General features: G+C 49.0%; 33 protein-coding genes (1 of these 33 only partly in view). 25 read left to right on the forward strand and 8 right to left on the reverse strand.

All coding sequences use genetic code 11. The features are described from left to right. From GX019_00650 to yfcE, 9 genes are all read left to right on the forward strand, one after another. Positions 1-708 carry the 3' portion of a Gfo/Idh/MocA family oxidoreductase gene (locus tag GX019_00650; protein ID HHT35667.1) on the forward strand. Its footprint begins 369 nt before the window's first position, so the window shows 708 of its 1,077 coding nt (coding positions 370-1,077); the start codon falls outside the window, past its left edge; the stop codon is at positions 706-708. A 14-nt stretch (positions 709-722) separates the two neighbouring features. Beyond that, positions 723-2,549 carry a six-hairpin glycosidase gene (locus GX019_00655; GenBank protein HHT35668.1) on the forward strand — a complete coding sequence of 609 codons (1,827 nt, stop codon included), beginning with the start codon at positions 723-725 and terminating at the stop codon, positions 2,547-2,549. 13 nt (positions 2,550-2,562) lie between these two features. Next, positions 2,563-4,653, forward strand: coding sequence for a hypothetical protein (locus GX019_00660; protein ID HHT35669.1), 2,091 nt, complete (start codon positions 2,563-2,565; stop codon positions 4,651-4,653). A gap of 9 nt (positions 4,654-4,662) precedes the next feature. Then, on the forward strand, positions 4,663-7,713 hold the full coding sequence (locus GX019_00665; protein ID HHT35670.1) for a glycoside hydrolase family 2: 3,051 nt from the start codon (positions 4,663-4,665) through the stop codon (positions 7,711-7,713). Between the two features lie 131 nt (positions 7,714-7,844). Continuing rightward, on the forward strand, positions 7,845-8,855 hold the full coding sequence (locus GX019_00670; protein ID HHT35671.1) for a LacI family transcriptional regulator: 1,011 nt from the start codon (positions 7,845-7,847) through the stop codon (positions 8,853-8,855). A gap of 36 nt (positions 8,856-8,891) precedes the next feature. After that, complete coding sequence (glpK, locus tag GX019_00675; protein HHT35672.1) at positions 8,892-10,373, forward strand: glycerol kinase GlpK; 1,482 nt, start codon at positions 8,892-8,894, stop codon at positions 10,371-10,373. Further along, a complete protein-coding gene (locus tag GX019_00680; protein ID HHT35673.1) occupies positions 10,370-11,776 on the forward strand; it encodes a fucose isomerase in 1,407 nt (468 codons plus the stop codon). Before glpK ends, GX019_00680 begins: the two co-directional genes overlap by 4 nt. A 69-nt stretch (positions 11,777-11,845) precedes the next feature. After that, the gene (locus GX019_00685) at positions 11,846-14,128 is read left to right on the forward strand and encodes a glycoside hydrolase family 95 protein (protein ID HHT35674.1); all 2,283 of its coding nucleotides are present in this window, start codon (positions 11,846-11,848) and stop codon (positions 14,126-14,128) included. Positions 14,129-14,197: 69 nt separating this feature from the next. Beyond that, a complete protein-coding gene (gene yfcE / locus GX019_00690) occupies positions 14,198-14,752 on the forward strand; it encodes a phosphodiesterase (protein ID HHT35675.1) in 555 nt (184 codons plus the stop codon). Positions 14,753-14,781: 29 nt separating this feature from the next. On the opposite strand, the gene rocF is transcribed toward yfcE, so the two are convergent. After that, positions 14,782-15,711 (reverse strand): arginase, encoded by a 930-nt coding sequence (rocF, locus tag GX019_00695; protein HHT35676.1) that lies wholly within the window; start codon positions 15,709-15,711, stop codon positions 14,782-14,784. 44 nt (positions 15,712-15,755) lie between these two features. Then, complete coding sequence (locus GX019_00700) at positions 15,756-17,090, reverse strand: hypothetical protein (protein ID HHT35677.1); 1,335 nt, start codon at positions 17,088-17,090, stop codon at positions 15,756-15,758. Between the two features lie 167 nt (positions 17,091-17,257). On the opposite strand from GX019_00700, the gene GX019_00705 reads away from it, so the two are divergent. Further along, entirely contained in the window at positions 17,258-19,756 is a 2,499-nt protein-coding gene (locus GX019_00705) for a diguanylate cyclase (GenBank protein ID HHT35678.1), read from the forward strand. Between the two features lie 22 nt (positions 19,757-19,778). Here GX019_00705 and GX019_00710 read toward each other — a convergent pair whose 3' ends face one another. Together GX019_00710 and GX019_00715 are read right to left on the reverse strand one after the other, a co-directional pair. Further along, positions 19,779-20,033: a hypothetical protein gene (locus GX019_00710; protein HHT35679.1), complete on the reverse strand. Its 255-nt coding sequence runs from the start codon at positions 20,031-20,033 to the stop codon at positions 19,779-19,781. Positions 20,034-20,313: 280 nt separating this feature from the next. Further along, positions 20,314-20,775, reverse strand: a complete 462-nt coding sequence (locus tag GX019_00715) for a hypothetical protein (GenBank protein ID HHT35680.1) — start codon at positions 20,773-20,775, stop codon at positions 20,314-20,316. A 205-nt stretch (positions 20,776-20,980) separates the two neighbouring features. Here GX019_00715 and GX019_00720 point away from each other — a divergent pair, with 205 nt between their 5' ends. From GX019_00720 to GX019_00760, 9 genes are all read left to right on the forward strand, one after another. Continuing rightward, on the forward strand, positions 20,981-23,014 hold the full coding sequence (locus tag GX019_00720; GenBank protein ID HHT35681.1) for a hypothetical protein: 2,034 nt from the start codon (positions 20,981-20,983) through the stop codon (positions 23,012-23,014). Positions 23,015-23,030: 16 nt separating this feature from the next. Continuing rightward, entirely contained in the window at positions 23,031-23,750 is a 720-nt protein-coding gene (locus tag GX019_00725) for a hypothetical protein (protein ID HHT35682.1), read from the forward strand. A gap of 130 nt (positions 23,751-23,880) precedes the next feature. Further along, positions 23,881-25,155 (forward strand): carbohydrate ABC transporter substrate-binding protein, encoded by a 1,275-nt coding sequence (locus GX019_00730; protein HHT35683.1) that lies wholly within the window; start codon positions 23,881-23,883, stop codon positions 25,153-25,155. A 74-nt stretch (positions 25,156-25,229) separates the two neighbouring features. After that, positions 25,230-26,189 carry a sugar ABC transporter permease gene (locus GX019_00735; GenBank protein ID HHT35684.1) on the forward strand — a complete coding sequence of 320 codons (960 nt, stop codon included), beginning with the start codon at positions 25,230-25,232 and terminating at the stop codon, positions 26,187-26,189. Then, positions 26,190-27,044 carry a carbohydrate ABC transporter permease gene (locus GX019_00740; protein HHT35685.1) on the forward strand — a complete coding sequence of 285 codons (855 nt, stop codon included), beginning with the start codon at positions 26,190-26,192 and terminating at the stop codon, positions 27,042-27,044. Positions 27,045-27,115: 71 nt separating this feature from the next. Further along, positions 27,116-28,873 carry a sensor histidine kinase gene (locus GX019_00745; protein HHT35686.1) on the forward strand — a complete coding sequence of 586 codons (1,758 nt, stop codon included), beginning with the start codon at positions 27,116-27,118 and terminating at the stop codon, positions 28,871-28,873. Further along, a complete protein-coding gene (locus GX019_00750) occupies positions 28,851-30,065 on the forward strand; it encodes a response regulator (GenBank protein ID HHT35687.1) in 1,215 nt (404 codons plus the stop codon). The genes GX019_00745 and GX019_00750 overlap by 23 nt, the downstream gene beginning before the upstream one ends. Before the next feature lie 130 nt (positions 30,066-30,195). After that, the gene (locus tag GX019_00755) at positions 30,196-31,509 is read left to right on the forward strand and encodes a DUF4038 domain-containing protein (GenBank protein ID HHT35688.1); all 1,314 of its coding nucleotides are present in this window, start codon (positions 30,196-30,198) and stop codon (positions 31,507-31,509) included. Between the two features lie 17 nt (positions 31,510-31,526). Further along, on the forward strand, positions 31,527-32,816 hold the full coding sequence (locus GX019_00760; protein ID HHT35689.1) for a trehalase / alfa-L-rhamnosidase / mannosyl oligosaccharide glucosidase: 1,290 nt from the start codon (positions 31,527-31,529) through the stop codon (positions 32,814-32,816). Positions 32,817-32,893: 77 nt separating this feature from the next. Here the strand turns inward: GX019_00760 and GX019_00765 are convergent, their stop codons facing one another. Continuing rightward, positions 32,894-34,063: a hypothetical protein gene (locus GX019_00765; GenBank protein HHT35690.1), complete on the reverse strand. Its 1,170-nt coding sequence runs from the start codon at positions 34,061-34,063 to the stop codon at positions 32,894-32,896. Between the two features lie 109 nt (positions 34,064-34,172). Between GX019_00765 and GX019_00770 the strand changes: the two genes are divergently transcribed. Beyond that, the gene (locus tag GX019_00770) at positions 34,173-34,988 is read left to right on the forward strand and encodes an RluA family pseudouridine synthase (protein HHT35691.1); all 816 of its coding nucleotides are present in this window, start codon (positions 34,173-34,175) and stop codon (positions 34,986-34,988) included. Positions 34,989-35,126: 138 nt separating this feature from the next. After that, the gene (locus GX019_00775; GenBank protein HHT35692.1) at positions 35,127-36,812 is read left to right on the forward strand and encodes a phospho-sugar mutase; all 1,686 of its coding nucleotides are present in this window, start codon (positions 35,127-35,129) and stop codon (positions 36,810-36,812) included. Positions 36,813-36,828: 16 nt separating this feature from the next. Here GX019_00775 and GX019_00780 read toward each other — a convergent pair whose 3' ends face one another. Continuing rightward, positions 36,829-37,518: a TraB family protein gene (locus GX019_00780; protein HHT35693.1), complete on the reverse strand. Its 690-nt coding sequence runs from the start codon at positions 37,516-37,518 to the stop codon at positions 36,829-36,831. Between the two features lie 141 nt (positions 37,519-37,659). On the opposite strand from GX019_00780, the gene GX019_00785 reads away from it, so the two are divergent. Genes GX019_00785 through GX019_00795 form a run of 3 tightly spaced genes read left to right on the forward strand, consistent with a single transcriptional unit; the run spans position 37,660 to position 38,638 of the window. Further along, positions 37,660-37,887, forward strand: coding sequence for a hypothetical protein (locus GX019_00785; protein ID HHT35694.1), 228 nt, complete (start codon positions 37,660-37,662; stop codon positions 37,885-37,887). Then, a complete protein-coding gene (locus GX019_00790) occupies positions 37,888-38,184 on the forward strand; it encodes a hypothetical protein (protein ID HHT35695.1) in 297 nt (98 codons plus the stop codon). A gap of 4 nt (positions 38,185-38,188) precedes the next feature. After that, complete coding sequence (locus GX019_00795) at positions 38,189-38,638, forward strand: hypothetical protein (protein ID HHT35696.1); 450 nt, start codon at positions 38,189-38,191, stop codon at positions 38,636-38,638. On the opposite strand, the gene GX019_00800 is transcribed toward GX019_00795, so the two are convergent. After that, on the reverse strand, positions 38,627-39,337 hold the full coding sequence (locus GX019_00800; GenBank protein ID HHT35697.1) for an arginase: 711 nt from the start codon (positions 39,335-39,337) through the stop codon (positions 38,627-38,629). The genes GX019_00795 and GX019_00800 overlap by 12 nt on opposite strands. 225 nt (positions 39,338-39,562) lie before the next feature. On the opposite strand from GX019_00800, the gene GX019_00805 reads away from it, so the two are divergent. Next, positions 39,563-40,312, forward strand: a complete 750-nt coding sequence (locus GX019_00805) for a LamG domain-containing protein (protein HHT35698.1) — start codon at positions 39,563-39,565, stop codon at positions 40,310-40,312. 46 nt (positions 40,313-40,358) lie between these two features. Here GX019_00805 and GX019_00810 read toward each other — a convergent pair. After that, on the reverse strand, positions 40,359-40,850 hold a 492-nt coding region (locus tag GX019_00810; protein HHT35699.1), incomplete at its 5' end, for a hypothetical protein.

Below are 40,850 nucleotides of genomic sequence, written 5' to 3' on the forward strand. Positions count from 1 at the left end.
AGCTCCCGCTATTTTGAGCCGATGGTGCGGCAGCGCCAGGATTATCTGGCGGGTAAGCACGGTGAGCTTGTAACAATTGAGACCCACTATATCAGTGATTCCCGCTGGTTTCTCCAGAAAAGCTGGAGCCATCAGTCCGGATTCTCGTGGCTGTACAATTTTATGAACCACGCGGTTGACTTGGCCGCTTGGTATCTGCCGGATGTGGAGGAAGTTTACGCGGTGGGAGTAGTCAGCGCCAACACCAAAGAATGGAAGCTGACAGTACCGGATACCATTAAAGCGGTTTTGAAGAGCACTAGCGGCATCTGCGCCAGCGCAGCCGGCGTTTATGCGGCGCCAACTCTGGGCAGCGCGGTGGAGCAGTCCATCAGCTGCACTCTCAGAGGCACGAAGGGAATCAGCCGCGCTGGATACCCAAAGCTTCAGTATTACACCAATTTCCCTCCGGTGAAGAAAACGGCAGAACTGCACACCTACGACGAAATGCATGGCTATTACTTCCGGTTTGAAGCGGAGACTCACCACGCGGGAGAATACCAGAATTATATTGAAGAATTTGCCTCCTGTCTCTTTCAGGGCAAAACACCAAAGCCGGATCTGGAGGAAGGGATTCGGACGATTGCGGTGCTGGAAGCAATCGATGAGTCGATGCGGACCGGAAAAGTTGTGAAAGTAGATGAAGTGCTGGCAAAATATCTTGGCTGAAGCAGGAAAGGAAGATGAGGGTGGACTACCGCCGGAGAACTGCGGCTAGGCAGCCAATCCGCTATATCGGCTCCGAAAAAGCAGATATCCGCTTCTATGACGGAGCCTTAAGGCGCGCCATCGGTGCCAAAAACTATCAGGTAATGCGGGCCAACCGAGAGTTTCCTGAATCCCAGGAGGATTACGGCTGGACCTACAACCACGCGCCGATGCTCTGCTGGTGGAACGATCATTTCTGGGTTCAGTATCTCAGCAATCCGGTCAGCGAGCATGAACCGCCATCCCATACGCTTTTGACTTGGTCCCGAGATGGAGAAAAGTGGTCTAAGCCGGTTGTGATCTTTCCCCAATTTCCCCTGCCGGAAGGGGTTTATACCGGTCCGGAAAAGGAGCTGTTAAAGCCCGGTGATACTGCCATCATGCACCAGCGGATGGGCTTTTATGTTACCAACAGCGGCAGGCTTTTGGTGTTAGGATTTTACGGTGTTTCCCCTAGGAAACAGGTCAGTCCCAACAATGGCTGGGGCATTGCCCGGGTGGTACGGGAAGTCTACGCAGACTTTACCTTCTCTCCGGTTTATGTGATCCGCTATAACGAATACGGTGGTTTCCAGCCTGAGCACATCGATTTTCCATTTTATCAAACCAGCGGCGATCCGGGCTTTATTGCAGCTTGTGATGAGCTGCTCGGCAATAAACTTGTAGTTCGGCAGTGGTGGGAAGAGCAGCGCTTCGATACCGAGCTCTTTAGTCAGTCCAGCCGGCAGGCATTCTGTTTCTATACTCTGCCGGATCAGCGTGTAGTCGGACTTTATAAGCACGCCGATGTCAATATCAGTGAGGATGGTGGAGAGAGCTGGGGCGATTATACTAGGTGCACATCGATTGAAACTTCAACCGGAAAGATCTGGGGCGAAAGAACAGAAGACGGCAGGTATGCTCTGGTTTACAATCCATCCACTGACAGCATGCACCGCTGGCCGCTGGCAGTTGTTACCAGCGATGATGGTGAAAATTTCGATCAGCTGCTGACTCTGACCCCTTTCGTTCCGCCTACCCGCTATGAAGGCTGGGCCAAGAATCTGGGTCCCCAGTATGTGCGGGGAATCTGTGAAGGCTTTCCTAAGCCCATGGACGGACATTTGTGGGTTACCTACAGCATGAATAAAGAGGATATCTGGGTCTGCAGGGTACCGGTGCCCATTACCGGTGAAGAAACCGAGCCCATAGATGAGGATTTCAGCGATCCGAACATTCCCAAATGGAACATTTACGCTCCGAGCTGGTGCCGGATCAATTGCTGTAAGGACAGCAAGGGTTTAGTAATCCGGGATAGTGATCCCTATGATAAAGCCATCGCCGAGCGGGTATTTCCGGAATCAGTGGTTCTTACCCTTCAGACTGAGATCATTCCTAACACAATCGGCGAAGCGGGGTTGTATCTAGATCTAACCGATGGCAGAGGCTCGACGCCGGTCAGAATAGTCTTTAAGCCGGATTACAATCTCTTTGTTAAAGCAAATGGCGTGTACCACCAGATCCACAGCTTTGCAGTAGATAAGGTTTATGGGATTACTATTAAAGCGGACTGTGTGCTCAATCAGTTTGCAGTTTGGATCAGCTGTGAAGAAGAAGAGCTGATTGCAAAAACCTACCGGTTTAATACATCAGTCCATAGTTTAGAGCGGCTGGTTTTCCAGACCAAAGATCGGGTTAATAACTATGATTTAGAATCAAACGGTAAAGATGGCAGTATGAGCGACCTTCCCAATGCGGGCAGGCGCGCTCCGGAAACGAAGTTTGTGATTACTATGGTGAAGACCATGGATCATCTTAAGTGAAAGGCGTGACATCATGATCAATCAGCATCTTTCCTATAAAGGCCGCACTCTGCGGACCAGACCCGGCAAACTGCTGCTGGGTCCTACCGGCAAGCGCTTGTTTGCCGATTACTTAGATAAAGAACCGGGCTTTGTAGGACGGATTGATTTTATCCATACCATCAATTTAACAGGTTTATATCGCGTAAAATGCAGCGCTGTTCAGGACTATGAAGCGGCGGAAACGGTTTGGTATCCCAGTATGCTCACAATGGAGCTGGACAGCAGTCGGGTGACCTTTTCCGAAACCAAATTTATAACTTTAGATGACTGCGCTGTATCCTGCCAAACTTGGACTAACAAAACGGGCAGACCCATTGAAATTGCTTTAGAAGTAGGGGCAGAGCTCTGCGAAGCTGAGTACGACGCTGAATCGGAGTGCATGATCTTCCGCTCTCCTAAGACCGATCACGGCTTTGCAGTGGGAGCAGCGGTGAAAACTGATCTTGGTTTAGAAGCTAATCCGTTAATGCTGAACCCCGGGGAAAGTGTGGATTTTGTGGTCTGCGCTGCGGTAGGAAATCTGGAAACTGAAACCACTGCCGACTTAATTCAGAAAGTGAAAACCTATTTCAGCGGCGATCAGGATTATATTGAAAGGCAGAATAGAGAATACCAGCGCTTTTTCGATGCAATTCCCTACTTCGATTCCAGCGATCCGGTTTTAAACAAAACCTGGTATTACCGCTGGTTCATCCTCCGCCACAATCTGGCCCAGCCTGATTACGGATTTCTTAAGGGCGCGGTAATGTATGAAGGGCGGTCGCACAAGAAGTCGAAAGCGCCCCTTTCCAGCCGCGGGTGGGGATTTGCCAAATTAATTAATTTATCCACACCACACCATATCGTGGATATGCGCTGGCATTTAAACCAGAAGTTTGTTTATGAAATGATCGAAAACATGGTCAATAACTTAGAGGAGAATGGCCTGTTCTGCTCCGCGTATGTAGACCGCCGGCTCCACTCATTTGCCAATTACGGCATTTGGGCAATCTACCAGTTCTATTTGGTCAGCGGCGATCAAGAGTTCATCAGGAAAATTCTGCCCAGGCTTAAGGAAGTAATCGCTAACGCCGACCGGGTTTATTCCCGAGACGACAACCTCCATGTCGAGGTTAAGCACAACCGCACCGGCAAGGAATATCAGCCAAGCTACTGGTATTTCCACAATTACCCGGATAATCCCAAGGATCCAGAAACCTATACCCATCTGAAGCGGGTAGACCGCTCCATCTACCACTACCAAAATGTGCTGGGAACAGCTAGATTGTGCGAAGCGGTTGGCGATCCGGATAGTGAGCAGTACAGGGCCAAGGCTGAGGCTATTAAAAATGATGTTCTCACCAAAATGTGGGATCAGGAAACCGAATTTTTCTATGATCTCCACCATGAAACAGATGAAAAGGCGATGGTCAAGAACATTGTGGGCATTTATCCCCATTGGGCTCAAATCACAGCGGAAGAGCATTTAGGGGCCCTGGAAAAACTCTTTGATCCAGATCATTTCCACACGAACAGCCCATTCCCATCGGTTTCTAGGGAATGTCCAGCGTACCGCCCGGAAGGGGGATGGATGGGACGGTTTATCAAGGGTAGAAACGGCTGTGTCTGGTGCGGACCATCGTGGCCTTACACAACCGGGGTTGCTATTGACGCGATCGGATTGGAAAGCAAGCGATACAATCACCGCTATGATCGGGAATTCGCCTATTATCTTCGGGAGTACTCCCTGCAGCATTTTCGGGATCGTGACCTTAACAAGCCTTATCTGGTTGAGCACTACCACGGCGAAACCGGCGAGCCCATCAGCGATGAGCCTGATTACAACCACTCTTTTTACATCAACCTGATTATGACTCACGCTGCCGGTATTGATATCCGGGAAGATGGGATTCACTTTGATCCCATTGATATCGGGTTGGATTACTTTATTTTAGACCAAGTTCATATTCAAGGTGATATATATAAAATTACGTATAAAAAGCCGGACTGCACTGATCCCAAGGCAGAGGGGCTTGAATCCGGCTACAATGTTTATAAAAATGGGATCAAGCTGGAGCTTTAAGGAAGGAGAATTGCTTTGGCACAGGATACGTTCGCAGACTTATTCGCGGATCTTGCCCTGACTGAGCATCCGGGAAGTAATGATCAGGTACAGGAAGTTAAACCGCCTGTTTTAGAGAAACAGTTTTTTCAGCCAAGTAATGAGATAGCTGATCCCACTGCCGAGCTTTCCTATCAGGAAAAACTCAAGCAGTTTGAAAATGAGCTGCAGAAACTGCGGATGAAGTATGCGCCGTTTCTGGAAAACCATGTTCCGGAGCCACCTCTGGAGCGGCGCCGCTTGTCCCTTACCGAGTTTCAGTTTCGCTATCAGACTGAAGCGGATTATGAGTTTACCAATGTGCTGAATGGCTTAGGTGAGTGGGAGCAGGTTACCATTCCCGACTATCGGGGTCCTGCCGGCGAGGACGGCAAGTGGACCGGTTATTACCGCACCGAATTTAAATTCGAGAAAACTCCTGGGAAAAGAGTATATTTAGTGTTTAAAGGTGTGGATTACGCTGCGGATGTTTATGTCAATAACAAGTGCGTCGGCAGGCATGAAGGTTTTTTTGCACCTTTTGAATTTGATGTGACTGAGCTTATTCAAGAACACAATGTGCTGGTGGTGGAAGTCAAGAATGACTATCCGACCCTGGGAGTGCAGGAAAATCAGCGGTTAGACGGGGATAAAATCTACGCTGCCACCGGTCCGGGTTGGGATGATCCGGAGTCGGGCTGGCATCACTGCCCACCGGGAGCCGGGATTTATAACCAGGTGTACCTGGAAGAAAGAGCGGATCTGTTTGTTCACGATGTTTTTATCCGGCCGGACATTGACAGGCATAGTATTGAAGTCTGGGTCGATCTTTCCAGCAGCAGTGATCAGGTTGTGGAAGATTTCAAGTTTGAACTGTCCGTGTGGGCGCGGAATTATGATGGAGGTCAACTGCTGACTGAGAAGATTGACGTTCCCTATACCGGACCCGGTCTCAACTACTACCGCTACCGGCTGCCTTTTTCCGACTACCGCCTGTGGGAGCCGGATCAGCCCTGGCTTTATACTGCGCGGGTAAAAGTTGCTAAGGATGGCGAGCTGTTAGACAGCTTTGACCGCAATTTTGGCATGCGCAAATTCCATCAGGATGAGGAGGCGGAACCAAAAGGAACACTCTACCTCAATAATCGGCCCATTATATTAAGAGGTGCCAATGAAATGGGGCATCTGCAGCAGTGCGTGATGCGGGGAGACTTTGAACAGCTGATCGACGATATTCTCATTGCTAAACTGGCTAATATGAATTATTACCGCATCACTCAGCGTCCGGTTCAGGAGGAAATCTACGATTACCTGGATATGCTGGGGATGATGCACCAGTGCGACCTGCCGCTGTTCGGCACCTTAAGGCGGAATCAGTTTTATGAGGCAATCAAGCAGGTGGGAGAGATGGAGCGTTTAATCAGAAGCCATCCATCTTCCATCATGGTCACGTTTATCAATGAGCCGGTGGCAATCCGCAAGCATCCGGATCCCAAGCATAAATACAACCGCCGCTATCGGGAAAAGGCTCACCGCCACTTGTTTAGGCAGGAGCTGGAATACTTTTTTGCCGCAGCCCGGAAAGCTATTGCCCTGGAAAACCCGGATCGGGTCGTGAAGAATGTGGAAGGCGACTATGATCCTCCGACGCTGGAAGGAATGCCCGATTTCCACTGCTACTGCATGTGGTACACCAACCATGGTGTTCCCCTCGGGAAACTGCATATGGGCTATCTGCCGGCCGTTAAGCAGGGCTGGAAAGTGACCTGTGGAGAATACGGCACAGAGGGCTTGGACAACTATCCGGTGATGGAGAAATACTATCCCCGCGAGTGGCTGCCGGAAGATGAACATGAACCCTGGCAGCCCAATCGGATTGTGCGAGCTCAGACCTATTCAATGCACGGTGATTGGTATCCGGAGCAGAGCAGCATCCGCGACTGGATTGCAGCCAGCCAAGAGCATCAGGCGCTGGCCACCAAGCTGATGACCGATGCTTTTCGCAGACGCTCTGATCTGCTGGTGGGCACGGCTGTGCACCTCTTGATTGATGCGTGGCCGTCGGGATGGATGAAGGCGCTGGTTGATGTTGACCGCGTACCTAAGCCCGCGTATTTTGCCTACCAGGAAAGTCTGGTTCCGGTGCGGGTTAATCTCCGCTCCGATCGGTGGAAAGTGTACTGCGGCGACCAGGCAGATCTCGATGTTTGGCTGTTAAATGATACTGCAGAAGACCTTCGGGACTGCAAGGTTATAGTCACTGTGCGGGATGACCAGAGAATTTATCAGTCGTTTGACAAAACCATCACAGGCAAAGCGGTTTCCCCAACGTATACAGGAACGGTAAGGCTTAAGGTTCCTCAGGTTGCGGACCGAAGTTTATTGTATCTGGATGCTGCCCTTTACAGCAGTACCGGTGAAAAAATTAATCAAGAGCGGTTAACGCTGGAAGTATTTCAAAAACATGCTCTGCCTAAAAAGATGAAAACAGTATATCTTGGCGCTGCCGCCGCTGACTTAGTCAGCCGACTTGAACTTAGCGCAGCAGAGTTTAAGAATGATCTGCAGGCAGATGTGATCATTGCAGCAGCCGAGGAAATTGAGGAACATCGAGCAGAGCTTATCAAGCAGGTTGAAAAGGGAGCCCATTTGCTTGTGATTAGAGGAGCGCAGCCCCTTGCATTTAAGTTTGGCGAAAACTGCTTTACTGCTAAATCGATGAATCCGGTTTATTTCGCTGCTGTAAATCGAGAGTCAGAATTGATGCAGCAGTTTAAACCCGATGACTTTGCTTATTTTTACAGCGCGCTGCATGAACAGTTGGACTTTACAGCGGACTGTTATTTACTCGGCAGTGACCTGGAACCGCTTGTTTATACTTATCAAAAGGTAAACGAGCCGGGTGGTAAGCCGAAGCGAATTATTGCTGGTACGACCAAATATGGAAGCGGCAGGGTTACGGTCTGCGGTCTGCCTCTGGCAGGAAAGATTGGTTTTAATCCAACCTTAGATCGTTTTATGCAGGCGTTAGTACAGTTTTAGGCGGCTGCCTGGGATTATGTCGATTTCCCTAACATAATTTACTTCGATTAATCATTTACTAAATATATTGACGTATTTTTAGTAAATTGATAAACTATAGATAGAATAGTATTCGAACTGAGGTTGATCTAATGAAAAGAAAACCAAGCATCCAGGAAATTGCAAAACTGGCGGATGTATCACCCGCAACCGTTTCGAACGCGCTGAACAACAAACCGGGGGTTAGCGACAGTACCCGGGCGAGAATCAAGACTATTGCCTATGAGCTCGGCTATAAAAAAACTCGTGAGCGGAATAAGTATACGGCAATCCGTGTAATTATTTATAAGCGCAGCGGGCTGGTCGTCGCCGATACGCCATTCTTTGCCAAACTAATTGAGGGAATGGAGCAGCAGTGCAGAACAGCAAAGATGGAGATGTTAATTTCCCACATTACCAGAGACGAAGGGGATTATTTATCTCAAATTGCTGAGATCGAGCAGGACGGCGTGCTGGGATACGTGATTCTGGCAACTGAGATGCTGCCTGAAGACTATGCTCTGTTTACTAATCTGCAGCAGCCGGTGGTCTTTTTAGACTCCTGTTTTCCTTATGAGAGCCAGGACTTTGTGTTAATCAACAATGTCCAAGGCGCTTATTTGGCAACAAAGCATCTCATTGACGAAGGGCATCAGCGCATTGGCTACCTCCAGAGCTCCGTGTTTATTAACAACTTTAATGAGCGCAAGCAGGGGTTTACCCAAGCCCTGGCTGCCCATGGTTTAGAGATAGACACTGGCTATTGGTATCAGCTTGAACCGACCTTGGACGGTTCATATCGCGATATGCTCGCGCTGCTTAGACGCGGCGCTGAAATGCCCTCAGCCTTTTTTGCCGATAATGACATCATCGCTTTTGGCGCCATGAGTGCGTTAAAAGAGTTTGGCGTAAAAATTCCTGAGGATGTTTCCATTGTAGGCTTTGACGATATGCCTTACTGCGAGATTTCCGATCCGAAGTTGACCACCGTGTATGTCAACAAACAGGAACTGGGTGCAATCGCGGTTAAGCGCCTGGTGGAAAAAAACAATAACGGCCGGTCGATTCAAAAAATTGCCCTCAATGTTGAGCTGGTAAAGCGGCAGAGTGTTAAAAAGCTGTAAACGTTTGCGGCTGGCATAAGGAGTTGGAGAGGAAAAGTGGAGACGTATATCCTAGCCCTTGACCAGAGCACCTCTGGGACAAAGGGCTTATTAGTAAATGCGGAGGGACGCATTGTCCATCAGCACTGGATGGGCCACGAGCAGATTTATCCCCAGCCGGGCTGGGTGGAACACGATCCGGAAGAGATTTATCAAAATGTGCTGAAGACAGCGGAGGCCCTGCTTAAGCAGAGCGGCATCGCTTCTAATGCGATTGCAGCCTTAAGTATTACCAATCAGCGTGAAACAGTGGTTGTTTGGGATCAAACCAACAGCAAGCCTGTATATAACGCCATCGTGTGGCAGTGCATGCGCGGCGAAAAGATCTGCACCGATCTCAGCAATGCTGGCCATGAGCAGGAGATTCTGAAGCGCACCGGCTTGGTGGTAGATCCGTATTTCTCTGCCAGCAAAATCAAATGGATTCTGGATCACGCAGCAGCAGAAGTCGATCGGGAAAAGCTGCTGTTTGGAACCATCGACAGCTGGTTAATCTGGAAGCTGACTGATGGTAGGGTCCACGCCTGTGATTATTCAAACGCATCCCGCACCATGCTATTTAACATTCAAAGGCTGGAGTGGGATCAGGACATCTTTGATCTGCTGGATATTCCTCTGGCAATGGCACCGGAAGTGCGCTCATCCAACGCTGAATTTGGCTCAACCGATCTTGGCGGTTTACTGCCCCGACCGGTTCCGATCTGCGGCGTGATGGGGGATTCACAAGCGGCACTATTTGGTCAAGGCTGCATTACGCCAGGATCTGCGAAGGTTACCTACGGTACCGGTTCTTCGATTGTTTTAAACATTGGTTCAGAGTTTCAGCTGCCGGCTGGAGGAATCGTAACTTCCCTGGCGTGGGGGATCGATGGTAAAGTTGATTATGTGTTTGAAGGTAACGTTCACTGCACCGGAAAAACGATCGATTGGATGATAAATACCCTGGGTTTGATCCCGGATGCAGAAAGCTCAGAGACAGTCGCCCTATCAGTACCGGATAACGGCGGCGTTTATCTGGTCCCGGCCTTTGTGGGCTTAGGTGCTCCGTATTGGCGGAGTGATTTAAAAGCCGCCCTTTTTGGACTGACATTTAACAGCACGAAAGCTCACGTTGTCCGGGCTGGGCTTGAGAGCATCGCGTACCAGATTTATGATGTTCTAGCAGCAATGGAGAAAATTGGCGCCAAGCTCGGCCAGATTAAGGCGGACGGGGGCGCATCCCACAATCGCTTTTTAATGCAGTTTCAAGCGGATATGCTCCAGCTGCCGGTGATGACGCTGCCGTATGGGGAGCTGTCGGCACTTGGTGCCGCGTATATGGGGGGCATTGGTTTAGGAATGTGGAAATCTCTGGCGGAGATTGAAGCCTTCAACGCGGATGGGAAAGTTTACCAACCTAGTTTGTCATTATCCGAACGGAATCAGCTGCTCTGCGGATGGCATGAAGCAGTGAATAAGCTAATGGGGGAGAAACAATGAAAATTGGAGTAATAATTGGAAGACGAGGGTTTTTCTCAGCTGAACTCTGCCTTGACGGCAGAAAGCGGATCCTGAAAGCGCTGGAGGAAGCGGGAGTTACACCGATCGTCCTGCCGGAAGATGTAGGGGCTTACGGCAGTGTGCAGAACAGAGAACAGGCGCTGGCCTGCGCGGAACTGTTTAAACAGCACCGTGACGAAATCCAGGGGATCATTATTACCCTGCCCAACTTTGGTGATGAGAAATCGATCGCAGCGGTGCTGCGGGAGTTTAAAGCAGATGTGCCGGTTTTGGTGCATGCCTTTAATGACCACCTGGATCAGCTCAATTATGTAAACCGCCGCGACAGTTTCTGCGGCAAGATTTCGGTCTGCAACAACCTGCGCCAGTACGGGTTTAAATATTCCTTGACCAGCCTGCATACGGTTGATCCAGAGGATCCGTCATTTAAGGCAGATCTGGAGCGGTTCTTAGCTGTCTGCCGGGTTGTCAAAGCGGTGCGCAGCGCTAGAATCGGTGTTGTGGGGCCGCGTCCCGCTGATTTCAACACAGTTCGCTATAGCGAAAAGCTGCTGGAGCACAACGGTATTTCCGTAGAGCCGCTGGGGATTATTGATATCATCGGCAGAATCAACAAACTTGATGAGGAACGTGTGAATCAAGCAATTACTGAGATCAAGGAATATATGCGGACCGATGGTGTTCCGGCCGAATCTCTAACCAAGATGGCTGGGCTGCTGACAGTACTTAGAGATTGGATTGATGAGCTGGATCTGACCGGAGTTGCCATCCAGTGCTGGAACTCGCTGCAGGAGCATTTAGGAATCAACCCGTGCACTGCGATGAGTATTTTGGCCAACAGCGGTGTACCAGCATCCTGTGAAAGCGACGTAACCGGAGCAGTCAGCATGCTGGCACTCCAGACCGCCACCAACCTGCCCAGCGCTATCGTGGATTGGAACAACAACTACGGCAATGATCCCAATAAATTTATCCTGTTCCACTGCGGCAACTTTGCCAAAGATGTGTATCAGGTCCGGGAGTGCGCTCCGGCTGTTAATTATCCTGAGATTCTATCTTCCACTTTGGGTAAAGAAAATACTTATGGTTCGATTGACGGCAGTGTTAAGCCCGGTCAAGTCACTTTTGCCCGGGTAACTACTGATGATCTAACCGGACAAATCCGCGCTTACTGCGCCGAAGGAACTGTCACCGAAGACAGCCTGGATACCTTTGGTTCCTGGGGTGTAGTGGAGCTGCCGGGTCTCCAGAAGTTAATGCACTATGTCTGTGAGAATGGCTTTGAACACCATGTAGCGATGGTCCATACATCAGCAGCAGATGTGATCGCGGAAGCGTTTGAGAAATATCTTGGCTGGGAAGTCTACAATCACTCCGAATAAGAAATACTGCAGGAAACGCAGTCGCAAAGCCGAATAACATTGGCGAGCATAATTACAGGAGGGCAGATTATGACGAACACAGCAGGAGAAACAAACTTAGTTCTATGGTATGATCAGCCGGCAGCAGAGTGGGTTGAAGCCCTGCCCATCGGCAACGGCCGGCTGGGAGCAATGGTATTTGGAGATCCTAAAACTGAGCATCTCCAGTTAAACGAAGAGACAATTTGGACCGGAAAACCAAATGATTACGCCCGGAAGGGCGCTTACCAGTACTTAGATAAAATTCGCAGTTTAATTGCGGAAGGCAGGCAGAAGGAAGCCGAGGAGCTGGGGATGGAAGTGTTTATGGGCAATCCCATCCGTCAGCAGTCCTATCAGCCTTTCTGCGATTTGTATTTAGATTTTCCTGAGATTAACGCTGAACAAGTTAACAACTATCGGCGCCGGTTGGATTTAGAACAGGCAGTCGCTGACGTTGAATTTGTGCACAATGGTGTGAAATACCGGCGGGAGTATTTAGTGAGCCATCCCCATCAGGTAATTGCATCCCGCATCAGCGCGGATCAAGATGGGATGGTCAGCTTCACTGCTTCCTTGGGCAGCGCGCATGAAGCAGTTGAGGTTACCAGCGATGGCCAAGGGTTAATCCTTCGGGGTGAGGTTGAGCCCGGTGGAATCAGGTTTGAAGCGCGGGTGATCGTCACAACCGCTGGTGGAAAGGTAAGTATTGAAACCGAAGGAAACGCAGCAAGAATTTGCGTCTTTGCAGCCAATTCCGCGGTTGTGATGGTTGTTGGCGCCAGCAGTTTTGTTAACTACCGGGACATCAGCGGAGATCCCGGGAGCCGCTGCAGCGACTACCTTAGTGCTTTAGCTGGGGTTACCTGGGAACAGATCAGAGCAGCTCATCTAAAGGATTATCAGGCGCTGTTTGGCACTGTTCAACTTGATCTCGGTGTCAAGCCCTTGGATAAGCCAACTGACAAGAGGGTAGCTGAGTTTGATCCTAACGAGGACCTTCAGCTGATCGAGCTGTATTTTCAGTTCGGCCGCTATTTGATGATTTCCGGTTCACGCCCGGGTACACTACCCTTGAATCTGCAGGGAATCTGGAATGAAGAGCTTAAGCCTTCATGGGGAAGTAAGTTTACCTGCAATATTAACTTAGAGATGAACTATTGGCCGGCAGAAGCTGCGAACTTAGGCATCTGCCACAAGCCTTTGTTTGAATTTATGAAAGTGCTCCACCAAACCGGCTCAGTTGTGGCTCAAGAGCACTACAACTGCCGGGGCTGGGTGCTGCATCACAACACCGATATTTGGGGCGGAACCGCACCGGTCAACCATTCCAACCATGGAATATGGCCCACAGGGGGAGCGTGGCTCTGCACCCATATCTGGCAGCACTACCTCTATAATGAGGATCGGGAGTTCTTAGAGGAATACTACCCGATCATGCGGGATGCCGCCTTGTTCTTCATGGACTTCATGGTCGAAGATGAAAAAACCGGATGGCTGATCAGCACTCCGTCGAACTCCCCGGAGCAGGGAGGATTGGTTGCCGGTCCGACAATGGATCACCAGATTATCAGGGAGCTGCTCAGAAACTGCAGCGCCGCCAGTGAGGTTTTAGGGGTTGATGCGGATCTGAGGGAAGAATGGCAGAAGATGATCAAGCGGATCGCGCCGAATTTAATCGGAAAACACGGTCAGCTGCAGGAGTGGCTGGTTGACATCGATGATCCGAACAATAAGCACCGCCATGTATCCCATTTGTACGGGCTGTTTCCGGGTGAAGATATCAGCCCTCACCTCAATCCAGAATTGGCTCAAGCGGCCGCTAAATCTCTGGAGTTTAGGGGAGATAAGGGTACCGGCTGGAGCATGGCTTGGAAGATCAACTGGTGGGCTCGCCTGGAAGACGGAGACCGGGCTTACCGCTTGCTTACCAACCTGATTCAGGAAGGCACCTATCCGAACTTGTTTGATGCCCATCCACCGTTCCAAATTGATGGCAATTTCGGAGCGATATCTGGGATCATGATGATGCTGGTTCAGAGTCATCTCGGCGCTATCAGTCTTTTGCCGGCGCTGCCGCAAGCTTGGAAGAAGGGCAGCGTGAGGGGTATCTGCGCTGCTGGTGGATTTAGTGTTGATCTGGCTTGGGATCAGGGCCGCTTAACGGCAGCCGAGATTACCTCAAGATTTGGTAACGAGTGCCGGATCCGCTCTGCTGAGGCAGTTGAAGTTTATAACAGCAGTGGTGAAAAAACAGCAGTCCGGAGCGAAGCTGGCGTTTACGCCTTTGCGACTCAAAAAGGTGAGACTTACCAGATTGTTTGTCAAAACTAAATAAAGATACGGAGACCAGAATATACTGTGGTCTCCGTTCTACACTTTAGAAGCAGGGAGTTGATAACGATGAAGATAGGAGTAATCAGTGATACTCACGGCAGTTTGACTGCTTGGCAGCAGGCCTTGGCTGGACCGTTTGCTGATGTGGATTTTATCATCCATACCGGCGATGTGCTTTACCACGGAGCCCGCAATCCGCTGCCAGAAGGCTATGCACCGGCAGACTTAGCGGAAGCGATTAATGCCTGTAAGCTTCCCATCATGATTGTCAAGGGCAACTGCGACAGCGAAGTAGACCAGATGGTCCTTAACGTGCCCCTCCAATCACCCTTCCTCATTACCGACCAGCCGGTGGGGCGCATACTCGCAACCCACGGCCACTACTATGATGAGGCTCAGACTCTGGTTTTAGCTGAGCGGTACCAGATTGAGATCTGGATCAGTGGGCACACCCATGTACCTGTTCTGGAGCGCACAGGAAACACGATTTTCCTAAATCCGGGCAGCTGCTCACTGCCCAAAGGTGAAGAGCCCCGCAGCTGTGTGGCGGTAATCACCGCTGATGAGCTCCAGCTGATTGATTTAAATACTAAATCAGTCTATAAATCACTGCAAAGATAAGTAAAGCAGCCGTGTTTGGCTGCTTTTTTTTAGGCAAAGCTGGCAATCTGGGCCCTGCCTGCATCTTTATGAAACAGCTGCGCTGCCAGAGCGACTGCTGCAGAAGCTGTCTGCTGATTTTGATCTAACCGGGGATTGAGTTCGACGATGTCCATGGATGTAATGATGTCTGCTCTGCTTAATTCTAACATTGCCGCAGCGCATTCCGGAACTGTCATGCCGTTTGGGCATGGTGTGCCTACCCCCGGCGCTGCAGCAGGATCAAGCACATCGATGTCAAAACTTAAGTGCACTTTATCTGCGCGTCCAGCAAGATATTTGATGCTCTCTCGGATCACTTTGCGGATGCCCAACCGGCGGATATCTGCCATGGGGTAAAGCTTGATGCCGTACTCCCGGATCAGCTGCTTCTCACCCCAGTCAAAAGAGCGCGCTCCAATGATCACCACATTTTCCGGTTTCACTTTTGGGTAAAAGCCACCGATATTGACTAACTTCGGGTGTCCCAAGCCGAGGCTGGCCGCCAAAGGCATGCCGTGGATGCGGCCGGAGGGTGTTGTTTCGATTGTATTTAAGTCGGGGTGGGCATCGAGCCAGATTACTCCCAGGTTATCGGAACCAGCAGCTGCTGCGGCAACTGAGCCGATGCTGATGCTGTGATCCCCTCCCAGGACAATTGGAAATGCGCTGCCCTGTTTGAAGATGCAGCCAAGTCTTGCATACAGCTCTTGGCTGACCTTGACTACACTGGCAAGATTCTTAAGTGAAGTTGGTTCGGATCCAATGCTTCCATTCTCAGTGGCGGTCCTGATATTGCCCCAATCTGTTACCACATACCCTAAGGCCTCCAGTTTGCCAATCAAACCGGCATTCCTCAGTGCTTGAGGACCTCGGTCTGCGCCGTCTTCGTCCTGTCCGGCTTGGGAAGGTACGCCTAGGATTGCAATTGTTTTAGCCATAAATTCCACTCCTTAATCCACCGGGAAAACACTAACAACTTGTATTATACCACGCTTGAACGCTGGGTGTAAGCAGACCGCTCATATTTCGAGATGAAGAATAAGAAGATAATCTCTGTCAGCTCGCAGGCAAGCATTCCAAATACACCTACTAGGGCGGGGTTGGCGAGATTGAGCCGGGAGGCGGCAAATACCGCTCCTGTCAAGGTCAGCACATTAACAACCTTACCCCAGCTGACATACTTGGTTTTCCGCTCGTACATCAGCATTCCCCAGTAAAACTCGCGCACAATTACAAAAAACGGCAGGATCACTTTCCATCTAATCACACCCAGTGCCGGTTCAATAATCTCAGCCGGAGCTTGGATCCAGTGCTCCAGCAGAAACCTACCGAGACCGGTATAGCCCATCAGGGCAATGATTAAAGCAAAAAACGCCGCAACAGCCAGTCCAAAGCGTTGAACCTGGTGGCGGGTGCCGTTTGGAGTTCCCATAAAGCTGATGGGGATCTGGTGAAACGATCCGAGGGGACTGATGCAAATGCTGCCCAACCCCCAGCCAACCGCATAGGCTGATAAAGCTATTTCCGGAGTAACAGTCTGCCCCAAACCGGCATTGACAATTGGTGTACCCAACGAACGGATTAGACCCATAATGATCAATGGACCAATAAAACTGAGAATCGTTCGGTATGTTAAATCCGGCACCGGTTCTGGTTTGCTGAGCTGATTAAGCTCAAGGATCTTTGTTTTAGGTCTGCCGATTAGGATCCTTGTGCCGATTACATCAATACTCAGCTCCACTAAAAGGGCAGTCAGGAACATCAGCCCGGCCAGCGCACTGCCTGGAACAAAGGCAATGCGGTCAATCACCAGCACAAAGAGACTGACATAGATCATTCTGCCGATAGTTGACAGTGTAATTAGGCGCGGGGCCTTGAATTTAATCAGGATACCTTGAAAGTAGTTTCTGATTGCGGAAAAAATTGGGAAAAAGAAGAGAATCCGCAGAATGACTACTGCTGCTGCAAGAGTCTTGCCCGATAGGTTCATGGTCTTGGTCAGCACTTGGTAGGACAGGGGACTGTAGATGAAAACCGCAAAAGCTGCGGCTGTTGCGATGATCAGCCAGGTGCAGAAGCGGCGGACTTTGGCCATGCTGTCCTGATCAACTACTAGGGTAGAGTAGGTCTGCCTGAGCATGGAAATCGGGCTCTCGAACAGGTGCATCAGGCTTTTGGCAACTGCAAATGCCGATATATAAATTTCAGGTTCATCAAGACGTCCTAGTCCCGCGTTGAAAAGGGTGTGGGTGATAGTGACTAAGGTGGCGGTTAAGGCTAAAGGCGTGAAGAAAGCAAGCATCGGTTTAATTTTCATCAAGTCCTTTCCCGATAATCCACTAGCTATATTCTAGTTTGGCTGCTGCTTTCCTGTCTGCAGTGCTCCGCGATCCTTTGTGCCTGTGAGCACTTACCTTTTGTTGACAAGACTCTGATTATATAGGAAAATGTTGGCAAACCGCGAGGCCGAAAGGGGCGGACTGCATGGAGCTGAGACTAAAAATTCTAAAAATAATCATTACTATGGCGATGCTTGTGCAGGTTAGGATTGCAGGTGCCCAAAATTTGAACAGCACCGGTGATACGGTGTTTAACGAGGCTGCGTGGCAGCGGATTGAGCGTGAGCTCAAGGCCAGCAACGATCGCTTCCATAAAGCTGAGCTGATCGCCGGAATCGGTCATTGGGAGTTTCATCTTGACGAAGGCACGGTGCTGCTTTCAGACGGAGCGGCTCAAGTGCTGGGATTGGAAAAGAACGAATATACCCTTGATGAGATCGATGCTTTGGTACTGCCGGAATTTGCGGAACTGCGGCTGCAGGCCCGCGCAGCGCTGATCGAGGGCAAAGCTCCTTACGACATCCACTTTCAAATCCGGCGCTTATCTGATGGACAGCCCATCGACCTGCGTTCCACCGGTGAATATGATCCTGATACCAATATCGTCTTCGGTGTTTTCCACGATATTACTACTCAGGTGCAGGCGATCAGCGCCGTCGAGCGTTTGAGGAAAACGCAGGTGAACACGATGTTTGCCTTTTCAACCCTGCAGCTGGCAGCGATTATTGCTTTGATTTTAAACACCTTTAGGCGTATACAGGCTGAAAAAGAACTGAAGCAGAACTTGAACCGCATGGAAAGCTTAGTGAGAATATTACAGCACCCGGCTGAATCCATTCCAGAGCTTTTGAATTACGCTCTGCAGGAATCACTGACTTTAACTGAAAGCAGGGTTGGATACATCGGGATTTATGACGAAACCGGGAAGCAGACAGCGTTCAGCGCCTGCTCAGAGGACTTACGCAAGCTGTTGGAAGAGCGGGAACTGCCGCAGCTCATCCGCGAGCGGAAGCCAATTGTAGTAAATCGAAACGGAAGCGGAACCGGGATCAAGCGCTACATAGCTGTGCCCCTGATCAAGGATGGACGGCTGGCAGCAGTAATCGGTCTTGCTGACAAGTCCAGCAATTACAAAGAACTGGATGTGCTTCAGGCAGCGCTGCTGTTAAACGGAATCTGGGGCACTGTAGCGCGGATCCAGACCGAGATTGCAAACCGCAGTGAGAAGGAACGTTTCAAGACAACACTGCTGTCCTTGGACGAAGGTGTAATTGCTGCTGATCCAAATGGCTTTGTGCAGATTGTTAACCAGGCCGCCGAGCGGCTGATCGGCCGAAGTGCAGATCAAGTAATTGGCATGCCTTTCGATGCCATAATGGAGATCATTGATCAAGATACGAAAACGCGGTGCGAAAGCCCCCTGCGGCGGGTGCTGGAGACAGGCAGGGCTGTGGCTCTTCCCCGCGGCACCATTTTGATTTCCAATGACGGCACTCAGCGCCATGTTGCGGCTTCAGCGGCTCCGATTGTCGGAGAGCAGGGACAGGTGCAGGGTGTGGTAGCTGTTGTGCGGGATATTACCGAAGAAATGCTGCAGCAGGAAACGATCGAATACTTAAGCTACCATGATCAATTGACTGGGCTTCACAACCGCCATTACTTTGAACAGCAGCTTGTGAAGCTGGACTCAGCAGATAATCTGCCCCTTTCGATTCTGATTGCTGACCTGAACGGATTGAAGCTGGCGAATGATGCGTTTGGGCACCGCATGGGCGATAAAATGATCCAGAAAACAGCAGAGATCATTCTTGCCAACCGCCGTCCTGCCGATGTGGCTGCTCGCTGGGGTGGCGACGAGTTTGTGGTTCTGATGCCCCGAACAACCCAGCAGGAAGCAGAAGAATTTGCAGCGCGTTTGAGAGATGAGTTTACAAATACTGATATAAATTCGGTGCTCCTGTCGGTTTCGCTGGGCTGGGATACTAAAGAGCACCTCAATCAGGATTTTAAAGAGGTTTTTGATCAGGCGGAGCAGCGGATGTATCGAGCCAAACTGGTTGGCGGACCGAGTATTCACGGTGAAGCTCTGAAAACAATTATGGCTGCGCTGCATGAAAAAAACAGCCGGGAAGAGGAGCACTCGCTGCGAGTCAGTGAACTGTGCAAGTTGATCGGCACTGAGCTGGGATTGGCGGAACGGGAGATAGAGGAACTGGGTATAATTGGCATGTTTCACGACATCGGGAAGGTGTCAATTGATGAGCAGATTCTCAATAAACCAGGAAAGTTGACTGATCGGGAATACCGGGAAATTAAAAGGCATGCGGAAATCGGGTATCGCATTCTCAAACTTGTTAAGAACATGGAGGATATTGCTGAGTACGTGCTCGCCCATCATGAGCGCTGGGATGGAGGCGGCTATCCCCGGGGCCTGCAGGGTGAAGAAATACCACTTAAAGCCCGAATTGTCGCGATTGCTGATGCGTATGATGCCATGGTCAGCTACCGTCCCTACCGTAGTCAGTTGACCCCAGTCCAAGCAGCAGAAGAACTTATCCGCGGCGCCGGCACCCAGTTTGATCCAGATTTAGTGCAAGTGTTTGTTGATGCCATCGGGCCTCACGGCGATTTGAAAGCAAACTAAATAAAAAAGGGATCGATTCCGATTACTCGGGATCAGACCCCTTTTCAAATACATAACCGCATTCGGAGCAGGTTACTCTCAGGTGTACGTCTTCAGCGATGGTCATTTCCTCGCTGCGGCCGCAGTTCGGGCAGACGATCTGGACAGTGGGGAGCTGTTTAGAGCTGATGATTGCAGCCATAAACTTCTGACCGCATTGATCGCATTCTACCAGATAGCGGCCGTGTAAGTTGAGATTCTCGCTGTAGCCGCAGTTAGGACAGCGGATTGTAGCCATTGCCTTCCTCCTTTACATATACTGGCATCTAGCATCCTCCCGGGAGATATCCGGCATTACAGGGTTAGTAGAATGAATAAAATCAGGAAGATCAGGATTACCAGTAATATAAACAAAACCGGATAGCAAGGAGGCTCAACCTGCCCAATGCGAACATAGTTACCCTCGTTTTTTGCAAGCGCAGTTAAAATCTTGCTCAGCTCCCTTCGAAGTATTCTCTTCCCGCCGATTTGGATAAGCACCGGCAGCTGGCAAAACAGCTGCCGGTTCAGTCAATTTTCTATGCTACTGCGACAAACACCAGGTCAAACTCGATCTCCATGCCCTGAATCAAGTCAGTGGCATTTGCTGCAGGCAGAGTGAGTGCAAATTCTACGTCTTCGTTAGCTCCATCAGTTAAGGCGCGGCCGGCTGGATCGGGCTGTTGGATTAATCCTGCTAAAGAACCGGTGTACAGAACTTCTGGAGTTCCTGTAGGATCAGCTGTAACAGTTATTTCCAGTCTTTCAGCTAACAAACGCGCATCTTGGGGTGTACCACCTGCTGCTGCATACCAATCAGCTGATACATAGTATACAACGTCTACACCTGATGTGTTTTCAACATTGATTATGTCGGTTGCAGTTGAACCACCGACCCAATTGGTTTCGGTAAAAATCGGTGTTAATGGATCGATTGTCAGGTCTACCTGAGCTATACCAACAGTATTGTTCTCATTTAATTGTTGAACTGTGAAAGGCACTATTTTTCACCACCTTTATCATGATTTCAGTATATGTTATGAGCAAGCTGTTTTTTTGGCGATAGTTCTCCTGAGCAAACAGGATTCAGTTCCTGAAAATAGGGAATTGAAAATCATTATCACTTGTTTATCTGCAGGCAAATTGGGGCTCAGTGGTTAATTATGCTAATATGAAAAACAGCGGGGAATAAGGGAGGCTCTAGTAATGGCTTTTAAGTTGATGAAAAATACGGTGATCGAGCTCAATCAGCCTGACAGCAAACCGCTTCAGAACGCTGTCCGCATGTTCCGCCGCGACTTGGCGAATACTCTGCTTGACAGCGAAGAGGATCTCCAGAGTAGTATTTATGTTGATGCAGCTGCGGGCCATGGCTTGGCTTGTGAGCAGTTTGAAATTAAGGTTGAATCAGGGGAAAGACTGGTAATTAGAGCTGGCGATGAGCTGGGCGGCATATACGGACTGCTCTACATCAGCGAGAAATATCTAGGTGTGAAGCCGTTTTGGTTCTGGCACGATCAGCTTTTTCATAAACAGGATTATGTGGAGATTCCGGAAGGTTGCTACCGGTCGAAGCCGCAGCGGGTGCGTTTCCGCGGCTGGTTTGTCAATGACGAGGTGCTTTTAAGTGAGTGGCAGATAGACGGCAGCAGCGATGAGGTGTGGCGAATGGTTTTTGAGACTCTCCTTCGCTGCGGCGGGAACATGGCGATTCCCGGAACTGATCTCAACAGCAAAAAGAACCGGCACTTGGCTGTAGAAATGGGTCTGTGGATCACCCACCACCACGCAGAGCCGTTAGGAGCGGAGATGTTTGCCCGGGTTTATCCTGATCAAGCTCCGTCTTATTTGGAGCATCCGGATTTATTTGAAGAGCTGTGGGAGCAGGCAATTTTAGCCCAGAAGGACCATAAAGTGGTCTGGAATGTGGGCTTTCGGGGGCAGGGAGATCGACCGTTTTGGAGTGATGATCGGCGTTTCAACACTCCGGAAGAGCGAGGGAAGCTGATCAGCCGGATTATGCGGCGGCAGTGCGAGTTGATTAGAGAGTATGTTGCTAATCCGGTTTTCTGCACTAATTTATATGGAGAAATATTGGAGCTGTACCGCGCCGGCCATCTTGACATTCCCGATGATGTGATCAAAATCTGGGGCGACAGCGGTTATGGCAAGATGGTTTCCCGCCGTCAGGGCAACCATAATCCCCGCCATAATGCTTTGGCTGATCCTGATGACCCGGGTCTAAACGGCATCTACTACCACGCGTCGTTCTATGACCTGCAGGCATCGAGCCATATCGCTATGATTCCCAATTCACCGGAGCTGCTGGCTGATGAGCTGAACCAATGCCTGGAGCGCTTGATGGATCAGTATTGGATCATCAACTGCGGCAATGTTAAGCCCCACAGCTATATTCTCGACTTGATCCGAGAGCTGTGGACCGAAGGGACGATCGATGTGGCTCAGCACCGGCGGGACTTTCTCGAAGTTTTCTATCCCCAATCTTTTGTTGAGGATATCAGTCGGTTATTTGATGCCTACTTTGCCAGCACCATTCATTATGGAGTGCATCCTGATGAAAAAGCGGGCGAGCAGTTTTACCACCATCCTGCCCGGGAATTGATCGCCGCCTGTCTCTGCGGGGAAACGGAGCAGACCCTGATGCGCCTGTACTGGGCAACGGGGAAGATTGGATTTCGCGAGCAGATTAAGTGGTTTAAAGCCAAGTGCGCAGCAGCCGTTGCCGGATGGCAGGATTTAGCAGAGCAGTGCCGGAAATTACAGGATCAAATGCCCGCGCCATTCAGCCATGTTTTCTTTGCGATGTTGGGGGTGCAGGTAGAGATCCATTATACAGGCTGTAAAGGCTTTGTTGCGCTCTGTGACAGCCTGCTTGCGCTTTTGGATCGGGACTATGTGCAGGCGTTTGTGCTGGCAGGAGATGCATTGACAGCTTATACTCAAGGAGTTAAGGCGATGGATCAGGCTGAGCATGGTCACTGGCAGGGCTACTATTATAACGACTGTTTGACCAATGTGAAGCTGACCGTTTACTGCTGCGATACACTGCGGCGCTATATCAGGATGCTGGGGGACGGACCCAGCTTCCACAGCTGGGAGCGAAATTATCTTTATGATGCCGGAGACCAGAAAATCGTGCTGCTTACCAATACCAACAATCATTTGTCCGATGATGAGCTGTATCTCAAGCTGAAGAATAAACTGGGAGGCAGCGAATAGCTACAGGAGGGCTAAGATGAGTGGGCGGGACTGGATTGGTGTGGGTTTGTTTTTCCTGTATTTCATTCTTGGAGCGGGCGTAATTGCAGTGATCAGTTCGCTGATCAAAATACCGCAGGAGTTTCGGCGGAAGGCCTATCATTTAATGGCCTGCGGCTCCATTCTGGTGCTTTTGTGGCATTTCGATAACTGGTACGGAGCTCTGACTGCGATCGGCTTGTTTCTGGTGGCAGTTTACGCTGTGGTACCGGCTGCGATGCGCTTGTTCTCCTTTAAGCACATAACAGTGCAGAGAGGCGGTTCGATTAAAGAGCTGTTGTATCAGGCGAGTGTATTTCTGCTCACTTTAGGTCTGCTGATTGCGGTGATTTGGGGCCTGATCGGTGAAGAACACAAGCTGCACATCCTGATTGGGGTTACAGCCCTCAGTTTAGGGGATGCGGCAGCGGCTCTGATTGGCCGGCACTTCGGCAAAAACAAACTGCGTTTTAAGCTGTTTGATCCCAATAAAACGGTGGAAGGCAGTCTGGGAATGATCGGGTTTGCCTTCATCGGGATTTTTACTCTGCTGCTTGTCTACACTGACCTATCGATGGGTACCGCTTTTTTCTCAGCCTTACTGCTGGCAATTGTTAGCGCTATTGTCGAAGCGGCGGCGGTTCATGGTTCAGATACAGTTTTAATTCCTGTGATCGTATCGTTTGCGTCGCTTGGTTTGCTTTTTCTGGTAAGTTAGCTGGATTGGGGGGCTTGGCCCCTCTTTTCTTGTCTGATTTTTACACTTGAATATCTGAAAATTGATTTGAATCAGTTAAAGGTTCCGGATAAAATGTAAATGAAATGTAAAATAAAGAAGGGGGTTAGTTATGAAGAATCGCTTGATGTGTTTGGCTGTTGTGTTTTTGTTAATGTTTGTGGCGATCTCACCGCTGACCGCTGCCGATGAGCCGCTGCGGATCATGTGGTGGGGTTCCCAAGTGCGTCATGACAGGACCCTGCAAGTCATCGAATTGTTCGAGAAAGAAACCGGCATCAAGATGGAACCTGAATTCTACGGCTTTGATGATTACATTTCCAAGCTGAACATTCTGATCGCAGCCAACGATGCTCCTGATATTATGCAGATGGGCGGCAACTTTCCTACCTACATTGACCACATCGAATTCCTCAATCCTTACATCGAATCAGGCGTAGTAGACATTTCCAATACCGATCCCAGCTTTATTGCAATTACTACTTTGGAAGGGAATACCATCGGTCTGTCATCTGGTACGAATGCTCCGGCATTAGCGTACGACCCTGAACTGTTTAAAGCAGCGGGCCTGCCTGAGCCGAGCTTTGACTGGACTTGGGATGAGTTTGAAGCGGCAACACTGAAGATTCAAGAAGAGCTGGGAATCCTGGGCGTAGCTCTCACCCGCAATGACGAGTTCTGGATTCTCACCACTGTAGTGCCGCAATACAATACCGGTGAAAGCTTATTCTTAGAGCCTTATCGCCTTGAGCTGAACTATGAAAATGATGAATATGTAGCTGAGTATTTCCGCATGGTTAAGCGCCTGACTGATGCTGGTGCTTATCCAACTCCGGCTCAAATGGCAGAGATTAAGGATATCGAGGGCAATCCGCTGGTTCGCGGCGAAGCTGCCATGGCGTTTGTCTTCAGCAACCAGTTCGTGGCCCTGTCTGAAGCAGCCGGACGTCCATTAAAGCTGGTCTCGATTCCGAGAAGATACAAGGACGGTCCCCTTTCCATGACCATTATGTCTTCTCAGATGTTCTGTATCTCCAAGAATTCGAAGCAGAAAGAAAATGCGGCGAAATTCCTAGATTTCTTTGCTAACAACGTTGAGGCAAATATGATCCTTAAAGGTGAGCGTGGTGTGCCGATTATGAGACATATCCGGGAAGCGCTAGCTGAGGATCTGCCCTACGCTGAACAAGTAATTTACCAATACCTCACCGACTTAGGCCGGGAAGCAGCTACTGAGATTCTCCTGGATTCGCCGGTTCAGACTCAAATTAGAGATGTGTACATCAGATTGGCAGAAGAAGTGGTCTTTAACCGCACTACTCCGGAGCAAGCAGCTAAGCAGTTCCGGACCGAGGCGGGGGCTATTCTGGACCGCTATCAACCGTAAGTGAACCTATTAGGCTAAATCAGCACATGCTCCAGTTGCTGCTGGGGCATGTGCTTTTCAGGAGGTGGGTCTAGATGATCGAGAAAAGAACCGCGGGTCTGCAGCTGAGGTATCGTCCTAAGCGCAAGCCGAACCGGTTGATCCGCTTTCTCAACCGAGAAGCGGTCTGCGGTTATGTCTTTGCATCACCTTTTATCATTGGGTTCCTAGCATTTACCATTGTTCCCATGCTGTACTCCCTGTATATTTCTTTTACCAGCTATCGGATTACCTCCAGTCCGACCTGGATTGGCCTGGACAATTATGTCCGCATGTTTACCCAGGATCCCCGGTATATCAACTCCATCAAGGTTACCCTTAAATATGTGGCTGTATCAGTGCCCCTCAAGGTCGGCTTTGCCCTGTTCATCGCGTTTTTATTAACCAGACGGGCGCGGGGAATGCCGGTTTATCGCTCCATCTACTACCTGCCATCACTCATCGGGGGCAGCGTAGCCGTTTCTTTGGTGTGGAAGGAATTATTTGCTGTTAATGGCGTGATTAATAAAATCTTGTCAATATTTGGCGTTGACCCCATTCAGTGGCTGGGTGACCCAACTTATGCGATCTGGGTTTTAATTCTGCTTTCAGCTTGGCAGTTTGGTTCTTCAATGCTGATTTTTGCAGCCGGCTTAAAGCAGATTCCAGCCGTATACTATGAAGCCGCGCAAATTGACGGCGCATCGGGTTGGCAGCAGTTTCTTTATATAACTATTCCCAGCCTATCCCCGGTAATTTTCTTCAACGTTGTGATGCAGACCATTTCGGCATTTCTTAACTTCACCCAGGCGTTTATCATTACGCAGGGACGACCGATGGACAGCACCTTAGTTTACTCTTTATATCTGTATTACAGCGCCTTTAACTATTATGAAATGGGCTATGCCAGTGCTATGGCGTGGGTGCTTTTGATCATGGTCGCGGTTGTTACCGCATTTATCTTTAAATCGTCTAGTTATTGGGTCTTTTATGAATCGAAAGGGGGAGGGACATAGATGCAGACTCGTTCTCAAACCAAAAAAATTGTCCTCACCGCTGCCTATCATACCTTCATTTTGGGGTTAGGGTTTGTGATGGTCTATCCGGTGCTGTGGATGATCTCCGGTTCGTTTAAAACCAACTACGAGATTCTCAACGAAGCTTTGAAACTGTGGCCGAATGAATTCAGTCTGGATAATTTTATCCGCGGCTGGAAAGGATTTGGGAACCTGAATTTCGGGGTGTTTTTCAAAAATTCTTTTTACATTACCATTCTAGCCACTTTAGGAGTAACGATTTCATCGTCTTTTGTGGCCTATGCCTTTGCCCGACTGCGATTTCCGGGACGCCGGTTTTTCTTTGCCTGCATGATGGCAACTCTGATGCTGCCGCCGCAGGTAGTGTTGATTCCCCAGTACATTATTTTCCGTAGCTTGAACTTGACCAACACCTATGTACCTCTGATCCTGCCGGCATGGTTTTCTCGAGCGTTCTTTGTGTTTATGATGATGCAGTTTATCCATGGGCTGCCCCGGGAGCTTGATGAGGCAGCAATCATTGACGGATGCTCCTGGTATTCGGTTTACTTCCGTGTCATCCTGCCTTTAATTAAGCCGGCCTGGATCACCACGGTGATTATCAACTTCTACTGGGTTTGGGATGACTTTATGGGTCCTCTGATCTACTTGAGCCGACCGGCTAAATTCCCGGTCTCACTGGCGATCAAATTGTTTGCCGATTCCACCTCCCGGACAGACTTTGGTGCCATGTTTGCCATGTCAACTCTGTCCTTGATTCCGGTGTTTTTAATTTTCCTGATTTTCAACAAAGAGCTGATGGAAGGGATCAGTGCAACCGGACTAAAGGGATAGAATTATTAATTTGTAAAATATCTTTGTAAAAAGTATAATGAAAGTGTAAAAAACAAAACAGGTGCTGAGCTATGAAATTAATTTCGCTGCGCAAAGGCTACTTTGCGGTATTGATTCTGATCGTGGTGATGGTTGCAACTGTAACCGGTTTATTTATGGTCAATCTTTATCAGATTTACACCAGGATGGTGTTCAGCGAATCGGCAGAAATCCTCAATCTCTATTCCAATATTGCCAACACCAGACTCGCGGCGATTGAACATCTGTCATTTGAGGTGCTTTCCAACCACGATATTCATCAAAATCTGCAGAGCTATATCAGGGCATCGGATCCTTTTCAAGCCCATCAGGCGGTGAACGACCTCTATACACAGCTGTTTACCCGCTGGATCATGACTGAGGGCGTTGAGTCGATCAGCTTCGTGTTTTTGGATGGGAAAAGGGTGGATGTGGGGCGGACCCAAGCTGTTCATGTTTCTGATTCTGCCCTGCCGAGCATTGTAACAGCTGCCCACAGCCTGGAGGGTTCTCCGGCTTGGGCAGCCAACGCAGCTGGTGAGAACACCATCACCCTCTACCGCTTAATCCGCGATATTACCGGCAGCAATAAATTTCAGCCCCTAGGTACACTGGTCATCAATATTTCCGCTGATTATTTCCTCAACTATACTCCAGTGATTTCGGCAAAATACAAGCCAATGATTGTCTGCATTGCCGATGACCAGGTTCTTTACGGCCAGGATTGGAGCATTGATTCGGAAGAGTTTTTGCAGGCGGTTAATGGGCATAACCGCCATAAACGGGTGAAGCTGAACGGTCAGTCCTTCTACATGCTTACCACTGAGTTTGGCAGAAATGGGTGGAAGCTGATTTATCTGCTGTCAGCCAGTGAGATGCTGAAAGACATTCAAAGTGCCAATGTGACTTATGGGTTAACGCTGGCCTTGATTACCGCGGGTGTTGCTGTGCTGGTATACTGCTTGGCCAACGCAGTTAACCGGCCGATTATGCGCCTTACTTCTGCAATGCAGGTAGTAGAAGACGGCAACTACTCGGTCAGGCTGGAGGAACCGGGTTCTCGGCTGGGCGTAGGTGTGACGGAAGTGGTGCAGTTGACGAATGGTTTTTCCCGGATGGTAAAAGAGATTGACCGTTTGATCAATGAGGTCTATGCCAAACAGTTAGCTCTGATCGATATGAAGTACCGGATGCTGACGCAGCAGATCAATCCCCATTTCTTGTACAACACACTTGATACGGTTAATTGGAAAGCAATTCAGTCGGGAAATGAAGAAATCTCAGTGATGGTAACAGCTTTATCCAAGCTTCTGCGCAGTTCTATCAAAGGCTCAGATATTATCTCTCTTGGTGAGGAACTCAATTTCATAGCTGACTACATTAAGATTCAAAAACTTAGGTTCGAGGAGCGCTTGCATATTGCGATCAATATTCCGGAAAATCTTCACAGCTGTCCCATTCCCCGGCTGACACTGCAGCCAATTGTGGAGAACAGCATCATTCATAATCTGGAAAAATATGCCAAGCCCTGCACAGTCATGATTGAAGCGGAAGCTGCGCAAGGTGAGCTTATGATCCGGATTATGGATGATGGGCGCGGGCTTGATCTGGACTATCTGGAAAAGGTGCTGAATCATGAGATCGAAACCGACAGCTGCGGTATCGGACTGCGGAATATTGACCAGCGGATTAAGATTACCTTCGGAGAAGCTTACGGTATCCGCGTCGCCAACCGCCAACCCACAGGAGCAATAATAACTGTTGTGCTGCCATGTGAGGGAGAGTGCGATGATCAAACTGCTGATTGCTGATGATGAGCGGACAATTCGAGAGGGGATCGCCCATTCAATTGATTGGGAGTCCTTGGGTATCTCACGCGTATTTTTAGCTGCAGACGGCAGGGAAGCCTGGGAGCTGATTGAGCGGGAACAGCCTGACATTGTGATTATCGATATTGTAATGCCGGAAATGACAGGAATAGAAGTGATCGCGAAGTTTGATGGCCTCGCCAACCGGCCGGAATTTGTTATTATTTCGGGGCATGATGAGTTTCAATTTGCGCAGGAAGCGATCCGCTACCACGTTAATAATTATATTCTTAAGCCCTGCACTCCTCAGGAAATTATGACCACGATCAAAGAAGTGATCGATAAGATTGAGCAGCGCCAGTCGATGGACAGATATCTGGAAATGCTGCTGCCCCAGGCCAGAGAACAAATTCTCCATAACTTTTTGCTGGAAACAGGGTCTGGTTCTGACGATCTGTTGGAGCATGTTTTTGATAAGCGCCATGCTCTGTACCAAATACTGGTGTTTACCTTCGAGGATCCCGCTGATTTTGTCAATCTGCCGGAGCTGAAAATCAGTTTGAACAGTGCCGCTGTGGTGCTTAACTGGAGTATCTGCACCATTATCCATGACTGTGTGGTGCTGATTTTTGATGCAGCTTCAGAAAGCAGGATTAAAGAACTGCTTAAGGCCGTCTACAGTTCTTTAGCGGAAGGCAGGATTACCGGTGTTAAAGCAGTGGTGACCGAAAAGGGAGGTCTTTGCCAGCTGCCGCGGCTGTTTAGGGAAGCGCTTGAAGCCCGCCGGCTGGGATGTGCCAGCAGTGAGCTGATCCCGCTGATTGATACCTGCAGGCTGAGATACTCGGAGCCGGTGCGGAGAGCTGTTCAGTATATCAATGAGCACTACAGCGATCCGTCTCTTTCCTTAAACCACATTGCTTCGAATCTGCTTTTTCTTAACCCGGATTACTTCGGGAAGCTTTTTAAAAAAGAGTGTGGAGTTAAGTTTAATGATTATTTGACCATGCTGCGGATTGAAAAAGCCAAACAGCTGATTGCCCGCTCGGAGGATTTGAAAATCTATGAGGTGGCGGATAAAGTTGGCTTTGGCAGCAGTACCGCCTATTTCAGCAGGACCTTTCGGAAATATACCGGTATGCTGCCGAGTGAATATAAAGAGCGGTTTTACAGCAGCGGAGATCAGGGAGCCTGACCTCCGCTTTTTTACTATTTCCTGAAACATAGTTGACGTTGGGGTTAAAATAATGTTAAAGTTAGAGGTAGAGTTTAGTAATAAGCAATAAATTTTAGCTAAAACATTTTACCAGTGGAGGGAGAAGACTGTGAGACCGTGGGATCATGGAAATCTGCAGGTAACTGCCAATAAAAAGTATCTGGCTGTTGGTTCAAAGCCCTTTTTCTGGCTGGGAGATACAGCCTGGCTGATGCTGGAAAAGCTGACCGAGGATGAGATGTACATCTATCTGAAAAATCGTCAGCAGAAGCATTTTAATGTGATTCAGGCGACATTAATTCACCGCGCTCAGGTGTTAGCTCAATATGAACCGTTCTTTGATAATGACCTCGGCAGACCGAATCCGGACAGCGAGTTCTGGACCCGCGTTGATCGGGCAATTGCCATGGCTGATGAACTGGGGCTGTACATGGCGCTGCTGCCAACTTGGGGCGGCTGGGCTAAGAGCGGGAAGCTTAATCTTGACAATGTGGAAGCTTACGGCAGCTTTTTAGCGGATCGCTATGGAAAATATCAGAATGTGATCTGGCTGACTGGTGGAGATATTCGCGGCAATATCGCTTATGATCTCTACATGAAGCTGGGTGCTCTGCTGAAGGAGCGCTGCCCGGGTCAGCTGGTGGGCTTTCATCCCTTTGGACGCACTTCCTCGTCCCTGTGGTTTAATGATGCTCCCTGGCTTGATTTCAATATGTTCCAGTCCGGACATCGCCGCTATGATCAATCCTCTTTAGGCGAATGGGATGACAATAAAGAGAAGGAAGGATTCTTTGGCGAGGACAGCTGGCGCTATGTTGAGCGCGACCACGCTACACTTCCCCTCAAACCCACATTGGATGGAGAACCTTCTTACGAGCAGATACCTCAGGGTCTCCACGATCCATCGCAGCCATACTGGCAGGATCACGATGTGCGCCGCTACGCCTACTGGTCGGTATTTGCCGGCGCCTGCGGCCATACCTACGGACACAACGCAGTTATGCAGATGTTTCGGGAGCAGGATAATGATCCTGATTTTGGTGTAAAATCCTACTGGCACCAGGCAATTCACGATCCTGGAGCTGGGCAGATGGCCCACTTGTATGAGCTGATGACTGCTGTTGAATTTAGCGAGGGAGAGCCAAAGGAAGAACTGCTTGCCGATGGGCAGAAGCCGAAATATGAGCGGATTGCGGTGTTTGCTGGCCGTGACTATGCTTATTTCTACAGCTATTTAGGCACTCCGTTTAGAGTTAACATGGATAAACTGTTGGGCAGCAAAGTCGATGCCTATTGGTTTGATCCAGCCGCTGGTATCTACAGCTACTTTGGCGCGCTGGACTGCCGGGGAGTTGAAGAATTTGTACCACCGGTTAAGCCTGCTGGCCACAATGATTGGGTGCTGGTACTGCGGAACAGATAAGGTGGAGGCGATGGGGTTTGAGCAGTCTGGCGGACTACCAAACAAAACTGCGGGAATTTTTTGAAGCCAACGTGGATACGGTGCTTAAATCACCAAACTCCTGCTTGAAACATCCCTTTGTTGATCCCGGTTCAGTATACGACGGCAATCTCTGGGATTGGGACTCATTCTGGGCCGTGTACGCCTTGTTCGGTCTGGTAAACCATAAAGGTGATCCAGATCTGAAAGAGCGGGTGCTTAAGCATGCTAAAGGCAATATCCATAACTTCTTTGATTATCAGCTGGAGGACGGCTATATCCCCATGATGATTGAAGAATCGGATCTGCCCGAGCCGTACCTGATTATGAAACGCAAGCAGGGTGCGGTTTTAAATATGATGAAGCCGTTTTTGTGCCATCAGATTGCGCTGATCAGCGGCTTTGCCGGCGATTTTGAATGGATGCGGGCATACGCAGATAATATCGAGCGCTATTTTGCCTGCTACGATAAATTTTATTATCATGACAACTGCGGTTTATATGTCTGGGCTGATGACGTGATGATCGGGATGGACAATGATCCGGCTACTTTTGGTCGACCCCGCTTCTCCACTGCCAACATGTATTTAAACAGCTTTATGGTCAGTGAGCTCTGTGCCGCGGCCCAGATTATGAAAGAGCTGGGATATGATGAGCGCTCCCAGTTTTATTTCGATAAGGCAGTCCAGCTGATTGATCATATTCAGGGAGAGTGCTGGGATCAGCGGGATAGGTTTTTCTACTCTGTCGATGTGGATATTAAGACGAGAAAATATGACTGGTTTCATGTAGGGCTGGGCGTATTCTGGAAGACGCTGCCGATCAAGGTTCGCACCTGGACCGGATTTATTCCCTTATGGGCGGGTTTTGCCACCAAGGAGCAGGCGGAGCAGATTGTGCAGCATATCCGGGATGGAGAGACTTTTAACAGCCCTTACGGCATTCGCACTCTGGCGAAAGACGAGAAAATGTACAACCTTACACCCACCATTAATCCATCTAATTGGCTGGGACCGATCTGGATTATTGTAAACTACGTTGTTTTCCGCGGGCTCTTAAATTACGGATATACTGATGATGCCCGCAAACTTTATGAAAAAACAGCGCTGCTGTTGGGACGGGATTTGGAGGAAAGGGGCACACTGCACGAGTACTATATCCCCGAAACCGGTGAACCGGTTATAAACAGCGGATTTATTAACTGGAATATGCTCGTTTTGAACATGGAGGATGAGCTTTCCGGCCGAAAATCCATGGATGATTATATCCACGTCCTTTTGCCTTATTAAGAAAATATCATCAAAAAGCCGGTGTTTCGCTTAAGATTTAAACGAGACACCGGCTTTTTGTTTTGTGAGTATATCAGCTAAGGCAGGAGCCAGGACCCTGTGAGGATAGCACTGGTGCGGTAACCCGACTCGTCGGCTTTATGGCCGTTATTCTGCACATAGCCTATTTCTAAGTCCAGCCCTAACCGCATCTGGTCGAACTGGCGTGCCGCGCCAAGCTTAACGCCATAGATCTGCTCCGGAACTAGCTTTTCTTCTTTCCCAATCCAAGGCGCCACATCGGTATTGCCGAGCTTGAGGTAGTACAGGCCAAATTTAGTGTCTGCGTTCAGCTTTTCAAAGTGCCTGGAAAGCTGAATGTCCCCTGCGGTTAAGTCATCTCCATAAGCGTGCCCTAATGATAGATCTCCATATGTAAAGACATTTTGAGGTCTGCCATTAGAATAGGCTTGGTCGGATACATGGCTGAATTCTGCCAGCAGATCCCACCCGGCAATTAATTCTTCAGCTTCAAGACCAAGCGTGATGGCGAACAGTTTAGGATTATCGTCCATGGGACTCATGGGAAATTCATTTACCAGGAGCTCCCCGTAGAAAGTAAACGGCGCTAACTGCAGTCTGCCGTCGCCATAGAAAAAAGCGTTGTCAATCGACGTCGATATTCCGGGGAAATACTTGGACAGGTAGTAGGGCATTATCGGCACAAAATAGAAGAAAGTATCTCCCTTAAAATGCTGGGAAACAACAAAAGCTTCGCCAATTCCAAGCGAGAAATAAGGAACAGGCTGCCAGTTCAAATAATGGACTCCCACCCGTTTATACTCATCATCTCGGCTGAGATCGCCGAAGAATTTAGTATAAGTCCATGGTTCGCGGTTAAAAGTATACCCGAGTTTTAAGAAAGCGGGACCGGAGTCGCGCAGGAAAATTTGGTGGATGGCTGCCTGCCCGACGCTCGCCGGTACTGCACCGCCAAAAATGCTCAATTCATCATTATGATATGTTAAGCCAAGCTGCTCAACTGCAAAGGTCATCTGACCTTTGTTTTCCATTTTCCCGCCGGCACTAAGGCCCATATTCAGGGTTAGATTAGGACTCAGCCCAATGCCGGCTGCAGCAGTCAGCTCATTGGCACCATTTTTCATGGTCCAAACCATATCCACTTCAGTTTTTGCGTAAATCTCGGCTAGACCCGGTGTGAGGCCAATAACCAGGACCATAAGAGCGATAATTGCCAGATTTCGCATCTTGACACCACCTGCCTGTTTTCTGATATTGTAAGGAGAGAGAAATATTCAGTATAGCTTTCTACATTTGGCAGATAGTTCCTTTCCAGACCAGCTGAGGAGATTTAAAATGGCACGAGTAATTCTAGCAGAACTTACCATTACCCCGGCTTTAGCGGGCATTACCGGAGTAGAGCTTTTAAAGGAAGAATTGAAGCTGTCAGCGCGACAGAGGCAGAAAGTGATCCGCACCAGAGGTTTTAAGGTGAATGGTCGAGCTGCGCATTCGCATACCAAGCTTAAAGTAGGTCAGGTGGTGCAGGTATCCCTGCCGGCGGAGGAGCAGGTGAAGGTGGAGCCGAAACCGCTGCCGCTGGATATTATTTACGAAGATGACCATCTGCTGGTTGTCAGCAAGCCTGCTGGAACTATTGTGCACCACATCAAACCTAACCAAAAACAGCCGAGCCTGGTAGAAGGTGCAGCCTATTATTTTCAAGAGCAGGGCATGGTTATTACTCCCAGACCGGTCCACCGCCTGGATCGGGGCGCTTCGGGGGTCGTTATCTTTGCAAAAACAGCTGAGATTCAAGCAGCCTTAACCAGAGCGTGGTCTGGGATTACTAAGATATATTGGGTAAAGGTGCACGGCAGGTTGGACCGGATGGGTGAGATTACCGAACCAATCAAAGGTAAACCGGCGCGAACAAAATATCTTCCCTTGGAGATTGGGGAAGATACCACCACGCTTAAGGTGCAGATCTTTACCGGCAGAACCCATCAGATCCGGATTCATCTGGCCGGAATCGGACATCCGGTTGTGGGTGATTACCGTTACGGAAATAGTACTTCTCGTCGGGAGCGCCTGGCCTTACACTGCTGGCAGATTACTCTGACTCATCCGGTGACAAATGTTTCGCTGCAGCTGACAGCTCCCCTCCTTTAATTACCCTTGCAATATTACTGAGTAAAACATAGAATATAAGGTGGTCATTCATAAGATCGATTAGTTCCGCATCGAAGCAGCTTGAGATGACGTGAAGATAATACTGAAGATGGAGCGATTGCAATGGTGAATGATTATATGATTAAATACAATAAATGGCTGACAGCGCCGTTTATTGATTCTAAAACTAAACAAGAGCTGGCCTCTGCTCATGAGCCGGCAGATATCGCTGATAGATTTTATAAGGATCTGGAGTTCGGCACTGGCGGTCTGAGGGGTATTATGGGGGCAGGGACAAACCGGGTCAATAAATATACGATCCGCAAGGCGACTTATGGATTAGCAAATTATCTTCTGGACAAGTACGGTGAAGCGGGTAAAGAGCGGGGTGTGGTTATCTCCTATGATTCCCGACTTAATTCACAGACATTTGCTTTAGAGGCGGCGCTGGTTTTCTGCGCCGTAGGAATTAAAACTTTTCTCTTCGATCAATTACAGCCCACACCGGTTCTCTCGTTTTCGGTCCGGCACCTTAAGTGCATGGGCGGGATTATGATTACGGCCAGCCATAATCCTAAGCAGTATAACGGCTACAAAGTTTACAATGAGCATGGTTATCAGGCTGTTCCAGATGAAGCAGATGAGATTATTGCCTTTGTCAACCAGGTCAAGGATTTTGCTTTAATTCCGGTAATTGAAGAGCAAGGTGCCCGTGAGCTTGGACTTCTGGTCAGTGTGGATGAGAGTGTGCTGGAAGCATACCAGCAAGCGGTAAACGCTCAATCGCTGATTGCGGATCCTGCCGTTAAGGCTGATCTGCGGATAGTTTTCACGCCGCTTCACGGCACCGGCTATGTTCCGGTCACAGCAGCTTTGGACCGCGCTGGTTTTGAGCATGTCTTTGTGGTCGAAGAGCAGAAGCTGCCGGATGGTAATTTCCCGACAGTTAAGTCACCTAATCCGGAGGAGAAAGATGCGCTGGCATTAGCGGTCGCCAAAGCGAAAGAGGTTGGCGCCGACCTGGTGATCGGGACCGACCCGGACAGCGATCGGGTTGGAGCTGCGGTTAAGCATCAAGGCAGTTATGAGTTTCTAACAGGCAACCAAATTGGCGCGCTGTTAACCTATTTTGTCCTGAGCCAAAAGCAGCAGGATCTTACACCGAAATCGACCATGATCAAAACGATTGTTACCAACGAACTGGGAGCGGAAATAGCTTTAAGCTATGGACTGCAGGTATTGGACACTCTCACTGGTTTTAAATATATCGGGGAGAAAATCACTGAGTTTGAGCAGACCGGTTCCCATGAGTTTATCATTGGCTACGAAGAAAGCTATGGCTATTTGGTGGGCACCCATGCCCGGGATAAGGATGCGGTAGTGGCAGCGCTTCTGATCTGTGAAATGACCGCGTTTTATCGGGAGCAGGGCAGGACATTGATTGATGTTCTGGCTGAACTTTATGATAAGTACGGCTGCTACCTCGATCATTTAGATGCGATCGAGCTTGAGGGCATTGAGGGCAGAAAGCGCATCGAAAGTATTATGGCCGCGCTGAGAGGAGAAGGCAGTAAGCTGATCCCAGATGTAGCCGAGATGCTGGATTACAGCCTCGGCATTGGGGATCTGCCGAAATCTGATGTGCTGAAGTTTGTGCTAAACGATGGTTCGTGGCTTGCCGCCAGACCATCAGGAACCGAGCCGAAGCTTAAAATCTATTATTCTATTAAGCAGCCATGTGAGGAGCTCGCTCAAGCAAAACTAGATCAGCTCCAGGCTGTGATTAAAAATAAGTTTGTGGATGCAGAAGGACACACGCTGTAAAAGCGTGTGTCCTTTTTTAGATCAGTTCATCTTTAAGGTTTTTGGTGATCCCCGGAATGTGGGCTGCGCCCACAACGGCAGCGATTTTTTCGCCTGGAGCAGTGATGATTCTGCGGGCAATGTACTGATCCCGTTCGTCAATCAGCGGCTGTTTTAGTCGGGGGTATTGAGCTGCAAATTGGTTTAAAAGCACGGTTAAGCTGTCGGGAGACTGCATTTCCTCCAATTTTGCTTCGGTTATCTCCGCTCCCCGCATGCCAAAAGCTGTTTGAAAGAGCAGTTTAATTTTCTCGAAAAAACTGAGGCTGTCCCAGGTTCGCCTGAGCGTAATCCGGATATCTCGGTCTGCTAAGACAAGCTCTGCGCCGACCGCTTCTGCGGACTGAATTGCTTGGAGCATTTCCTGGCCTGGAACAGTATTTAAATCAGCTGCCAGCCGCTTCTGCATTTTTCCCAAAAGCACGCTGAGCAGAGCATAAGGGGCTTTTTTTCTGCGAATCAGTCGGCGAAGGTCAGGCGGATCAGAAGGAGCACCGCGGGTTAAAGCTAGATAGCGCTGGTAATCCAGCTCAACGCAGACTGTATCCGGCTTTTCTGCTTCAATAATCTCTTTAACCTGTTCGGCGCTGCGTTTAGAGATATGGGCGGTTCCGATCAGAATTATTTCTTTGTCCCTGCAGTTTAAACGAACAATATGCTGTTCCATGCCGCACCGCCTTTGCAAGTTGGATTCTAACATAAATTATATGCTATTTAAGCAGGGTCTGCACTCGTTTCTTGCGAATTCCATAAAAAAGGGAATCTATACAGCTGACGAGAATTTTTATCTGCAAGCGAGGTGGGGATAATGGAGATAAAATTTACAAATGAACTGCTGTACCTCTTAATTGGTATTGTGCTCGGCATTTTTGTAGGGGCATATTTATCAGGTTTGTTTAGAAGAATTTTTCGGCGGAAAAATACCTATGAGCGTGAATTGGAACAGCAGGTCAAGGAACTGCAACGGCGGATTGAAGAGAAGGACCGCTATATAGCCCAGGCAATTAAGTCAGTAAAGAAAGAAGGAGTGAAGTAGATGAGCCGACTGTTTAAAACAGCTGCAGCCGGAGGTGCCGGCTATCTTGGTGGACTGCTTTTGGAGAGGGGACTAGAAAGCCTTACTGGCTTGGATTTTGTGGATGGTTTGTTTGCGGTTGGCGGCAGTGTACTGGCAGCCTTGTCTGTGAATCGGGAAATGGTGGAGCAGGCAGCAAGAAACATCCGGCAGATGTTCGGTAAAGACCCGATGCAGATCAGTGAAGACGAATGGAACCAGTATAAAGCTGCTTATCCAAAGACCGCAGAACTTTTGGAGAAGGCTTTAAAAGTCTAGAGCCATGCTGCAGTCAATTCTTGTTGGGTTAATAGCTAAAGTGGGGCTTGATAAGATCCGCGATCTAGGTTATTTTCCCCAAAGCAGTTATCTCAGCCGAGCTCTGCGGTGCTTGAAGCAGGACGACTTGGATGGGGCGATCAGCAGTTATCTGCTCGCGATTAGGCGTAAAGAGCCCACTGATAAATCCGAGATAGTACGGGAGATTATCACCCAGGCTGTTGATATCCGCATGCAGAAACTACAGGAAATGCATGATGAGATTTTGACCGAACTCTATCCGAAGCAGTGGACGCTGCGTCTTTGGTATGGAATAAAAAGGAGATTCAATGAAGAGTTTCGGCTGGCCAGGGCGGGGCGTGCGGAAGAGCTGAAAGAGTATCAGGAAGGCCTTAGGGTGCTTGAACAGCTCAAGATCCGGCTGGACACCGGAGCTGAGCAGTCAACTGCCTAACATAAGCTCCAGTTCATCGGCTAAAGTTAACTGCGTCGGATTCCAATCGCGAAGGGGACATTTGATAACTTGGTAAGGTCGGCCAAGGTCTTCGACAAACTGTTTGAAATCGTAATCGTACCATGGTGGTGTCCAAGCACCGGAGCGGCAGATGTGCACGGCTGTGACATTGGAAATCGGTTTCTCTTGTTTCAGCTGTTCTAATGTTGGATAGCTGATAGCGTAGATCCGATTCAGCTCTGCAAAATTGGTTGGCTTCTCATTGGTAAATGGGCTGTAAATGATGTGAGCTGATTGAATGATTTTCTCTTTCAGCAGCCGGCCCAGCCAGTTGCCGCAGTTAACTTCAAATTCCAGGGACTTAGGTACGCTGTAGCCCAGATCAGCGTGGGCATCAAACAGATATACCCTTTGGCAGCGGTGATGCTCAGCAATGTTATAAGACAGCATGTGGGAATCGGATACATAAACTTTTGCCCTCTCATCAATTTGAAAAACAGCTTTTATCTGGGTCCAAAACTCTTTTACATCCGGCGAGAGATAATACAGGTTTTGAATGTTTTTTCCGTACGCCTTGAGCCTGAGGTAGCGCTTGTACCAGAGATCCACGGCTGTTCTTTTGGTTTCTGAATAGGAAAAGCACTGTCCACTGCGAGTAGCAATAAAGTAGTCCCAGTCGATCGACAGCAGGTCTTTCATGCTCGCAGAGCACCTCCTCCTGTAGTAGTTATATTCGCTGTTGATCGGTTGAGTAAGGGGTCAGACAGCCAAATTGTGGTGAAACCAGTGAAGAAAACGGGATACAATTGTAAAAAAACGGCAAATATGCAGTAGGAGTTTTGTTGTTTATGAAGAATGTATGATAATGAATAATCATTTAAAAATTTTATGGTATGGACATAAACACAAGGAGGAAAGGGTAGTATGAAAAAAAGTAAGCTGATGTCTGTAGTAGTCGTTCTGGTGCTTATGGCAGCTTTATTATTATCTGGCTGCGAAAATTATGAGGAAGAGCAAATTGCTGGGCCTACTGAGGAAGGATTGGTTGCCCACTTTGCGTTTGAAGGTAATTTGGTTGATTCAACCGGAAATTTTGCTGATGGTGAGTTAATCGGTACCAAAATCGGACCAAGCATAGGCGAGATTACTGATGTCAGAGGAGAAGAACACTATTCAATCAGCTATGTGGACGGTGTTGAAGGTTCTGCTATTAAGTTTGACGGCACTCAGGGCGTCCTTATGCCGAGAGGGTTGATTGATGGAAGTACTTACACAATTTCACTCTGGATCAATCCAGCAGTGGTAACTCAGCATACTACTACATTCTTTGGCGCGGTCAGCGGCAGCAGCTGGATTAGCGTTGTTCCCGATGGCCCAACCACTCACTATACAATGCTCTGGTCCGGTGAGAACTGGTACGACGCTACTGCAGGCCTGACCATTCCAACCAATGAGTGGACTCATTTCGTAGCGTCAGTTGACCGGGGAGAAGTTAAGGTTTACCTCAACGGTGAGCTGAAATTTGAAGGTCAAGACTTCCCGGATATATTCCGCCTAGCTGGGGGCGAAGGAATCTTTGCACTGGCAGTTAACTGGTGGGATCTGCCGTTTATCGGCATGCTTGACGAGCTGAAAATCTATAACGTAGTCAAAACTCCTGACGAGATTGAATAATAACACTAGAAAATCGACTGCGGCCGCAGCTGCAGTCGTTTTTTTCTTAAAACATACAGTTCTTCCGAACCAGTTCCGCCATTTCATAGGCAAACCTTCTAATTTCCCAAATGTCCCGTTCTTCCTCCGGAAGCGACCGCCAGTATTCAATCTGTGCCGATGGTGGATCCCACATGGGAACCATTTGGGCAGCCTCTAACAAGTTTACGCAGTATTCGGCAGCAGTGAGGATATCATCAGTGGTTTTCTGCTTGGACATGAACAACGTGGTAGGCTCTACCCGGAGCGAGTCTTCTACTGCCCGCACGGCGCGGTAAGCGTGACCCTCTTTGTTAGCATTGACCTTGATTCGATCAGAGCTGCGCTTGCGGTAAAATCCGAACAAAGCTGCGATCACACCCGGATCCCGGGTTGTTCCATCTGGATAAACCAAACCATGAATATCTCCCCAGAAGCCTTCAATGATCAGATTAAACAGATACCACCCGATTTTGTGTTTTTCGGCAAGCTCCAATTCAATTTCGTATGGATTAGCCCG

It is taken from the genome of Bacillota bacterium, from assembly GCA_012837335.1.
Classification (GTDB): Bacteria; Bacillota; Limnochordia; order Darwinibacteriales; family DTU012; genus DTU012.

What these genes read in the sequence shown, in the direction of transcription:
- GX019_00730 (HHT35683.1), top strand. Translation starts at nt 23,881, where the DNA reads ATGAAGAATCGCTTGATGTGTTTGGCTGTTGTGTTTTTGTTAATGTTT.
- GX019_00700 (HHT35677.1), bottom strand. Translation starts at nt 17,090, where the DNA reads ATGAAAATTAAACCGATGCTTGCTTTCTTCACGCCTTTAGCCTTAACC.
- GX019_00790 (HHT35695.1), top strand. Translation starts at nt 37,888, where the DNA reads ATGAGCCGACTGTTTAAAACAGCTGCAGCCGGAGGTGCCGGCTATCTT.
- GX019_00765 (HHT35690.1), bottom strand. Translation starts at nt 34,063, where the DNA reads ATGCGAAATCTGGCAATTATCGCTCTTATGGTCCTGGTTATTGGCCTC.
- rocF (HHT35676.1), bottom strand. Translation starts at nt 15,711, where the DNA reads ATGGCTAAAACAATTGCAATCCTAGGCGTACCTTCCCAAGCCGGACAG.
- GX019_00710 (HHT35679.1), bottom strand. Translation starts at nt 20,033, where the DNA reads ATGGCTACAATCCGCTGTCCTAACTGCGGCTACAGCGAGAATCTCAAC.
- GX019_00770 (HHT35691.1), top strand. Translation starts at nt 34,173, where the DNA reads ATGGCACGAGTAATTCTAGCAGAACTTACCATTACCCCGGCTTTAGCG.
- GX019_00805 (HHT35698.1), top strand. Translation starts at nt 39,563, where the DNA reads ATGAAAAAAAGTAAGCTGATGTCTGTAGTAGTCGTTCTGGTGCTTATG.
- GX019_00780 (HHT35693.1), bottom strand. Translation starts at nt 37,518, where the DNA reads ATGGAACAGCATATTGTTCGTTTAAACTGCAGGGACAAAGAAATAATT.
- GX019_00785 (HHT35694.1), top strand. Translation starts at nt 37,660, where the DNA reads ATGGAGATAAAATTTACAAATGAACTGCTGTACCTCTTAATTGGTATT.
- GX019_00685 (HHT35674.1), top strand. Translation starts at nt 11,846, where the DNA reads ATGACGAACACAGCAGGAGAAACAAACTTAGTTCTATGGTATGATCAG.
- GX019_00800 (HHT35697.1), bottom strand. Translation starts at nt 39,337, where the DNA reads ATGAAAGACCTGCTGTCGATCGACTGGGACTACTTTATTGCTACTCGC.
- GX019_00660 (HHT35669.1), top strand. Translation starts at nt 2,563, where the DNA reads ATGATCAATCAGCATCTTTCCTATAAAGGCCGCACTCTGCGGACCAGA.
- GX019_00720 (HHT35681.1), top strand. Translation starts at nt 20,981, where the DNA reads ATGGCTTTTAAGTTGATGAAAAATACGGTGATCGAGCTCAATCAGCCT.
- GX019_00705 (HHT35678.1), top strand. Translation starts at nt 17,258, where the DNA reads ATGGAGCTGAGACTAAAAATTCTAAAAATAATCATTACTATGGCGATG.
- GX019_00725 (HHT35682.1), top strand. Translation starts at nt 23,031, where the DNA reads ATGAGTGGGCGGGACTGGATTGGTGTGGGTTTGTTTTTCCTGTATTTC.
- GX019_00670 (HHT35671.1), top strand. Translation starts at nt 7,845, where the DNA reads ATGAAAAGAAAACCAAGCATCCAGGAAATTGCAAAACTGGCGGATGTA.
- GX019_00775 (HHT35692.1), top strand. Translation starts at nt 35,127, where the DNA reads ATGATTAAATACAATAAATGGCTGACAGCGCCGTTTATTGATTCTAAA.
- GX019_00735 (HHT35684.1), top strand. Translation starts at nt 25,230, where the DNA reads ATGATCGAGAAAAGAACCGCGGGTCTGCAGCTGAGGTATCGTCCTAAG.
- GX019_00740 (HHT35685.1), top strand. Translation starts at nt 26,190, where the DNA reads ATGCAGACTCGTTCTCAAACCAAAAAAATTGTCCTCACCGCTGCCTAT.
- GX019_00680 (HHT35673.1), top strand. Translation starts at nt 10,370, where the DNA reads ATGAAAATTGGAGTAATAATTGGAAGACGAGGGTTTTTCTCAGCTGAA.
- GX019_00745 (HHT35686.1), top strand. Translation starts at nt 27,116, where the DNA reads ATGAAATTAATTTCGCTGCGCAAAGGCTACTTTGCGGTATTGATTCTG.
- GX019_00795 (HHT35696.1), top strand. Translation starts at nt 38,189, where the DNA reads ATGCTGCAGTCAATTCTTGTTGGGTTAATAGCTAAAGTGGGGCTTGAT.
- yfcE (HHT35675.1), top strand. Translation starts at nt 14,198, where the DNA reads ATGAAGATAGGAGTAATCAGTGATACTCACGGCAGTTTGACTGCTTGG.
- GX019_00750 (HHT35687.1), top strand. Translation starts at nt 28,851, where the DNA reads ATGATCAAACTGCTGATTGCTGATGATGAGCGGACAATTCGAGAGGGG.
- GX019_00655 (HHT35668.1), top strand. Translation starts at nt 723, where the DNA reads ATGAGGGTGGACTACCGCCGGAGAACTGCGGCTAGGCAGCCAATCCGC.